Annotated in this window: 36 protein-coding genes; 18 read left to right on the forward strand and 18 right to left on the reverse strand. The window is 47.5% G+C overall.

Annotated features, from left to right (window positions below; translation table 11 throughout):
• Positions 1-120: 120 nt before the first annotated feature.
• From BUB59_RS12945 to BUB59_RS12955, 3 genes are all read left to right on the forward strand, one after another.
• Positions 121-2,184 carry a glycoside hydrolase family 3 N-terminal domain-containing protein gene (locus BUB59_RS12945; RefSeq protein ID WP_234980058.1) on the forward strand — a complete coding sequence of 688 codons (2,064 nt, stop codon included), beginning with the start codon at positions 121-123 and terminating at the stop codon, positions 2,182-2,184.
• Between the two features lie 189 nt (positions 2,185-2,373).
• Positions 2,374-6,024: a methionine synthase gene (gene metH / locus BUB59_RS12950; RefSeq protein ID WP_073230667.1), complete on the forward strand. Its 3,651-nt coding sequence runs from the start codon at positions 2,374-2,376 to the stop codon at positions 6,022-6,024.
• Between the two features lie 78 nt (positions 6,025-6,102).
• On the forward strand, positions 6,103-8,181 hold the full coding sequence (locus BUB59_RS12955; protein WP_073230669.1) for a hypothetical protein: 2,079 nt from the start codon (positions 6,103-6,105) through the stop codon (positions 8,179-8,181).
• On the opposite strand, the gene BUB59_RS12960 is transcribed toward BUB59_RS12955, so the two are convergent.
• Positions 8,178-8,678, reverse strand: coding sequence for an LpxL/LpxP family acyltransferase (locus tag BUB59_RS12960; protein ID WP_143160397.1), 501 nt, complete (start codon positions 8,676-8,678; stop codon positions 8,178-8,180). The two genes, BUB59_RS12955 and BUB59_RS12960, sit on opposite strands and share 4 nt — an antisense overlap.
• 23 nt (positions 8,679-8,701) lie before the next feature.
• Between BUB59_RS12960 and BUB59_RS15245 the strand changes: the two genes are divergently transcribed.
• Positions 8,702-8,833: a vitamin B12 dependent-methionine synthase activation domain-containing protein gene (locus BUB59_RS15245; protein WP_159433379.1), complete on the forward strand. Its 132-nt coding sequence runs from the start codon at positions 8,702-8,704 to the stop codon at positions 8,831-8,833.
• 27 nt (positions 8,834-8,860) lie between these two features.
• On the opposite strand, the gene BUB59_RS12970 is transcribed toward BUB59_RS15245, so the two are convergent.
• The 5 genes from BUB59_RS12970 to mraY all read right to left on the reverse strand — a co-directional run bounded on the left by BUB59_RS12970 (position 8,861) and on the right by mraY (position 14,709).
• On the reverse strand, positions 8,861-9,325 hold the full coding sequence (locus tag BUB59_RS12970; RefSeq protein ID WP_073230673.1) for a hypothetical protein: 465 nt from the start codon (positions 9,323-9,325) through the stop codon (positions 8,861-8,863).
• The gene (locus tag BUB59_RS12975; protein ID WP_073230675.1) at positions 9,325-11,076 is read right to left on the reverse strand and encodes a hypothetical protein; all 1,752 of its coding nucleotides are present in this window, start codon (positions 11,074-11,076) and stop codon (positions 9,325-9,327) included. Before BUB59_RS12975 ends, BUB59_RS12970 begins: the two co-directional genes overlap by 1 nt.
• Positions 11,077-11,267: 191 nt before the next feature.
• A complete protein-coding gene (locus BUB59_RS12980) occupies positions 11,268-12,113 on the reverse strand; it encodes an LpxL/LpxP family acyltransferase (protein WP_073230677.1) in 846 nt (281 codons plus the stop codon).
• A gap of 20 nt (positions 12,114-12,133) precedes the next feature.
• Positions 12,134-13,474 (reverse strand): UTP--glucose-1-phosphate uridylyltransferase, encoded by a 1,341-nt coding sequence (locus BUB59_RS12985; RefSeq protein ID WP_073230679.1) that lies wholly within the window; start codon positions 13,472-13,474, stop codon positions 12,134-12,136.
• Between the two features lie 86 nt (positions 13,475-13,560).
• On the reverse strand, positions 13,561-14,709 hold the full coding sequence (mraY, locus tag BUB59_RS12990) for a phospho-N-acetylmuramoyl-pentapeptide-transferase (protein WP_073230681.1): 1,149 nt from the start codon (positions 14,707-14,709) through the stop codon (positions 13,561-13,563).
• Positions 14,710-14,846: 137 nt separating this feature from the next.
• Here mraY and BUB59_RS12995 point away from each other — a divergent pair, with 137 nt between their 5' ends.
• The 6 genes from BUB59_RS12995 to BUB59_RS13020 all read left to right on the forward strand — a co-directional run bounded on the left by BUB59_RS12995 (position 14,847) and on the right by BUB59_RS13020 (position 21,341).
• On the forward strand, positions 14,847-15,260 hold the full coding sequence (locus BUB59_RS12995; RefSeq protein ID WP_073230729.1) for a zinc ribbon domain-containing protein: 414 nt from the start codon (positions 14,847-14,849) through the stop codon (positions 15,258-15,260).
• 15 nt (positions 15,261-15,275) lie between these two features.
• A complete protein-coding gene (locus tag BUB59_RS13000) occupies positions 15,276-16,103 on the forward strand; it encodes a Cof-type HAD-IIB family hydrolase (RefSeq protein ID WP_073230683.1) in 828 nt (275 codons plus the stop codon).
• Positions 16,104-16,214: 111 nt separating this feature from the next.
• Positions 16,215-16,862 carry a hypothetical protein gene (locus tag BUB59_RS13005; RefSeq protein ID WP_073230685.1) on the forward strand — a complete coding sequence of 216 codons (648 nt, stop codon included), beginning with the start codon at positions 16,215-16,217 and terminating at the stop codon, positions 16,860-16,862.
• Between the two features lie 91 nt (positions 16,863-16,953).
• On the forward strand, positions 16,954-19,521 hold the full coding sequence (locus BUB59_RS13010; protein ID WP_073230687.1) for an NPCBM/NEW2 domain-containing protein: 2,568 nt from the start codon (positions 16,954-16,956) through the stop codon (positions 19,519-19,521).
• Positions 19,518-20,633, forward strand: a complete 1,116-nt coding sequence (locus tag BUB59_RS13015; RefSeq protein WP_073230689.1) for a glycosyltransferase — start codon at positions 19,518-19,520, stop codon at positions 20,631-20,633. The genes BUB59_RS13010 and BUB59_RS13015 overlap by 4 nt, the downstream gene beginning before the upstream one ends.
• A gap of 45 nt (positions 20,634-20,678) precedes the next feature.
• Complete coding sequence (locus BUB59_RS13020; protein WP_234980059.1) at positions 20,679-21,341, forward strand: DUF4261 domain-containing protein; 663 nt, start codon at positions 20,679-20,681, stop codon at positions 21,339-21,341.
• On the opposite strand, the gene BUB59_RS13025 is transcribed toward BUB59_RS13020, so the two are convergent.
• Positions 21,325-22,104: a pseudouridine synthase gene (locus tag BUB59_RS13025; protein ID WP_073230693.1), complete on the reverse strand. Its 780-nt coding sequence runs from the start codon at positions 22,102-22,104 to the stop codon at positions 21,325-21,327. The two genes, BUB59_RS13020 and BUB59_RS13025, sit on opposite strands and share 17 nt — an antisense overlap.
• Positions 22,085-22,888, reverse strand: coding sequence for an arginase family protein (locus tag BUB59_RS13030; protein WP_073230695.1), 804 nt, complete (start codon positions 22,886-22,888; stop codon positions 22,085-22,087). The genes BUB59_RS13025 and BUB59_RS13030 overlap by 20 nt, the downstream gene beginning before the upstream one ends.
• A 35-nt stretch (positions 22,889-22,923) precedes the next feature.
• Between BUB59_RS13030 and BUB59_RS13035 the strand changes: the two genes are divergently transcribed.
• Complete coding sequence (locus BUB59_RS13035) at positions 22,924-23,694, forward strand: hypothetical protein (protein WP_073230697.1); 771 nt, start codon at positions 22,924-22,926, stop codon at positions 23,692-23,694.
• Here BUB59_RS13035 and BUB59_RS13040 read toward each other — a convergent pair.
• From BUB59_RS13040 to BUB59_RS13055, 4 genes are all read right to left on the reverse strand, one after another.
• Positions 23,691-24,389: a queuosine precursor transporter gene (locus tag BUB59_RS13040; RefSeq protein ID WP_073230699.1), complete on the reverse strand. Its 699-nt coding sequence runs from the start codon at positions 24,387-24,389 to the stop codon at positions 23,691-23,693. The two genes, BUB59_RS13035 and BUB59_RS13040, sit on opposite strands and share 4 nt — an antisense overlap.
• Positions 24,386-25,072 (reverse strand): 7-cyano-7-deazaguanine synthase QueC, encoded by a 687-nt coding sequence (gene queC, locus BUB59_RS13045; protein ID WP_073230731.1) that lies wholly within the window; start codon positions 25,070-25,072, stop codon positions 24,386-24,388. Before queC ends, BUB59_RS13040 begins: the two co-directional genes overlap by 4 nt.
• A gap of 56 nt (positions 25,073-25,128) precedes the next feature.
• Complete coding sequence (gene queF / locus BUB59_RS13050; RefSeq protein WP_073230701.1) at positions 25,129-25,632, reverse strand: preQ(1) synthase; 504 nt, start codon at positions 25,630-25,632, stop codon at positions 25,129-25,131.
• Between the two features lie 120 nt (positions 25,633-25,752).
• A complete protein-coding gene (locus BUB59_RS13055; protein WP_073230703.1) occupies positions 25,753-26,679 on the reverse strand; it encodes a radical SAM/SPASM domain-containing protein in 927 nt (308 codons plus the stop codon).
• A 123-nt stretch (positions 26,680-26,802) separates the two neighbouring features.
• On the opposite strand from BUB59_RS13055, the gene BUB59_RS13060 reads away from it, so the two are divergent.
• The gene (locus BUB59_RS13060; protein WP_083540337.1) at positions 26,803-27,642 is read left to right on the forward strand and encodes a fibrobacter succinogenes major paralogous domain-containing protein; all 840 of its coding nucleotides are present in this window, start codon (positions 26,803-26,805) and stop codon (positions 27,640-27,642) included.
• Here BUB59_RS13060 and BUB59_RS13065 read toward each other — a convergent pair.
• Complete coding sequence (locus BUB59_RS13065; protein WP_369806269.1) at positions 27,639-28,958, reverse strand: chloride channel protein; 1,320 nt, start codon at positions 28,956-28,958, stop codon at positions 27,639-27,641. The genes BUB59_RS13060 and BUB59_RS13065 overlap by 4 nt on opposite strands.
• 270 nt (positions 28,959-29,228) lie before the next feature.
• Here BUB59_RS13065 and BUB59_RS13070 point away from each other — a divergent pair, with 270 nt between their 5' ends.
• From BUB59_RS13070 to BUB59_RS13075, 3 genes are all read left to right on the forward strand, one after another.
• Positions 29,229-32,825: an InlB B-repeat-containing protein gene (locus BUB59_RS13070; protein WP_073230707.1), complete on the forward strand. Its 3,597-nt coding sequence runs from the start codon at positions 29,229-29,231 to the stop codon at positions 32,823-32,825.
• A 188-nt stretch (positions 32,826-33,013) separates the two neighbouring features.
• On the forward strand, positions 33,014-33,148 hold the full coding sequence (locus tag BUB59_RS15720) for a hypothetical protein (protein ID WP_255370643.1): 135 nt from the start codon (positions 33,014-33,016) through the stop codon (positions 33,146-33,148).
• 68 nt (positions 33,149-33,216) lie between these two features.
• Positions 33,217-34,782 (forward strand): hypothetical protein, encoded by a 1,566-nt coding sequence (locus BUB59_RS13075; RefSeq protein ID WP_073230709.1) that lies wholly within the window; start codon positions 33,217-33,219, stop codon positions 34,780-34,782.
• Positions 34,783-34,884: 102 nt separating this feature from the next.
• Here the strand turns inward: BUB59_RS13075 and trpA are convergent, their stop codons facing one another.
• The 3 genes from trpA to BUB59_RS13090 all read right to left on the reverse strand — a co-directional run bounded on the left by trpA (position 34,885) and on the right by BUB59_RS13090 (position 38,461).
• The gene (gene trpA / locus BUB59_RS13080; RefSeq protein WP_234980060.1) at positions 34,885-35,634 is read right to left on the reverse strand and encodes a tryptophan synthase subunit alpha; all 750 of its coding nucleotides are present in this window, start codon (positions 35,632-35,634) and stop codon (positions 34,885-34,887) included.
• 158 nt (positions 35,635-35,792) lie between these two features.
• Positions 35,793-37,073: a tryptophan synthase subunit beta gene (gene trpB, locus BUB59_RS13085; protein WP_073230711.1), complete on the reverse strand. Its 1,281-nt coding sequence runs from the start codon at positions 37,071-37,073 to the stop codon at positions 35,793-35,795.
• A gap of 314 nt (positions 37,074-37,387) precedes the next feature.
• Entirely contained in the window at positions 37,388-38,461 is a 1,074-nt protein-coding gene (locus tag BUB59_RS13090; RefSeq protein WP_073230713.1) for a PDDEXK nuclease domain-containing protein, read from the reverse strand.
• Between the two features lie 605 nt (positions 38,462-39,066).
• On the opposite strand from BUB59_RS13090, the gene BUB59_RS13095 reads away from it, so the two are divergent.
• Together BUB59_RS13095 and BUB59_RS13100 are read left to right on the forward strand one after the other, a co-directional pair.
• Positions 39,067-39,363: a hypothetical protein gene (locus BUB59_RS13095; RefSeq protein WP_143160400.1), complete on the forward strand. Its 297-nt coding sequence runs from the start codon at positions 39,067-39,069 to the stop codon at positions 39,361-39,363.
• A gap of 157 nt (positions 39,364-39,520) precedes the next feature.
• Complete coding sequence (locus BUB59_RS13100; protein ID WP_143160401.1) at positions 39,521-40,084, forward strand: hypothetical protein; 564 nt, start codon at positions 39,521-39,523, stop codon at positions 40,082-40,084.
• A 7-nt stretch (positions 40,085-40,091) separates the two neighbouring features.
• On the opposite strand, the gene BUB59_RS13105 is transcribed toward BUB59_RS13100, so the two are convergent.
• On the reverse strand, positions 40,092-40,319 hold the full coding sequence (locus BUB59_RS13105; protein WP_073230719.1) for a DUF7675 family protein: 228 nt from the start codon (positions 40,317-40,319) through the stop codon (positions 40,092-40,094).
• 50 nt (positions 40,320-40,369) lie between these two features.
• Here BUB59_RS13105 and BUB59_RS13110 point away from each other — a divergent pair, with 50 nt between their 5' ends.
• Positions 40,370-40,612 carry a hypothetical protein gene (locus tag BUB59_RS13110; RefSeq protein WP_073230721.1) on the forward strand — a complete coding sequence of 81 codons (243 nt, stop codon included), beginning with the start codon at positions 40,370-40,372 and terminating at the stop codon, positions 40,610-40,612.
• Positions 40,613-40,760: 148 nt separating this feature from the next.
• Here BUB59_RS13110 and BUB59_RS13115 read toward each other — a convergent pair whose 3' ends face one another.
• Positions 40,761-41,186 carry a hypothetical protein gene (locus tag BUB59_RS13115; protein ID WP_143160402.1) on the reverse strand — a complete coding sequence of 142 codons (426 nt, stop codon included), beginning with the start codon at positions 41,184-41,186 and terminating at the stop codon, positions 40,761-40,763.
• Positions 41,187-41,869: the final 683 nt, after the last annotated feature.

The following is a 41,869-nucleotide window of genomic DNA, read 5'->3' on the forward strand; positions in this document are numbered from 1 at the left end:
ATTAAATTTTAGAAAATAGCCCATTTTTTGTTTAATTTAGGCGAAAGTCAACAAAAAAGGGTGGCGAAGCCACCCACACATGTTGATGAAGAGCCTCTTTTAGTTTAGATTTAATCTTGTATGAAAAAGAATTACAAGTTTATTTCCGCTGCTGTGGCCACCATGTTGGCTATGGCAATTCCTGGTTTTGCTGCAATCACCGGTAACGTGGTGGATGCTCAGGGCGCTCCCTTGAAGGACGCCGTTGTGTCCATTAAGACGGTGCCTAATCTTTTGCCGGATGCGCGAACCCTTTCCAAGGCCAAGGGTGATTTCCACTTGAAGGAAAAATTTGCGGATCCCCAGGTTTTGATTGTTCGTAAGGCCGGTTTCTTGCCCGAAACCTTGACCGTGGCCAAGTTGGCCGAGCTGGCTGCTGAAAATTCCGCAGGTCCGGCGAAAATAGTTTTAAAGCGGGATCCCGTCGAAGATCGTATCGACAAGCTGATGGCCGACATGTCTTTGGATGATATGATTGCCCAGATGACGGAAGCCATGGTGCCCAACGTCAAGTGTGGTAATGGTATTTGCGGTTCTGCTTTGCAGGGCGGTGGCGCTTATTCTGCTGAGTTCTACAAGGCAGGTTGGGCCCAGAAGATTCCTGTGACTTATGGCAAGGACTGTGTCCATGGTGCCGCTGATTTGATTAACGGAACGGTGTTCCCTCATAATATTGGCCTGGGTGCTACTCGCGATTCTGCGTTGGTGCGTCGTATCGGCCAGGCTACTGCCGAAGAAATGTGGGCAGCCCACATCGATTACAATTTTGCTCCTGCGCTGAGCGTTCCTCAGGATGAACGTTGGGGCCGCACCTACGAAGGCTTTGGCGAAAAGCCGGAACTTGCCATCGATCTTGGTTCCGCTTATTTGCGCGGCTTGCAGGGTGATCATTTTGACGCAGAATGGCGCATTACTGGAACCATCAAGCATTTTATTGGCGATGGTGGAACGGCTAAGGGTTGGGACCGCGGCGACGTAACCGTGGGCGACAAGAAGATTCGCGAAATTCATTTGCCGCCTTATATTGCGGCGGTGGAACAGGGCGCCCAGAGTGTGATGGCGAGCTTCAATACGGTCAAGGGCGTGCATCAGCATGTGGATTCTTTGCGCTTGACGGGCTGGCTCAAGACTGAACTTGGATTTGACGGTTTCGTGATTGCGGACTGGGAAGGCATTGAACATTCTACCACACCGGGCAACGCAGGTGACTATTCAGGAAAGAAAACCAACGTGTCTAGCGACGAAGCCATTCGCCGTGCCATTAACGCTGGCATTGACTTGGCCATGGTGCCGTCTTCCGCAGAATCTTTCGTGAGTACGTTGACGACCTTGGTGAAGGATGGCAAGGTTTCCGAAGATCGCATTAAGGACGCTGTTCGTCGCATCCTTCGTGTGAAGATTCGTGCTGGTCGCTTGGATAATCCTATGGGCCCCGCACCGTATGTGGGCAAGGCTGAAAATATTGGCAGCGCAGAACATCGTGCCATTGCTCGTGAAGCGGTGCAGAAGAGTCTTGTGGTGCTGAAGAACGAAAGTGTGCTGCCTTTGGCTAAGGACGGCAAGGTTTTCGTGACTGGTTCCCATGCGGATCAGACTGGCCTTCAGTGCGGCGCATGGACTTTGGGCTGGCAGGGAACTCGTGGTGACGTTCCAGGGGCAACCTCTATTCAGGGCGGCTTTGACCAGGTGGCTGCAGGCTCCCGCGTCGAAAATGCAGATAGCGCAAACACCGTTGTCTATGTCGTTGGTGAAACTCCTTACGCAGAATGGTTCGGCGACTTCCGCGAAAAGGACTTTAACGGTAAGATTTTCACCACGGAAAAGTCCCACATGACTCATTTCGAAAGTACCGACGAAAACATCAAGCAGGTGAATGCTTGGAAGGCTGCCGGAAAGAAGGTGGTGCTGGTTCTTGTGGCTGGCCGCCCGCTCCCCATTACCAAGTTGATCAACGCTGTGGATGGCTTTGTGATGGCATGGCTCCCCGGTAGTGAAGGCGCAGGCGTTGCCGACGTGCTCTACGGCGATGTTAAACCCACGGGCAAACTGCCTCATACCTGGCCAAAGGACGCCAAGCAGATTCCCATTAACGATGGGGACGGAAAGAAAGGCTTGTATCCCTACGGATTTGGCTTGACCTACTAAAATTGTGGTATAGGGAATTTCTATTACTAGATTTAGTTTGCGGGTATAACAGGGGGTATTTGATGAACGCCTAGATTGTACTGGGCGTTTTTCTGTTGAAAGGGCTATCCAATTTATCTATATTTATGCATGAAAATGCATAAATGCATAAGGGCTGTGGGCGGTTTACGCAAGCATAGGATGAATAAAATGACTCTTCGCGAAGCTTTTGAAAGTAAGATGATGCTCTTGGATGGCGGTATGGGTTCCGTCATTCAGGATTATGGCATTAAGGGTGCCAATAACGACATGCTTTCTATTGAACGTCCGGATGTGATTCTGGATATCCAGCGTCGCTATGTGGATGCCGGTGTGGATGTGTTGACCACCAATACTTTCTCTAGCCAGCGCGTCAGTCAGCACGAGTATCATCAGGAACACCGCATTGCGGAGATGAATCGCGCTTCCGTAAAGATCGCCAAGCAGGCCGCCGAGGAAGGTTTCAAAAAGTACGGCCGTAAGGTTTATATCGCTGGTGATGTAGGCCCCACCAGTAAGATGCTCTCCATGAGCGATGATGTGAACGATCCGGCCAATCGCGCCATCACATTTGACGAACTGGAAGACGCCTACCTTGAACAGATCCAGGTTCTTATTGAAGAGGGGGTGGACGCCATCCTGGTGGAAACCATTTTCGATACCTTGAATGCCAAGGCTGCTGCCAGCGCCTACATCAAGGCTAAGGAAAAATACGAGGCCGATACTGTTGCCCGTGGAGAAACGCCCCGCGCTCTGGAAATCATGTTCTCTATGACGGTGAGTGACGCCTCTGGCCGTACGCTGTCTGGTCAGACGGTGGAAGCGTTTACGATTAGCGTGATGCATGCGAAGCCTTTGTCCATTGGCCTCAACTGCGGTTTGGGTGCTGACGGTATGATTCCGTATCTCCGCCGTATGGGAAAGCTGGCTCCTTGCTATTTGAGCTGTCACCCCAACGCCGGTTTGCCCAACCAGTTCGGCGGTTACGACGATACGCCGGAAGATATGGTGCGTTTGATGACGCCCTACATGGACGAAAAGCTGGTGAATATGATTGGCGGATGCTGCGGTACCACTCCGGAACACATCGCTGCCATGCGCAAGATGCTAGACGCTCTGCCCGCAGATTATGAACGCCGCAAACCCGCGCCTGCATTCGTCACTTCTCCGCTGCTTCGTTTGGCTGGCCTTGAACCGCTGTTAAAAAGTCAGGTTCGCCCCAGCAATGGTGCGGATAACAGCAACGTAGAGGATTTCGTTCCTGTTGGCGAACGTTGTAATGTGGCCGGCTCCAAGAAATTCCTGCGCCTCATTAACGAAAAGAATTACGAAGAAGCCCTGGACATCGCCCGCAAACAGGTGGAAGATGGTGCCCAGGTGGTGGACGTCAATATGGACGACGGCCTTCTGGATGCCAAGCAGGAAATGAGAACTTTCCTCAACTTGCTGGCTTCTGATCCGGCCATTAGCCGCGTGCCCATCATGGTGGACAGTTCCCGTTTTGAAGTTATTGAAGAAGGCCTGAAATGCGCTCAGGGTAAGTGCATCGTGAACTCCATTTCTTTGAAGATGGGTGAGGAAGCCTTCATTGAACACGCCATGACGGTGAAGCGTTTGGGCGCTGCTGTGATTGTGATGCTCTTTGACGAAGAAGGCCAGGCAACCAATTACGATCGCCGCGTGCAGATTGCTTCTCGCGCATATAAGATTGTCACGGAAAAGTGCGGCTTTGACCCGTCCGATATTATTTTCGACCCCAACGTTTTGACGGTGGCAACAGGCATGGCGGAACATAACGCCTACGCTCATGACTTTATTCGCGCTTGCCGCTGGATTATTGACAACCTGCCTGGCGTCCGAATTTCTGGCGGTCTTTCCAATTTGAGTTTTGCATTCCGTGGCAATAACTACTTGCGCGAAGCTATGCATTCTACCATGCTGCATTATGCAACTCCCAACGGCATGGGCATGGCCATTATGAATCCTGCCGCCGCTGTGGAATACAAGAGTATTCCTATGGAACTTCGCATGGCCATTACGGAAGTTCTCTTCAATACTCATCCGGAAGCAAGCGAAGAGTTGATTGAAATTGCTGGCCGTATGAATGCGGCTCAGATGGCTGCAAAGGAAAGCGGTGCCAAGTACGATCCCAAGGCAATTTTTAGTGTAAGTTCCCCGAGCCAGTCGAGGGGCGACGAGGCTTCGGACACCTCGGCAAGCTCGGTGACCTTGACTCCGGAAGAACGTTTGCAGGAAGCTCTTTTAAAGGGGACTTCCACCACTCTCCAGCCGGATTTGATGGAATTGATTAATCGTGGCGATAGCCCGGTGAACATTATTTCTGGCCCGTTGATGGACGGCATGAACGAAGTGGGCCGCCTCTTTGGCGAAGGCAAGATGTTCTTGCCCCAGGTGGTGAAAACCGCTCGTACCATGAAAAAGGCTGTGGAAATTTTGCAGCCCTACATTGAAGCGGGCAAGTCCGCAGATGGCGCCGGCGCTTCTCGTGGCAAGATTGTGATTGCTACCGTGAAGGGCGACGTTCACGATATCGGAAAGAACATCGTGTCCGTGATTATGGCTTGTAACGGCTTTGAAATGGTGGACTTGGGCGTGATGGTTCCCGAAGACGTAATCGTTAATGCCGCTATTGAACACAAGGCTGATATCGTTAGCCTTTCTGGTTTGATTACGCCGTCTCTGGAAGAAATGTGTACCGTAGCTACCAAGATGCAGGAGGCTGGTCTTCGCATTCCTATTATCGTTGGCGGCGCTACCACAAGCCCCACTCATACTGCAGTGAAGATTGCTCCCTGTTATGATGGCCCCGTATTCCACGTTCGTGATGCCGCTAGCAATCCTGGCCTGGCCCAGAATCTTCTGGACCCAGCTACAAGTGCAAAGACTATCGAAGACAACCGCATCGAACAGCAGCATATTCGCGACAAGCAGGCTGGCATCATCAGCGCCGCCGAAGAAGCCTTGGCTGCTGCCGAAAAGACCCCGTTGGAACGCCGCTTTGCTTGCGATTGGTCCAAGTACAGCCCGGTGCAGCCGCCCTTCTTTGGCGAAAGCAAGTTGCCGCCAATCTCGTTGGATAAGGTCATCCCGCTGATCAGTTGGGAATACTTCTTCTACACTTGGAAGGTGAAGCCCGATTGCGAAGAAGCAATAAAGCTTAAGGCTGATGCCGAGGCTTTGCTTGCCGACTTGAATCGTCCGGAATATGCTCTCCGCGCCGTCCAGGCGTTCTATCCTGCCGCAGGCACTGACGGCACCATCGTCTTCAATACCGCACGTACCGGCACCGCCGAAGATATCGTAGAAATCAACACTGCCCGTCAGCAAAATCCGGAAGGAACTTGCCTTGCTCTTTGTGACTATGTGGCTCCCGCCGACGCAAAGACCGCTAGCGTGTACAGCAGCGTTGCAGGCGATAAACTGTTCCGCGACATTGTGGGTGCGTTTGCCGTTACCGTCAGCGACGCACTGGAAAGGCGCTTAAGCAAGCTGAAGGAAGAACAGGGCGGCAGCGACTACGATGTGCTCCTGCTCCAGACCGTTGCAGACCGCCTTGCAGAAGCGGGCGCGCAGTATCTGAGCAACCAGCTGGATGCTACCTGCGAATGGAAGGGAATCCGCCCGGCTGTGGGTTATCCGGTGCTGCCTAATGTTCGTGAAATTTTCAATGTGGCTAAGCTCATCGACTTTAACAGCGTTGGAATTAGCCTTACGGAAAATGGCGCCATGTATCCGCAGGCATCTGTCAGCGGCCTGTACATTAGCCATCCGGAAATTGAATACTTCAACGTGAAGGTGTAAACGTCTATCTCGGCTTGACCGAACGACATTCTTAATACAGAATTTCTATTATTGTGCTGGGTTTAAAATGGAGGAAAAATGAGTTTCATTTCCCGCACATTTGTTTGTTCTGTTCTTGCTGTTGCCAGTGTTTTTGCCGCCTGGGATGGTACCGCTGTTTTGCCGAAATCCGTCATGGAAGAGGGCAAGGAAATCTATGAAATCACCACTCCGGAAGAGTTGATTGGTTTCCGCCAGATGGTGGATACAACATACAGCTTCATAAATGTGAGGCTGAAAAACGATATTGTATTTGGAAAGGATACGCTTAGCCTCTCCGAAATTCCCTGGATCCAGAATGACCTGACCCATTATCAAACTTATATGGAGTCATTTGATGGTCAGGGACATACCATTTATGGGTTAAAATCGGACCTTCCTCTATTTATAAATGTGGGAACACGGGGTGGTGTAATCAAGAACTTGAATATTGCTCACTGCGAAATCGGTTCTGATACTGTTAAGGTCATGGGTGGCCTTATGGTTAGCCATTCAGGTGGTGTTCTTGAAAACGTTGAGGTCCGTAACTGCCGTATTTTTTCCCAGGGAACTACAGGTGGTGTTGCCGGTTTTCATTCCTACAATAATTCCTATGCCTCTGAAATGCATCATGTGCGTAGTGTGAATAATCGCATTTCCGGTAGTAACAAGGTGGGTGGCGTTGTTGGCTATGCGTACGCTCCTTTGACCAATGCTTTCAACTCCAGCGAAATTGTAGTGGACGATTCCCTGGTGTGTAGCGGGTTCAATGCCATTACCTATGTAGGCGGCATTGTGGGCGATTACACTCCCTATGAATCGGACGATCCTTCCTATACCCTAGATTCTGTGGTGAATGAAGGGAACATTACCGTAAAATCTTGCGGCAATGTGGACGTGGGCGGCATTGTGGGTGAATCTTATCGTTCTATCGTGAGCGGAAAGAATGCCGGCAAAATTTCCGTGGAAGGCAATTATCATTTTGCTACCGTGGGTGGCATCGTTGGCTACATGAACAAGTCCTGGAAGACTGGGTTTACCGCCTGGAATCAGGGCTCCAAGGAACTTTATAACTTTGGTTCCGTCAAGGCCACTTCCGTAGATTCTGTCCGTGTGGGCGGTATTGTTGGGGATAGTCGTAGTGGTGCTTTTATGGGTGCGTTGAACTTTGGTGATGTGGAGGGCGTCTCTACCGCTGAATTTGGCGTAAACTATGTGGGCGGAGTCTTGGGTTATGTATACAACCTTGATGAAAATGCCCTTGCATATCAGGTGGGCAACAGAGGAAATGTTCGCAGCGAATCCAACAGTGATCATTATGTGGGCGGTGTTGCAGGTGCTCTTGTGGCAAATGGTTCTTATGTCATGGACTTGACCTATTTGCAGCAGGCTTTTAATTACGGTGATGTACTTGCTGTTAGCGAAAGTGCTGGAGACCGGTATTCCCGTTTTGAAATTGGCGGCATTGTTGGCTTTGACAATTTCATTAAAATCCAGGACATGTATAACCGCGGAAATGTGTCTGTTCAGATTCCTGAACGCCAGTATCAGTATTCTGGTGGTCTTGCAGGAAAGGCCTATTACACTAATGTGGAAATGAATTACGGTTACAATGCAGGCAAGGTGGATGGCAAACTCGTTGGTGGTTTGATTGCGTGCCTGAATACGATTGGCGGGACGAAGCACCTTTACCAGGATACCCTCGTTCATGATGTGGAACTTTATTCCGTCATTTTCGAGAATGCCTCTAATGAGGTGAGCGAACTGACAGGCCTGCACAAGAGCTATACGGAATACATGCAGAGTGATGATTTTGTCTCCTTGCTGAATACCCGTGACGGCTCGGTGGAAGACCAGAAGATTTGGACCCGCAGGGGCGATTATCCCGTGTTTTTCTTTGACACCCTGATGGTTTATGCTCCCGAACAAAATCCGGATGATAATCCTGGTGTTGATCCTGTGGATCCTGGCGAAGACCCTGTGGAAGCCCCTCTGGGCATCGCACAAAAGTACGAACCCCAAAAGATGGATTCCAAGATCCTTCTTTACTCCGCAGGTTCCAAGATTCAGGTGTTAAAAAAGAATGGCGCCACAGAACGTATTTATTCCATTCTGGGACGCCAAATCCAAAAGCGTTAAGCTTTAAAATTCCCGTGGTAGTTCCAGCTCCACTGGGAGGGGTGTTCCGCGATCCAAGTTTCTACTTCCTGGGCGATTTCGTTGATGAGATCGCCTTTGTATTTAGGCGGATAATACTTTTCGAAGCGGATGACGATCTTTCCTCGCAGGCCACCTTTCGTAAAGGTCCTGAAGGTAACGATTCCTGCCCCCATCTGGTTTACCAGTTGGGGCAATCTTAAGAATAGGGTTGAGTCTTTTCCAAATAACTGAACCTTGTTACCCTTGGTGTTTTTTCCCTGGTCAAAGACCATGGCCAGAATGCCTTCACTCTTGAATAAGTTGCGGATCAGTTCCCGAGACTGGTCGGGACTATATTCCGTGAGACAAGGGTCGCTACGTAATTCTTGAATAAGCTTTCGCAGCTCGCCGTCCCCGAGGGTGTCCGTTACTAGATGGACGTTGTTGCTGAAATGACACAGGCTGCGATGCAGCAACTCGAAGGATCCTTGATGGATGCTATGTTCGTGAAATTTTCAAAGTGGCTAAGCTCATAGACTTCAATAGCGTTGATATTAGCCTTACGGAAAATGGAGCTATGTATTCGCAGACATCTGTCAATGGCCTGCACATCAGCCATCCGAAAATTGAAAACTTCAATGTGAAGGTGTAAGTGTCAAACTCGGGTTGGCCGAAAATCTTATTCACAAGGGACTGCTTGATCAAGCATCTCCTTTGTGATATGGTAAACCATTCCATCGGGAATTGCATCATTGCGTAAAACGCAGAAGTTACATTCGCCAATGTTTTCAAATGATTTTAAGTCTCTTATGTCGCCTTCAATCAAGTTGTCTTTTTCATAAAAAAGACATTTCCGTTCTTCGTTGAACTCGAAAACTAACCGAACATGATAAAGAGCATCTTTCTCACTAGAGCGTAGGCCGTTTTCTTGAAGAAGAGGGAAACGATGGTCTCCAATTGCATATGCGGAATCTTTGGGCGAAATGGGTATAGTATCAAAAACGTCGCAATCTGCGCATTTCCATAAAAACAGAATGTTGTTTTCAGTATCGTTTACGAAAATAACTTCGTTTTGAGGATCACCTCCCTCGGAACAAGCAAGAAAAATTCCAAATACAAATGATAAAGGGAAATTCTTTTTCATTAAAGCCCCCAGCATTTAAAAAGATTGTCCATATCTGTTGAACTGTACTTATTGACTCCGTTTTTTCCGGGAGGGTTGTTTTTGATTAAGTACTTTTTCATAGAAGAAAAATCTTGATTTTGAAAAAAAGCTTCTTCAATGTTTACAATGTTAAATCCGGAAACTCTATCGAGCTTTGTGCAACTCCACTCTACTTTGGGGTTGTTGTCCATCAAATCTTTGACAATACCTGTATACTGTAAATCATACGGGGCATTATATGCTGTTGAATTATACCTTTGTTCAATAAAGTAGTTTTGAACGCCTCTGGCATAGGAGTCTTTATAAGTGGGAGTTAAAACCCAGTTGTATTCAGCCACTTGTGGATATAATGCATAATCAGTCTTCATATTCCAGTACTGCGACGAATGGGCTATTTCGTGAATAGTAGTTCCAAATACTTCATGATGACTCCTTTCATAGGCTAGAATACAGATGTTATCGAATACGATTGCGGTACCTGTTTGACCTACGGTTCGGTTACCTGCATTACAACCGAAACCGGGGTTGTCTGTGAAAATTGAAAAAGCTTTCGTATAATCTTTTTTGTTTTTGTAATAAACTTCAATGTCTAAACTAAGGTTTGTCAGAGTATTTTGTCTAGGTCTTTTTAACCCGTAATTATCTCCATACCAATATTGATACGCAGCGCTCCAGATAATACTCCATAGAGCATGTTTACCTTCAAAAATAGGAGTCCATTGTTGTTTCGTACTATTCTTTTCGATTTCCAAATCTTCGCCATAAAAGGAATGTCCGTTTTCTAGAAGGAAATCCTCTGAGTCAAAGTTCGCTTCATAATCGATAGAATAACTCCATTTTTCCGGAATAGAAAATGATCCGTCTTCCTTTGTATGGGCTTCTCTCCAATAATAGGAGTAACCGCCAGTAACACGAACTCCGACTAAGGGTAAGTCCTTGTTTAGCGTTGTGTCGCGATACATCAGTTTGCCACCCATTTTTCGAGCACTGCTGAATAGAGACCACGCGAATTTAGGCTTGTTGAATGTTTTGACCCCGTCTGAGGATAAACGCTCGTTTAGATTACCTGTCATTTCAAGAGAATTCCATTCAACTTCTCGAAGAGACACTCCCAGGTCGGATAGCTTGGAAGCGGACTTCTTCGTCAGTCCTTTAGTCCTGCTTAGAAGGCGTTTCTCAACAGTGGTTGAATCGTTGTCGATATCATCACAATCATCGCCACCACATTCGTCTGGTTCAACAAGAAACAATTTCTTAATGACTTCGTACTTTGTGGGACCGAATTTATAGTCTACAGGAACTGTGGCGAAGTATGGAATGACCGAGTCTGGAAGTGTAGGGTCTATGTAAACGGCTGGCTTAGAGATCTGTTTGTAGTCCATCGGATGTTTAAACAAGACGAGAGTAGAGTCATAACTCTTCAATTCTCTTTCGCCTTGTTTGCCGTTTGCTAAAAATCTAACGTAGAGGTAATTCGCTTCAAGAGATAGTGTTTCCGCTTCAAGAGAGTCCTCTGCGGAACGGCTTTTTGCAAGTACGGTCTTTTTCAACGCAACGTTCATGTTTTCTACTGAATATGGGTCGTGCGAAGGGTCGCTAACAATAGCTGATGATAGTATGTTTACTATCTTGGCTTCGTTGATTTCATTTTCGGAAAACTGCGTTGGAGAAGATTCTGTTGTACATCCCCAAAGTGCAAATAAAAGCGCAAAGGCGCATTTTTTTTTCATCTATTTTACTCCTAAACTGAATTGATGTCGTAATGCGTATATATAATGCACTTTAATTATCAATGAATATAATTTGTTTGAAATAAAAAAGAATGAATTAATGGGTAATGATTTCTTTACGAACGAAAATTGTATAATTGTTTGTAATTCAAAAGTTGAATTTTAAGCGTACAATGTATAACGTTTTCTGCTTACCCCTTAAAATTCCCGTGGTAGTTCCAGCTCCACTGGGAGGGGTGTTCCGCGATCCAAGTTTCTACTTCCTGGGCGATTTCGTTGATGAGATCGCCTTTGTATTTAGGCGGGTAATACTTTTCGAAGCGGATGACGATCTTTCCTCGCAGGCCACCTTTCGTAAAGGTCCTGAAGGTAACGATTCCTGCCCCCATCTGGTTTACCAGTTGGGGCAATCTTAAGAATAGGGTAGAGTCTTGTCCGAATAACTGAACCTTGTTACCCTTGGTGTTTTTCCCCTGGTCAAAGACCATGGCCAGAATGCCATCGCTCTTGAATAAATTGCGAATCAGTTCCCGAGACTGGTCGGGACTATATTCCGTGAGACAAGGGTCGCTACGTAATTCTTGAATAAGCTTTCGCAGCTCGCCGTCCCCGAGGGTGTCCGTTACTAGATGGACGTTGTTGCTGAAATGACACAGGCTGCGATGCAGTAACTCAAAGGACCCCTGATGGATGCTTATCGCTGCAATAGGGCCGTGACGTAAGGCTTCGCGGATGATGTCGGAATTCTCGAAAACCACCCGCTTGGTGACTTCCGGCATGCGGTCCAGCCCGCGGTAGGAGTCAATGGCATTCCAGTAAATCCCGCGGAAAACACTGCGGGGCGTCGTATGTTTCAAGGCCGGTGTGGGGTTTGCCGCTACTGCATTTTTCAAGTGCTGGACAACGCGACCGTAGGCCCTGTCCTTATGGAGGGCTTTATAGATGGGATAAGCCTTGTTGAATAAATCTTCGAAGATGCGGTCAGGAAAACGAAGAAGTACGCGAAATACCGTTTTGTAGAGGGTGTATTTCTTCAAGGTACTTCCTCGCAGGTCGCTTATTCTTCGTCAAATTCCAGAATGCTCTTGCCCAGTTCGCGCTCGAATACACGGCGGGAAAGGTTTTCGCCGGCGTAGCTCAGAGTGGGGGAGATTTCGTAAAGCTTGTTGGGGTTGATTTCCACATGAGCCTTGCGCAACCATTCACGATGAAGCTTACCAATCATGGTACGTGCGGTTTTCGGGCTGTCGTTCCCTTCTGCATTTTTCACCGGGCTGAACTCTTCTTCACGAATCACACCGAAGGGCATCATGGAGCCCAGCTGCGGGAATGCATCAAAGAGGAACTGTTCGAACTTCCAGCACTTTTCAATACCGCAAACCGTCTTGCGGGCGGTGTGCCACGGGAGCTTGCTGGTCTGCAGCTTGCGCAATCCCTCAATCTTGAACAAGTGAATAGCGATGTTACCGCCGTCGAAGGTCAGACTTCCATCGGGATTGGTCATGTCGCGATATTCTTCCGGAAGGTCGCTGTATTCCACTACGCCGGGCTTCTTGTTCTGGAAGGCGAAGATACCCACCTTTTCGTTGGCGTTTGCCTTATGGACTACCTTGGAAGCGCTCATGCTGCGGCCTTCGCTGGCCAATGCGCCAATGAATGCCGGGTCACAGACGCGGCAGAGGGCGTTGTCCACGCTGTACAGGAACACGTAGCGTACGCCACGTTCAATAAGCCATGCTAGAGTGCCGCTCTGGGCCAAAGCTCTAAAGCAACCGCCGTTTCCGTCCGGTACCAGGGCCAGATGGTCTTCTCCATCACGGACGGCCTTGCCTTCGGGAGTGAGGGCGCAAATGGTGCCCTGTTCAAAGAAGCGGATGTTGGTACGGTCCATCCCGAAGAAGTTGTTCTCGGTAAAGAAATTGACGGTAGCCTCGTGATTCAAGGGGCTGGTCATAATGCACCAGGGAATGGGATGTCCCACCTGGGCTGCCAAGTTCTGGAGGCGTTCTGCCTGGAGCTGGAAAAGGCTCTTGTGGCTGGGGAGACCGATGTCAAACATACCCTTGGGACCTTCAAAGCCCAAGCGGGAACCTTGACCGCCAGCCACCAGGAATGCGGCCACCTGGCCCTTGCCCAGAAGAATTTCACCAGTTTCCTTCCAGAAGTCGTAACGCAGGTCGTCTGCGCCAATCTTGAAAGGCATGGGCTTCAAATCAGAAGAAACATTGTCGGACAGACTTGCAGTAGACTTTTCAGCATGAAGAGCCTTCAACTCTTCCCAATCCTGACTAGCAACATCACGTTCCAAACTCTTACGTGCATCACCATCCAGAGTATTCAAATAGTTTGCCAACTCTTCCTGGCCAGCAGCAATCAACTTCTCAACCATTTCGCTCATATCGTATATCCTAAAAAAAGACCTTGTAATTTTGACGCTCAGTTCATACCTGCTTTAGCGTCGGCCAGGTCATCTCGTAACTCAAATTATCTAATGCCAAAGAAAATCACCATAGATACAATCAGCGCGAAGATGCTGACCAGGTGCATTCTCCACACGATCTTGGAATTCATCAGGGGCTTGCTGGGGAAGCGTCCATCCCACTTCTTCTGGTAATGATGGTGCAGGGGGGCGCAGAGGAAAATACGACGACCGGTTCCTGTTGTCTTCTTGGTAATCTTGAACCAAAGAATCTGGAGCAAGACGGAGCAGGCTTCTGCGATGATGATAATGCAGACGATGGGGTAGAAAAGACCGGCTTGAACCAGGATGAACATGATACCGATGGCAGCGCCGAAGCCTACGGAACCTGCATCGCCCATGTAGATTTCTGCGGGAGGGCTGTTGAACCAAAGGTAAGCCAGCAAGGAACCTGCAATGGCTGTAGCCAAGGGGAACAATTCGTCGCAGCCCGGCAGGTAAGGTACGCTGAGGTACTGGCTAAAGATGAAGTTGCCGCTAACGTAAGCCACCAGGCCCACAAATACCATACTGGTCAAGATAGGCACAGAAACGAGACTGTCCAGACCGTCGGTAAAGTTGGTACCGTTGGCGGATGCGGCGATCACGAAAGTCATAAAGCCTACGAAAATCCAGTTGGGGAGATGAATCTGGAAAACATCGTGAGGGAAGAACGGAACCGTCAGATTGCCTTTTAATTCAGGAATGAATTTATAGCAGAAAATGGCAACAACGAGACTAAAGAGGAAGTAGAGGAACAAACGCAAGGAACTGGAAATGCCGTCGGCTTTGTCCATATAGTCGGCGGCCTTCAGCTTGCCTTGCATGACCATGCGCTTGGCACGAACCTTTGCGATGTCGTCGATGGCACCTACGGCGGAGAATGCTGCCAGCACCACCAGGGTAGAAATGGTGTAGCCGTTCATCTTGCAGACCAGCAGGGAAACGATTTCCACAACGATCACCAGCAGGAGACCGCCCATAATGGGAGGAGATTTCTTGGAACCGTCCTTATCGAAATCGCTGGTAGCGTCCAGACCCTGAAGCAGCCTGATGTACTTCGGCATGAAGAACAGGACCATGATGATAGAAAGCATGGCGGCCACGCCTGCGCGGAACAGACGGCCGTCAAAAAGTTCAATGTTTGTAAAATGGAAAAGCCACTGACAAAGCATAGTTCTATTAACGGTTATTGTTAAAAGTGATGGGTTTACAAAAATTAACGGGTTTAATTTAAAAATAAGCGGGAGGATTGGCTCTTGTAATTGAAAAAAATGTATGAATACACAAGCTTTTTCTACATTTGGGTTGTATGAGTAATTTGCACATTGAATGCCCCCATTGTGGTGCTTCTTTTGATTTGGAACTTCAGGGCGAAAAGGCCAATATGATGGTCTTTAGTTGTGCCCGCTGTGGAACACCCCTGATGTATTGTCACGGTGAAGTGGGGGAGTTGGATAAGGATGAATTTGCAAACCTTCGCAAGAAACTGACCTGCGCTATTGACGCCGCCGTCAGCCGCGATGGTAACCTTGCCTCTGTGGCGGAAGCCCTCAAGGGAATGCTGGACAAGTCCAACGAGATTGCCGAGGAGCGTGCTTCGGAAACGGTGGAAAAAAGTGCGGAAAAGGCTCCGGAAGGATCTGCCCTGACGGACGAAACCTTGGCCAATCTCCAGAAGGAATTGGACGAGATGGACGCTGAAAGCTTTTTGGACCAACTTTAATTCCTTGGCAACAAGATGAAAATTCTTTTCTCGGACTTAGACGGCACTCTTCTTACGGATGACAAGACCATCCTTCCCGAGGATATGCAGGCCATCGAGGATATGCTTGCCCAGGGCCACAAGTTCGTGATTACTACGGGTCGCCCTCTGGCCAGCGCCAAGATTCTGGCTAAGAAGTATGGTTTCTACAAGCCGGGATTTTTCCTGGTCAGCTTTAACGGCGGGCTTATTTTTGACAGTGCTACAGAACAGCCTATCCTTACTCGCCCCATCCCGGTGGAATCCATCAAGAACATTATGGATGCTGCCTTTGCCCGCGGTTTCCATGCCCATACTTACGCTGGAGATCTGGTGGTCTCAGAACACGAGACGGAACAGCTGAAGACTTACTGCAAGACCATGTTGATGGATTACGTTGTCGTAAAGGATATTCGGGAATATTTCGGTGATTTCATCAATGTGGTCATTAAACCGCCCATTAAGGTGAATATCATTACTCCTGGGGATCACTCCACTCTTCTGGATTTCCGCACAGAAATGCGTAAAACGACAGAGGGAAAGCTGTTTGATGTGTTCAGTAAGCCTGAAATGCTGGAGTTTTCCCACCTGAAGTCCAATAAAGGGGACGCTGTTCGCTTCATGAGCGAGTATTTTAATGTCCCTCTTGAAGATACTATCGCTTGTGGGGACGAAGAAAACGATTGTCCCATGATTTTGGCCGCTGGTTTAGGTGTTTCTATGGCAAATGGCTCTGAAATTGCCAAAAAATCCGCAGATTACATTACTGAAAGGGACAATAATCACGGCGGTGTTGCAGAAGTCATTCGAAAGTACGTCCTTTAGACTAATACTTTTGGATTATTTTTGGGAAAATTAAGGAAAACGGACGTTTTTGCACCGGTTTTATTATTATATTTTCTTTACAAAGTTATCATACGATTAAGGAGAACATTTATGAACTTTCCTAAATTAATCGTTCTTTGTGGTGTTTGTGCAGCTATGAGTTATGCGGGCATTTCCATTCACATTGACGGGGGTAAGAAAAAGAAACATCATGACGCGCCCCCCCCTCCTCCTCCCCGTTGGAGTATTGACGAACGTAGCTGTGATGGTCCTACTTGCTGTGATTTGCATATCGATGGCGTTTCTTCCGAATACGATCTGCGTTGTAACGAACGTATCGAAGAAGCTTCCGTTAAGATTCGTTCCGGCAACGGTTCCAACTCTGAACGTCTGAAGGAAGGTCACGGCCGTCTGCGTTATACCCTGGATCGTGATGCCCGTGCTGAACTCCGCGTTCGTGGCGTGCCTCGCGTCTTCAAGGAACGTATGTGCGATAACGGCATCTGCTGCGATTTCGAACAGGATTCCCGTTCTCGTGATTACAAGATTCGTTGCGACCGTCCCTATGATCGCGTAGACCTTCTGGTGAAGGCTGGTGGCCGTAAGGATCATTTCGCTCTGGAAAATCGCGGCCGTCTGCCGGTTGAATTGCGTCCGGGTGACCGTTGCGAACTGCGTATCACTCCGCCCCCTCCTCCTCCTCCTCCGGCACCGGAAAAGAAGAAAAAGAAGGGCGTTGACATCCATATCCGTCTCTAGTTTCTTAAAAAACGCGAAACGTTTGAAAAAGGGTAACCCATTGGGGTTGCTCTTTTTTTTGTGAGTAACTTAATTTGCTAAATTTGCCGCCATGAGTAAAGTGAAGGATTTTTTCGCTAAGAATTTTGATAAGAAGACTGTTTTGACCTCTATGGGCCTGACTTTGGCCGTACTGGTTGTTGCGTTCCTTATTTTTGAGTTCTCTTCTGTCCCATTTGCCCGTCGCATCGACATCCAGCTGGGCTATTATTCCATTTTGATCACCTTCCTGCTTCTTTTGGCGGGTATCGTCATCAATATTCCCTTCATTTCGAAGAATTTCAAGAGTTACCTTCCTTCGGGGAAGTCCATTTGTGTCCTCGCCGTGGTGACTCTCATCTTTTCCGTGTTCATGTTCAACAACATCGGGAATACACATCGCGTTCTCAGCGACGAAACCAGCTGGGAATCCATGGGCCTCCAGATGTATTTCCAACATTCTGGTGGTATCTGTAACGAAGGTGATTGGCTGAACGGTAAGCTGAACTGCGTTACGGAAGTGAACAATTTCAAGGGAAAGGCTCTCGGATTTGTCTATTCCCTGGTTTTCAACGTGGCGAACCCCAACCGCGACACGGCTCTGCTGGTGAACTACCCGTTCTACATCTTCAGCCTGTTCCTCTTCTTCTTTGCCCTGTCCCAGTGGTTCAAGGAGAAAAAGTGGGTGGAAATTCCCACCAGTCCGGTTAAGGGAAAGACTGCGTCCGAGAAGAAACTCCAGCTGGTGCCTAATGAAGGTGCTGCCCTGGCTGCGGCTACTTTCCTGGGAGGCATGCCCATCTATCTGTTGCAGGCTCGTTCAGCCTCCACGGAAGTTCTTTATATCTTCCTGCTGTCTGCGCTCATGGCCTGGTATGCCTTTGTGCCTGCCAATAAGGTGACCTGGAAGCATTTCCTGCTGACGGTTCCTCTGCTGGGTTTCTTTGCACAGACTCGACAGGAAACGGTTTTTGCCTTTATACCCTTCGCGCTGTATTACTACAAGTATTTCCTTGAAAAGTTCTATAGACTGCCCGCTTTTGTTGCTGCGGTGATTTTCGTCAGCTGGCCTTCCGTGAATACCATGGCGGCCTACCGCGGTTATGACTTCCAGGGAGGCGAACACGCTGCACACTCCTTGGATAACTTCATTTTCAACATGAAGACCAATCTGGAAGTGATGATGAACCTGGATCAGGATCCTGCCTTTGGCGGTATCATGCAGAATCCCTTCTATACTAGCTTTACGGTTATTCTGCTGTTGACCACGGTCTGGTTACTGGTTAGAACCATTGTGTGGCGTAAGTATTGGCGTGGACTTGTTCTGGGGCTTGCCTTCTGTATTCAGATTTTCGTGATCCTTCTGAACGTTTCCGGTACCTTTACCATCGATATTAACCAGCGTTATGTGCTGGTGGCCTTGCCCCTGTTTGCCCTCATTATGGCCTTGGGATTGTACGATGCCCTGCAGTTTGCTTCCAAGATGAAGGTGGAATCTGCGGGCAATATTGTGGCTGTGGTGGCTTGTCTGCTTTCTCTGGGCCTGATGATCTACCACGGGGACAGCTTCCGCAATAACATGCTGTATTACAAGAATAAGCTGCTGGCAGAAGAAGATTACCTGGATCGCGTTCTGGAATCCTATCCGGAAAACTCCATCTTCATCTACGCACGTCCCTGGCAGATGCTTGCTTCGGGCCATAGTTCCTACAGTGAACGTACTTTCATTGGCTGGGATCTGGAAACCTTCGCCCAGAAGATGAAGGCTTCCAACGGGAATATTTATGTGGTTCGCGGTCAGGATGGCTATGGCGAACTGAACCGCAAGAGCCGTGTGGTGGGCTTCAAGACCACCGACCAGATGGACGAAATCCTCAAGGACTACAAGCACGAACGTGTCCTTTGGGAACCGAGACTGTTTGGCTATCCTCTGGCAATTTACAAGATTAACGCCAAGCGCGGGGTTTCCGATTACCAGCAGAAGTTCTTCGTCAGCGACATGGAGAATAATTCCTTCATCGTCAATAAGAACTTCCCGGAAGGCCTCTCCTGCACTTACTCCCTCAATGGAGAACTGCAGGAAGATCTCCATCTGACTCTGGATGTGGATACCTTGAATCTGGATTCCGCAAAGATTGCAAAGGGTCTCAATCGTGCAAATATCGATTGCCTCATGCCGGACAGCGATACGCTTCATATCATCAAGGACTTCTTTGTGGATGGAAGCGACGTACTGCTTCTTTCCGATTTCAAGATGGCTAGCTTCACTCAGGATTGGGGTGAACCGCAGATTAACACCACTGTTGAACATCGCCGTCTGACCTTGAACGGCGTGCCTTACCGTTACGGTATTGGCTCCCACGCAAATTCCAATTTGGTTTATCGTCTGCCTTCCAATTTCAAGACCCTTCATGGAACCATTGGCCTGGACGATGAGAGCGTCTGTGGCGATGGCGCCAGCTTTATCGTGGCCGGCGATGGCCGCGAATTGTTCCGCAGCAAGCGCATGTATTCCATGGAAACTCAGGATGTTAACGTGGACGTTAATGGCGTGAAGGTCCTGGAACTTCGTATTGATATGGGCGGCAATAAGGACTGCGACCACGGCGACTGGATCAACATGTGGCTGGAGGCTCGTTGAAAGTCTTAATTGCACCGCTGGACTGGGGCCTAGGGCACGCAACCCGTTGCGTACCCATTATTCGCGAATTCTTGCGGCAAGGTGCAGTGGTTGAAATTGCGGTGGTCAAGGCTAATGCGGCCTTCTTCAGGGAAGCGTTTCCCCTGCTGCGTCAGCGCCTGGCTCCTTCCTACAATATTGTGTATCCCAAGCATGGCTATAATATGGGGCTGTGGCTTGCGAAGAACGGAAATCACTTGAATAAGGTGATCCGCTTTGAACATCAGTTTGCTGAAGAAATGGTGGAACGCCATCATTACGATATCCTGGTGTCGGACAATCGCTTTGGCTTTTACAGCCACAAGGCGAAGTCCATCTACATGACGCACCAGCGTCGAATTGCATTCCCAAAAATGCTTGCTGCGGCCGAATCCCTGGGTATCCTGTGGCACAATTCCGTCATGAGACATTTTGATGAAGTGTGGGTGCCGGATGTTCCCGAAATGCCTGGGTATGCGGGAAGCATGTCTCATGTGAGATTCTGCCCTCGTCCCGTGAAGTACGTGGGGCTGTTGTCTCGCTTTTCTGACATGCCTCATGCAGCAAACCCGTCGCAAGATGAATCCATCCAGGAATCTTTTTCGGACTCCTACAAGTTCGTGGCGGTGGTCTCCGGAGTGGAACCTGCTCGAGGACGCTTCGAGAAACGTCTTGCAGACATCTTCGGAAGTATTCCCGGTAGGCACGCCATTATCCAGGGGCGCCCCGCAGTTGGTTACCGTACGAGAGTGGAAGGCAATGTGGAATACTATTCCCATCTGCCGGATGAGCAATTTGCTCGTATGGTAAAGTCTGCGGAATGGATTGTTTCCCGCGGAGGTTACAGTACGGTCATGGATATGGCTGTACTGGGCGCCAAGTGCGTGTTTATCCCTACGCCGGGACAGTACGAACAGGAAGTTCTTGCTCGCAATCTGGATCGTTCTAAACATGCTGCTTACATTGCGGAAAATGAACTGGACAGAGATTCCTTAATGGCCGCAATTGAAAATTGTGAAGTTCAGATTCCTACTGCACAAAAAAATGACTTGCTGAAAACAGCCGTCGTCCAATCCTTTAGGAAAAAAGTTTAGTTAGACAAGGAAAGACCTATGCCTCAATTTATCTTAGCATTTCCCATGAACGTTGGTGTCGCCGACAATATTGTGGTCAACGAAACGGTTACTATTGCTGCCGATGCAAAAACAGTTCTCATTCCTGGTTGCAGCGTTATGTTTAACGTTGTCCGTAAGGATGCAGTTCCGCAGCTGGTAGACATCTTCAAGGAACATCAGGATATTTCTGCTGAGGCCGCCACCGCTATTGAGCAGCACAAGTCCCTGCTTTTCTTGCTGGGTGAAGCCAAGTCCATCGAAGATGTGAACATGGTGAATATGGCTATTCTCAAGATGTTTGCCGCTGGCGCCAAGGGTGTATATATGCAACAGTCCGGTGCCGCCTGGACCGAGGAAGGTTTCCGTGATGAAGTGGGGGATGGTGAATATCCTATGGACCCGTGGATTAACTTCGTGGAACACGGCGATTTGATTTATACTTTGGGCTTGGCCTGCTTTGCTCTGCCGGACTTGAGCATTTCTACTTCTGAAGAAGACCCTCAGGAAGCTTTGCTCCTTGCTGCAGACACCATCTTTGGGGATGGCGTTCCCGCTAAGTCTGGAAATGAAGTTGACTGGGGCGATGACGAAGTTTACGTGCTCCGTCAGGAAACCAAGATTCCATTCCCGAAGGACGCTCCTGAATATAACAAGGGCGGTATTCTTCGTCTTAACAGGAAAAAGTAATTTGCTTTATGCATCCGGGCTTCAAGTTTTCCAGCTTGAAACAGTCTATTTGGATGCGGACTAGACGCTGGACTTCAAAACCTAAATGAGCCAGCATTCTGCGGATTTGACGGTTCTTGCCTTCGTCCAAAGTCACTTCTAGCCAGCAGTTCTTTTCACCTTCCTGGATCATCTCCACGGAAACGGCGTGCATGAATTCTTCAGGTTCGCCAAAGACTCTCGGGGGGACGGTAAATCCGTCCTCCATTTTCTTTAGGTCTTCTAGAGAGGGTTTTCCTGCAGTCTGTACTCGATAAATTTTGAGATGTTCTGCAGGTCGATCCTTCCGGGGTTCCATAATGTTGTTGGCCCATTCCGTATCGTTGGTAAAGAGCAGCAAGCCTTCGCTGGCGGCGTCTAGACGACCAACGGGCGCAATGTGGGGCACGGACTTTCCGGGAAAAAGTTTGGCGAACTGCTCTGCGAAAACGTCCATGACGGTGGCGCGGCCTTTTTCGTCGCTAGCCGTTGTCACAACCCCACGGGGCTTGTTCATCATAAAATAAACTTTCTGGTTGGCCTCAACCTTCTGGCCGTTGACCGTAATTTCGTCGTTTTCCCGAGCGGGGGCGTCGGGATCGTGGACGGGCCTGCCGTTCAGCTTTACGCATCCCTCACGAACAAGAGCCTCGGCCTTGCTCCGGCTACAAAATCCCCGTTTGGATATGACGCGGGCAACCCCGTGGGTCTTTCCGGCAGATGTCTTATTGCTCTTGAAATGCATAACTCAGGAGGTTATATAGCTTTTTATTCAGGTCGTTGTTCAGGACGTCTGCGTCTCCCGCTTCAGAAAAGTCGCAGTCTTTTGCCCGCTCCCCGCAGATGTCTACTCCCAGAACTCTATGGTTCTTAAAAATCTCTAGCAGGGTTTCTTCCAGCTGGGTATAAGTCAGGCTGCCTTGGTCCCAATTCGTTGCCGCATCCGCCGGGCGCAGGGCGTCCTTGTCGATGCTGATGTAAACGTCCTGAAGGGAGGGGAGGATCGCCTTTGTCAGCTCCGCCACATTGGAATTCTGGACTTGACTTTCCGTAATGAAGGTGACTTGGTCCTGGTATTTTTCAAATTCCGCTGTGGGGTCCTGTTTTAAATCCTCAATAAGCTGGTCAGACACCCCAATCAGAATCACGTTCTTCACGAAGGCGTTATGGTCCAGAACTTCCTTCACCCAGCCTCCACAGCTGAGAATTCCCTCGAATCGGGGCGGCTGCATGTCGGGATGATGGTCAAAGATGACCAGGTTAAAGGGCTTCTGGAGGCGGTCCGTCCATAGCTTGCTCATATAGTGGTAATTGCCATTGTCAAAAAAATGAATGCCAGGCTTGTCGTCTGGAAGCTGATTCATCAGTCGGGTGATTTCTGCCTGGGCATCGTCGTCGCAATAGCAATCCGTACCGCTAATTTGTGTACAATCTATCCAGGTTGCAGCCGGATTCTGCATGAAATCCTGCATAAAGGGCTGTTCTCTGTATACGGATGTAAAATCCTGGAAACTTTGTACGAAAGGCATAACACAAAGTTACAAAAAAAATTATTTTTGGCGCCATGATTACAAAGAAACATGTTGCCGTAATTCTTTCCATTATTTCTGTTCTCGCCATCGCCTTTTTCGTCCGCGACTGGTATGTCTTTTACAAGTGCGGTGCGGTGGAACAGTGCCTTGCTGAATCCAGCTATTTCCAGCATTACACCAAGTTCTCTGTAACCACCATCATTACCATTATGGCGCTATTCTGCGGTAGCAAGTACAGCTTCTGCAAGCGTGACCGTCGCCTTCTTCAGGCAGGTATGCTCTGTGCCCTCTGTGCGGATGTCTGCTTCAAGATTCTTCACAACGCCACTCACCTTTTTGAACATAGCACCGACTACACCTTGCTGGGAATCTGCTTCTTCATGGTGTTCCAGGCAATCTTCATCTACCGTCACACTCGTACCAGCGATACTGACAACCATGTGCCGTTCATCATCATCATTCCCTTTATCGTGATGTTCATCTTTAATGCTTTGCATCTCTTTGGAATGTTTGATTCTGCCCTGGTTCCCACCGTAGCAACTTACGCCGCCTTCCTGATTTGTTCTTTGGTGGTGGCTTGCAAGGTTCCCAAGATTGGATATTTCTCTCCCAAGAACGCCACCATCATCAAGCGTGGCATGATTCTGTTCTTCCTGGGCGATGTTTGTGTGGGTCTTTCTCTTGCAACGGGGCCGGATCACAGTATCCAGGAAATCATTGCAACGGTTTCCAATAATTTCGTCTGGTATTTCTATGTTCCCGCCCTCCTTTGCCTGGTGCTGAGCGGCTACCGTAGAGACTAAACTTTAAATTCTTCCAGAACCAGTTCCTCACCCTTCTTTGAATTGCGGGTAAGCAAGTAGAAGATAGGGGTGTCGAGTGCTGCAAGAATCATCTTGAATAGGTACTGGCCGATCATCATGGAGGCAAGTACGGGGCGCATTTCCGGCTGGAACAGCCAGCCGAAACCAATGCCAAATGCAATGCCGATAAAGACGATGGTGTCCAGAATCTGGCTTGTCATGGTGGAGGCGTTGTTCCAAATCCAGCGGTGCTTATTGTGGCCGTACTTCAAGATGTAGCGTGCGCGAATGGTGTGGAAAATCCAGATGTCCCATTTTTGCGCAATCAGGTAGCCAGCCAAACTTGCCAATACGAATACCCAGTTCTGACCTAGCAGGCGAACGTAGGTTTCCTGCATGTTGGCGTCTGCAGCGGGCAGGTATTCCGTCAGTAAAATCAGGAGGGAGGCGAAAATCTGGCCGATAAGGCCAATGATTACCGCCTTGTTGGCTTCTTTCTTTCCCCACAGTTCACCAATGATGTCTGTTGCCAGGAAGGTGACTGCATAGCAGACCCCTGCACCAGGCAAGGTTACGGCATTGCCGAACAGAGTAATGCCGGTGTACATCAACTTCGCGGTGACCACATTGGAAATAATGAGGCCTGCCGTAAAGATGACATTCAGAAGAATCAAGTTATCTACAGTCTTTTTCATAGGGCGGGATCCTCCGCGTTATTGGCGGCAAAAGCTTTGGCTCGATCGATGCAGGTGCCGCATTCACCGCAGGGTTTGTCGCCGCCTTCGTAGCAGCTCCAGGTCAGTTCAAAGGGTGCTTTCAGTTCCAGCCCTTTCTTCACAACGTCTGCCTTGGAAAGACCTGCAAAGGGTGCTGTTACCACAACCTGGTCGTAGGTTCCGATGGAAATGGCCTTGCTCATGGTGCTCACGAAAACTTCGCTACAGTCGGCGTAAGCGTTACCGGCTGCGTCATCACCGTGGGCCCCCAAGTAGATTTCCACGTCATCTTTTTCAAAAATGCTCTGGGCGAGACTGGCGCAAACGCTAAGCATCAGACCATTGCGGAAGGGAACGTAGGTGCTGACCTTCCCCTTGGCGGTGGCGATTTGTTCGGCGTAGCTCTTGTGTTCAATAGTCTGGGTGGATTGAGAGAGCAAGGAACAGTTGGAAAACTGCATCACGCTGGAAAGGTCAAATTCGTAATGAGCCAACTTGTAGTGGGCCGCTACTTTGCGGGCGCATTCCAGTTCCTTGTTGTGCTTTTGACCGTAAAAGATGGAGGTAGTGGCTACATTTTCGGCGCCGTATTTAGCTACAGCCATAGCCACGCAGACGGTGGAATCCACACCGCCCGAAGAAAGGACGATTGCTTTTTGCATAGAGATGAAGGGCGCAGAGGGACCCATCAAAAACGAGTCCCAAGCGCGAGGCTAAATTATTTCCAGGAATTTCTGCGATCGATGCTTGCGAAAAGGCGATCGGTTGCCTTCTGTTCGTACACGGTGCCCGGCTTGCCGTAGTTGGCGAAGGGGTAGATGGAGATGCCGCCACGAGGGGTGAAGATGCCTTCCACTTCAATGTACTTCGGGTCCAGCAACTTGATCAGATCCTTCATGATGATGTTGGCGCAGTCTTCATGAAAGTCGCCGTGATTGCGGAAACTGAACAGGTACAGCTTCAGGGACTTGGATTCCACAATGTACTGGTCCGGAACATAGTTGATGCGGATTTCTGCGAAGTCCGGCTGACCGGTCTTAGGGCACAGGGAAGTAAATTCCGGGCAGTTCAGCATGACCATGTAGTCATTGCCGGGATGCTTGTTGGGGAAACGTTCCAATACATCGGGATCGTAATCGTACTTGTACTTGGTATTCTGATTTCCAAGCAAGGTGACGCCATCAAGTTCGGCGTCGGTGCGGCCACAATTTTCTTGAGCCATGTTTACTCCTAGTTTTGTTTTGAGACAGGATGGATTTCGAACTGTCTTTTTTTGTTGCACTGCAATTTAGAAAAAATGGGAGTGAGATTCAAGGTTCGGCAGCTTTAAGTAAGGTTGGTATTACTTAAATCGTTTGCAGAAGGTGCAACTTTGACAGAAGGGATGGCGCAGTTCGTGCTGGGCGAAACCTTCTTTAATAGACCCTGCCAATGGGCCCGCTAGTATTTTGGACAGGGAATCCTGTTGAATCCGTCCTAAAGTAATTTGTCCGCTGTGATCCAGACAGCAGGCCACCACGCGGCCGTCGTGAAGGATAGCGCAGTGAGTATCCAAAGCCCGGCACGTTCCCTTCGGATATTTTCTCTCGTAATTCGTAACTCGTAACTCGTCAGTTCCGGGCCACTCAAATCTTGAATCTTGATGAAGATAGATGCGACCTTCCACAAGAAAACTTTTGTGGCGGCTGCAGAAATGTTCTAAGGTGACGGGGGCGCGGCTCTCGTCTGCTTTGTGGTTCTCGTTTGTGCCGTCGCGGCCGAAAGCCTTGTTCACCTGCTCCAGCATGTACTTGTTCCAAGGATTGGAACTTTCATCCCCAACGTTCCACAAGCGCAAATTGATGTACATGTCGGGGCGTGTGGCTGCAGCCATGCGGCAAAAATCCAGAACGTTTTGGAGGTTTTCTGCGGCTTCGTCTAAAGGTAATTCGGCGTAGGCATGGGTGGAAAAATTCACCTGGCGAACGGCGGGGGAGGCAAGGATTGCCTTGCCGCTGCGGGCAATGGTGGTACCGTTTGTGGTAAGGTTTAATTTCAGCGGGGTGGCTTCCAACTTTTTCAGGAACAGTGAAAATCCCGGATGAAGGGTAGGCTCTCCAAGAACGTGAAAGTACACCTGGTCTGCAACGGTGGCTGCTTCGGTAATGCAGCGGTCAAACAGCTCTGAACTCATGAATGTTCGCGGGTGTTCTGCCCCGCGCTTCCCGCAAGGGCAAAAACTGCAATGCAAATTGCACACATCCGTAATTTCAATATAAACTGAATTCATTGCAAACCGTAAATCCACCTAAACGCGACGAATATAAAAAATGAATCACCTTCTGCGCCATCCCGGAATTAGTTCGGGATCTCCTTTTTCTACATTTCCCCTGTCAATTCGTTAGGAGGTTTTATGAAGGATGGAAGTGTCATTCTGAGCGGAGTGCGTAGCACGAAGTCGAAGAATCTAGCCGTTACAATGTTGGCTTGCTTTATTAGCGTCATGTTTGTTGCTTGTAGCGGTGATGGCAGTACGAATGCGTCGGACATTCATTCCGGGATTTCATCTGATAGTAAGGTTGGTTCCTCTTTTAATTATGGTGAAATGACCGACGATCGTGATGGTCAGGTGTACAAGACGGTGACCATCGGCAACCAGACCTGGATGGCCGAAAACCTGAACTACGCCTACACAGGTGTTAAGTACTTGTATGAAGATGGACGCTATACCTCGGATTCCACAAGCTGGTGCTACGAAAATGAACCCGATTCCTGTGCCAAGTACGGTCGCCTCTACACATGGAGTGCCGCTATGGATTCCGCCGCAGTGTTCAGCGAAACAGGAAGGGGCTGTGGTTATGAGGTGTCTTGTAATGCTGCTTCAATAGACTCAAAAATTCAGGTTCGTGGTGTTTGCCCCCAGGGCTGGCATTTGCCCTTTGATGCAGAATGGGAGGAATTATTTACAGCTGTAGGTGGAATGGATTCTGCAGGTGTCAAGCTGAAATCTACCAGTGGCTGGTTAGATGATGGCGATGGCTTGGATTCCTACGGTTTCGGGGTATTGCCTGCGGGCCTCCGCTACCTCGATGGCCTTTTCAACTATGCCGGCGACTACGCGTACTTCTGGAGTTCTACGGAGTTCAATAGCTACTACGCGTGCCGCTGGAGCTTCCTCTACGACTACGAGAACGTTCGCCGTTACGACAACGGTAAGAGTTACGGTTACTCTGTTCGTTGCCTAAAGGACTAGAACTTCAGTTTCAGTTTCTTTTGGGCGTAAATGGATTGCCCGCCGTTGCACACGTAGGCGGCAACGCACACTACAAAGAATGCGGGCAATGAGCCGAATCCAAAAACTTCGCACCCAATCAAAATAGGTGCCCACAGGGTGTTGGTGGCGCTGCCGAATACGGCTGCGTAACCCAGGGCTGCGGCCAAGGGGAAGGGGAGGCCGAAGGTTGACGCGGTGACAGCTCCAAGAGTAGCGCCAATGCTGAATAAGGGCGTCACTTCGCCCCCCTGGAAGCCTGCTGCCAAAGTCAGAATTGTCAGGACAACTTTCAGGATCCAGTCATAATTGTGAATGCCGGTGGCAGCTCCATCTGCGCCAATGAAACTCAAGTCAATGAGGTTTGTGCCAAGTCCGGAATAGCGGCCCTGCCACAACAGCAACAATATGACGGAGAGTGCCGCACCTATAATCACGATACGCTTTAGACCATCGGGAAATTTCTTTGCCAGGAAAGATTTGGCGAGACTTAGCAGTTTTGCAAAGCCTCCGCCAACGATTCCAAAGAGAACGCCAATCAATGCTAGCTTAATCACGAAATTGACGTCTAGGGCGCCGTTATTCAAGAATAAATCGCTGACGTTCACGCCGCCGTTGGCTCCCAACAGACCGTTCAGATCAACGCTGAACTTTTCAAGCCCCAGCATACTGGAAACCTTGCAAGCAGTAAAGGCTGCCACAATGGCCGGGAGCAGTGCCATCAGATCCATGTGGCCTACAATCAGGACTTCAAGAGCAAACGCTGTTGCCGCCATGGGCACTTGGAACAGCCCGCCGAAACCTGCAGCCATGCCGGCAACCAACATGATGTGGCTCGCATTTTCAAAAGGAAACTTCTTGCTGATGTTGTGACCTAAGGTGGCGCCGATCTGCACGGCCACGCCTTCGCGACCTGCACTACCGCCAAACAAGTGAGTGAGCCAGGTACCAACAGCAACCATAGGGATCAAACGGAGGGGAATGTTGTTTTCCTTGCCCTGACCTACTGCGAACACCACGCCCATGCCACGTTCGGCGCCCTTGCCCCATTTCTTATAGGCAAGGAAAATGCCGGCACCAGCAACAGCCAACGCGGGGATATAATAAAGCGGATGGGCGTCCCTGAGGTTGCCGACCGTAATGAGAACCTGACCGAAAAATGCCATCAGGGCACCTACGGCACCCCCCAGGAAGAGTGCTGCAATGGTCAGCACCGGAAGGGCGAACCACTTCTTGAAAAAGCCTCCCACACGGGAACGCATTTGTTCCTTCGCCATCTTCATCATCTGCTCCTTCATTTCCGGAGACATATTGGCGAACTGTTCTTTAAACTGATTGTACTTACCAAAATCGCTGAAATTCATAAAAATACTCGCGTTGTTTTCTCGCAGGCAAATTTAGAAAATGCTCCAATCTGTAATAAGGCTCTTTTGAAAAATCCGTAAAATGATGAAAAAACGCCACTTTTTTTGCTTCAAAAAAGTGTAAGTAAATTAAAATTTTCATGTGTCTTGACTGACTCCTATATTTATGGAGTAAAACGTTTAATCCCGGAGAAGGGGGATTTTATGAAGACGACAAAAATGAACATTGTAATGCTTGTGACTACGCTCATGGTGTTGCTCGGTGCAACATCTGGTTTTGCTTTGACTCAAAATTCCAGTGGTTATTATGAAATCGGGTCTTGTAAGGATTTGATTGATTTTAAGGATGTGGTTAGCAGTAATAAGTCTGCTAACGCCATCTTGACTGCGTCAATTAATATGAATGACGAGTATGAATCGGGAGTCACTTGTAATGATAAGAACCTCCAGGGCTTGGGAGAATCCTATGCGGGTACATTCGATGGTGATTCTTATAGCATTTCTAACTGGATTTTTGATGACGGTGGTACCCGTATTCAGAATATGGGCTTGTTTAACACTTTTGAGTCGGGCGCTGTTGTGCAAAACCTAGTTTTGGAAAACATTACCATTATCGCCAACGGAAGCCAGACAACTTCTGGCGAGCCTGTCAGTGTGGGTAGCATTGTGGGGTGGATGCCTAAAGGAACCATTGCAAATTGCTTCGTTTCTGGATCAATAACAATCAAAGGCGAGTCCAATGGTGTTGGCGGAATTGTGGGCTATATGGATGGTGGTACTGTTCGAAATTGCTTAAGCACAATCCATATTAGCGCTAGTAACAATGAAAATCGAGTAGGTGGAATCGCCGGATACTCTGTAAGTTATAAGGAAACAGCCTTGATTGAACGTTGCGTGTATGACGGAACGTCTCTTGTTAATGATGGTGATGGTCCTACGGGAGCTATTGTCGGTAGTCTTACTGGAGCAACTAAAACAGGGTATACTCAGAATGATGGCAGTCTGAATACATGTTACTTCGTTACCAGTAGTAACGTCTCTAGTGCGGCTGGTTATTACACTAATAGCGACAGTATCAAGAATGTTTCTGCGGTAGAAAATTTAAATACTCCGGAAATCGCATGTGCCTTGAATGGTGGCGATTGGGAGGCGGAAAATGCCGTATGCTCTGTGACGGACGGGGCTTGGGGAAATGGCCTTCGCCTTTCGAATACTGGTATATCTAGCAACGAAGATGGTGAAGCTGTCTATACTATCACTTATGATGCTAATGGCGGATCATTCCCAGCAGATGCAATGACTCAGAAATATCTTACATTGGGTACCGCAATTACTGGAAGTGAAATCACGGTTCCTGTTCGCAGTGATTATACGTTTAAGGGCTGGTCTAAAGATCCTGTTGCATTGGCGGCGGATGCTGATTTAGGTACTGTTTCTAAGGCAGAAACTGTGTATGCTGTTTGGGAAGCTCAAATTACCGTTTCCTTTAATGCTCACACCATTAGTCATGACAATGCTACTTTTGCCGATGGCAGTACTGTGAAATCCAAGAAAATGGATGATGGCGCAGCCGTAACTTTGGATGGTATTGCCAGTCCGGAGGATTTCTTTGATGGCGAGGGTGAAGCTAAGGTTTATTATACCTTTATGGGCTGGAGCCGCAATTCCGAATCTACAGTGCCTGATGAAAATCTTGGCGTTGTTGATGAGAATAATCTTACTTTCTATGCCGTATGGAATGAAAAACAGTCTGTATTTCATACTGTGACATTTGATGCCAATAACCATGGTGTAGCTCCTTTAGCTCAACGTGTGGAAGACGGCTATAAGGCTTCCGCACCCACGGCACCCTCTGCAGATGGCTTCAATTTCGTAGGTTGGTATTCTAACGCATATGGTACCGGTGCCGCATTTGATTTTGCAAATAATGCTGTGACTTCCGATGTGACTTTGTTTGCAAAGTGGAATGCTGTTCCTTATGGTGTAGTTTACAATAACGTTGATGCAGAACAACCGGAGTATTCTCGCATTGTAAATAATGATGTAGATAACTCTCAAAATCCTTTGCAGTATACCGCATTGGATGATGCAATCGCTCTTGCAAATCCGGTGTATGAAGGTTGGACTTTTGGTGGTTGGTTCTACGATGAAAACTTGACCAATCCTGCGACGGAAATTGCAAGTGGGTCAATAGGTGAAAAAACTTTCTATGCCAAGTGGACTCCTACGACCTATACGGTGACGTTTGTTGCTGGTAGTAATGGCTCTGGCACCGTAATTGGAAATGCCGGTGCTGATAAGAGTATTAAGAGTTATAATGTAGCTTTGTCCTTGCCTTCTGGTAGCAATGTATTTACGTCAAAGAAAGCAAATACCCGTCAAGTTGGTTGGAGCTTTACTGATGGTAGTAGCACATGTGACATTCCTTTTGTAGATGACGTTGCAAGCTATTCTCGTAATGCGGATGCAGCTCTCTATCCATGTTGGGAAGGTCTTCGTTCTTACAATGTGACTTATACTCTTAATTTTGTGGATGCCAATGGAGTAAAGGTTGCTGAATCCGTACAAGCCGTTGTTTCCCATTTTGAAACCTTGAATCATATGCTTCAGTCTCCTGAAACACTTGATGGTTTCGATGTGCCTGGGTTCACCTTTAAAGGCTGGACCAGTGTAAAGAAATCCAACGGATCCAATGTTACTGTTTCTAACGGTAAATTCACTATGCCGTCTTCCAATGTGAATGTGGTTGGTTCCAGTGTTCTGGACACTTATACCATCACTTACAACAACCTTGGCGACATGACCCAATCTAATGCAGTTCAGTACACCGTACTCACCAACAACATTAATTTGACGAATCCTACTGACAGCGCCAAGTATGCTTTCGTTGGCTGGTATGACAATGCCAACTTCTCTGGTGAACCTGTTACTACCATTGCTGCTGGTAGCACTGGCGACAAGACTCTGTATGCCAAGTGGCGCCGCGTGGACTACGGTTCTGTGAAAATCTCTGCAGATGGCTTGACCGTTACTGTTGAAAGCGATTCCAAGGAACCTGTGGAACTGAGCGAAGAAGGCATTGAAGTGGAAAATATTGTGTTTGAACGTAGTGGACTTGAAACGGGTGTCTTTGCGACAGCTGTGCTACCCTTTGATTTGCCAGAAGGTTCTTCTGTGAACGCGAAGTTCTATACCTTCTATACAATTAAGCCTGGAGTTGATAATTGGACTGCTTATTTCAAACCTCTTGCAGAAGGCGTGCTTCCGAATGCAGATGTTCCTTATCTGTTTAAACTTAATGCAGGCAATACTCTTGTGTTTACTGTTAATGGAAAGGCTGTTGTGCATGCAGGATCCATTCATGATGTCACTTCCCCTTCTGGAGATTGGACCTTTAAGGGTACATACAAATATCATAAGTGGGGTGCCGATGATCCTGAACTTGGTCTTGCCTATGGCTTCGCTGCTACAGATAATGATGGTGTCAAGAAAGGTAAGTTTGGAAAGGGTGCGGTAAATAACTTTATCTATCCCACACGAGCATATTTGAAGAAAAAAGATGAAAGTGTTGTGTTGGCAAAAGCAAAACCCTCTCTTGATGGAACAAACTTGCCGTCAAAGTCTGCACTACCTGCTGAAATAGACCTTGAAATTTTGGATGATGATGGAGCTGTGATGGCAATAGGAAAGATGAATTCGATTTCCGGGCAAGTGAAAATAGACCGTTGGATTGACCTTAATGGACGTCAATCCAACAAATATCCTTCTGCAAAAGGTGTATATTTTAACAAGAAATTTTAAAGAATAAGAAGGAATTTTAGAAATGAAGCAAAACGCTAGAGAGAAATTTGGAATTACCCCGAAGAAGGACTACCAAAAACCAAGAATGAAAACCGTAAAGTTGGAAAGAATCCCTGTGTTGTTGGAGGATTCTTGTCCTGAGTGTGAACAATTCCCTGTTGGTGGATAATGAGGTTGTAATAACCGATATGAAAAAGAAAGACTACACTCCGCCCAAAGTAAGTGTGGTAAGGATTAAGTCACGCCCTCTATTACTTGAAGGTAGTATTACGGGTGGCTTCGGCTTCACTTTCCCCACCGAAGAAAAACGTAAGGATTGCTAATCCAACATTCATTTTAAATACCCAACGGGTTATTCCCGCTGGGATTCTTAATTTATCTTTCCTTCCAAATGTACCAGAGCCTGAACAAACATTCCGTCGAAGATTTTATCAAGAGTCATTCCGCCCCGTTGCACGAGCATGTGGTGACTGCGGTGGCTAACGTTCTTCCGCAAATTTCCAACTATCACGAGGAAGATAAAACCTTCAGTTTTCGCATTATTCTGGGTGCGGGGGAGTTGCCTTCCATTAAGGGGCGTCCCCACGTTTTGAAGACTTTGCCGCTGGAAGGATTGACTCTTCACGCCGTTGCCAAGGCGATTAAAAGTCTGGCGGTTTTCTGCTATAACGGCGCCGATATCCTGATTAACCAGACGGAAGACTCCGTGTCGTTCGGGGTGGTTTATTTTGATATTGAGCAGACGGGCCTGGCTGAAGTATCCTTCTTGAAGAAGGGCTTTGTGATTATGGGTGGCCTTAGCCGCACGAAGGTGATTGTGATTGGCTTTGACAAGAACGGTCAACCCGAAAATCTGGTACTCAGCTTTGATTTTAGTTCCCCAGAAAATCTGCCAGTTCCGGATTTTTCCAAGAAGTACAATCGCGATATTGCCTTGTGGTCTGGAATTTTCAGACGTGCAAAAAAGGAAGTTCACGGTACCATCTGTTTGATTGTTTCTCCGGAGTGGTCCTGGGAAAAGGATCACGAGAATTTCAGTCGAGCTGAGGTCCTTCAGAATCCGGTTTCCATCGCCTATGGCGACGGCACGGATAGCACTCGCAAATTGGACGACGGCATTCGCATGCTTCTGTCCATGATGGATTTCGATGGCATGACCATCATTGATACCCAGGGGAATATTCGCGCTTACCATTGCTTTGTAAAAATAAACCAGAACGATACTAGTTCTGGCGGGTCTCGTCACATAGCCTTGGCCACACTGAAAAAGAAGAACAACAATCTTTATAGAGCCATTTACTTCCAGTCCCACGAGGGACACATCGAATTCACCTATATGTCTGGCCCTAACGAAGGGAAGTCTGTGGGTGTCTTTGATCCATCCATCATGAGCATGGAAAAAGACGGCTCGTTTATGACTGCATTCATCGAAAAGGCCCGCCAGCGTAAGGCTCTGCGTAACCAGCGCAAGTCCGAACATCGCGGCGAGTTGCTTCGTGCGGTGTATGTTCTGTTCGTTGCTCACTACCGGATTGATAATTTCTATACAGAACCGGACCATGTGAAGTCCTTGAACAAACTTCTGGATGACGAATCTAATCTTGATTTACTCCGCAGGAGCGAAACTCTAGCAATGTTTTTGATCGACACATTGTTAATCTGTTTCGTCGGGAATACCTACGGCTATTCCACTGAGGCTGAAAACGTCATCAAGAAAATTTTCAAGAAGATTAGTCTTGATGTGTGGATAGAATTCTTCAAAAAAGAAAACTATCTAGAAGAAAAGGCTATGGAAGCCTTGTCTGATGGTGAAGCCCGTAAACGTTGGGATGTTTTCAAGAAGGAAATAGAAAAAGCCCATCCTGAATTGAAACAGCTAGATACCCTGCAAAGGATTGACTCCAAGGACTTTGTCTATATGAACAAGGCCTTCCGTCTTTTGAAGGACGAAGAGTAGCCTTTTTGCTTAATGAAAATGAAAAAGTCCAAGGCGATGAACCTTGGACTTTTGCGTTTCGTCATCCTGGAGCCCCTTTGGGGCGATAGGATCAATTGCTGATTACAGACCAGAGAGTTCGCGGGCCTTGGCTTCGACGCCTGCGATATCCTTGGGGTCCTTCAGCATGATGTTCACGAATACGGAACCTGCAACAACTGCATACACATGCTTGCAGAGAACCTGGGACTGTTCGCCGGTACGAATACCGAAACCTCCAAGAACCTTGGCGCCGCCCTTGCCCACGGTGTCCAGGAAGTCGAGAGTTGCTTGGTCGATGGTGGTCTGGCTGCCGGTAATGCCTGCGCGGAGAGCTGCGTAGATAAAGGGGAAACCCTTGGAGGCCATCAGTTCGAGGCGAGCCTTGGTCATGGAAGGTGCTGCCACCGGAATGTTCACCAGGCCGTGCTTTTCGCAAGCGGCGGTAAGGCCTTCGTCGTTATCGAAGGGAAGGTCGGGAATAATGCAGCCGCTGATGCCAGCGTCCTTGCACATCTTCACGAAGTTTTCGATACCGGGGGTGAATGCCAGAGAGCCGTAAGTCATGATGTAGATAGTTACATCCGGGTGCATTTCGTGAATGCGCTTGATGACTTCCATGCCCTTCTTGGTGGAGTAACCGTTTTCGAGAGCGATGGTGGATGCAGTCTGGATAGCGGGACCGTCAGCGCTAGGATCGCTAAAGGCCAGCTGGATTTCAAGAATGGATGCGCCGCCCTTAACAAGAGCGTCGGCGATTGCTACGGAGGTATCACCATCAGGGAAACCAGCAATCAAATGAGACATTAAACGGATGGGAGCATTGTTTTGCATTTCAAAATCTCTTGCGTTTAAAAAGTTTTCGTTGTAGGAGTAAGGGGATAGGGGTTAGGATTTAGTGGCTAGTGAAAAGAGTCGCGCTTTCAGCGCCTTGTCATAAGACGGCGAAGCCGTCATGAATCACTAGACCCTAGCCCCTAGTCTCTAGTCCCTTACTTATTCATAATTTCTGCGTCGTGGATATCTTCGTTGTTGTTCAGGCGCTTCAGTTCTGCGGCCAGGAATTCCTTCCACTTTTCGGGGCGGAACACGGGGCTGGTAATGAAGATGTCCTTGTCGCCGCGGCCACTCATGTTGATGATGATAGCCTTGTCCTTGGGGAGTTCCTTGGCAATCTTCATGGCGGCTGCACCGGCGTGAGAACTTTCCAGTGCGAAGAGGATGCCTTCGTTCTTGGCGAAGAAGTTCACGGCTTCCAGGGCTTCCTTGTCCAGGATGCTCTGGAATTCAACGCGGCCGGATTCGCCGAGGGCAGCCAGCTGGGGACCGATGCCCATGTAGTCGAGACCTGCGGAAATGGAGCGTGTGGGCTGGGACTGACCGTCGTCATCTACCAGGAACTTGCTCTTGTAACCCTGAACGATACCCACCTTGGCGGCATTGCCCACCATGCGGGATGCGTTGTCGCCCAGCTTGGGGCCTACGCCACCGGCTTCTGCACCGATGAGGCGGATCTTTTCATTTTCGATAAACGGGGTGAACACGCCGATAGAGTTGGAACCACCGCCAACGCAAGCAACGATTGCTGCAATGTCGATGTTACGTTCTGCAGCCTGGCGCTTCACTTCTTCACCGATGATGCTCTGGAAAGTACGGACGATATCGGGGAAGGGTGCGGGGCCCAATGCGGAACCCAAAACGTAATGGGTGGTGGCAAAGTTGGTTGCCCAGTCGCGCATGGCTTCGTTCACGGCGTCCTTCAAGGTGCGGCTACCGCTGGTAACCGGCACAACCTTTGCGCCGTAAAGTTCCATGGTGGCAACGTTGGGCTGCTGACGACGGACGTCCACTTCGCCCATGTAAACGATACATTCAAGACCAAGCTTGGCGCAAGCGGCTGCAGTGGCGAGACCGTGCTGACCAGCGCCGGTTTCTGCGATAATGCGGGTCTTGCCCATCTTCTTTGCCAAGAGGCACTGACCGATGGCGTTGTTGATTTTGTGGGCGCCAGTGTTGGCGAGACCTTCAAGCTTGATGTAGATCTGAGCGCCGCCCAGAAGTTCTGTAGCGGTGGGGGCAAAGTACAGCGGAGTTTCGCGGCCGATGTAGTCGCGCTGGATGATGTGCAATTCTTCCAGGAACTCCGGATCCTTGATGTACTTGTTGAATGCTTCTTCAAGATCGTCCAAAGGGCGACGGATGATTTCGGCTACGTACTTGCCGCCGAACTCGTTGAAAAAGCCGTTATCTGATTCTACCAGAGATTTTGCCATTTTGAGGTTCCTCTATATTTTTTCAAGACCAAATTTAAAAAAAGACCTTCGGGGAGTCCGAAAGCCTTCTTCAAAATCTGCGTGCAATCACTAATTAAATCGGCAAAAACGGACTCTATTTACTAGAGCGCCACCACCAATTGTTAAAACGGATTGCATTACTTGTCTTCATGCGAATGAATTTATGAATGTTTCGAAATCTTGGCAAGGGGATTTGGAAAAAATTGTGCCGTGGGGAGTGGTATGTGCAAAAATTGCATATACCACTTTTGGATCAATTTCGCCCTCTTTTATAGTGTTTTTGTGTAGGTTGGTTAAATGCTGCTCGTGTCCTGGTTGTCTTCGAATTCTTTGATCCATTCCTTGACTTTTGATTGCAACAGCTTTTTATCCGGCAAATACAAATTGTATGCTGAGGCGTAAATGTTTGAATCGCTGGGTAATGTCAGTTCAACAAGCGTGTTTTTCTTCTCTTTGCAAAGTAAAATCCCGATGGTCGGCTTTTCAAAGTCCTGTTTTACGAAACGGTCGTAGTAGTTGACGTACATTTGCATTTGGCCAAGGTCTTGGTGGGTCAATTTGTCAACTTTAAGGTCGACCAGAACGTAGCATTGAAGCAGACGGTTGTACAGAACCAAATCAACGTAAAAATTGTCTTCGTCGAAGGTAAACCTTTTCTGACGAGCTTCGAAAAGGAACCCTTTGCCCATTTCCAAAAGAAAATCCTGCATTTTGCTGATAATTGCAGATTCCAGTTTCGTTTCGCTGAGGTTCGCTTCGGGCTTTATTCCAATAAATTCTAAGGTTACGGGATTCTTGATAATGTCTTCGGGACTCTGTATGGTTTGCCCTTCAGTTGAGAGTCGTAGTACATCATTCTTGTTCCTGCTCAAGGCTAGTCGTTCGTAAAGACTGGAACCGTATTGACGTTGCAACTCTCGCACAGACCAGTTACTTGCTGCAGTCTCAATCTCATAGAAACGACGTTCGTCTGCGTTCTTGATGCGCATGAGAACTAGGTAATGCGACCAGGAAAGTGAAAATTTTGGTAGACCCCCGGATTTGGGCAACACTGTTGCCCCAATTTGTTTTTCATTGTAGATTTTGAAAAAGAATCTGCAGCGTTTTAGGGTATCCACAGTCCAGCCGCTGCCATGGTTTTCCATCAATCTGTTGGAAAGGTTCGTCAGAACTTGTTTCCCGTATTCTGCGCGGAGCTTTCCTTTTTGTTCTTCTTCTACAATGAATTGACCAATTTGATATTTGGTACAGACTTCTGCTGTGTTTATAGATGTTGCTACTAGCTTTCGCGAAGCCGTGATAAGGTCTGAAATTTTCTTGTATAGAGAATTTGTTGTTGCGATGGATACGCTTTTCTTTGAGTTCATTATGTCTCCTTATTTGTTTTATGAAATTCGAAATTCAACAGGGTATAGTACGCCCTTTGAATTCAATTTTTTTATAGGTAAAAACAAAAACACCTGATTTTTCATCAGGTGTTCAGGAGACTTTTCGTAACGCTCGGGATGTAAGATAGAATTTGTATAAAATCTGGCAAGGCGGGGTGTGTAAAAGGATTGTAAAAGAGAGAGAAACAGTATTTCAAATTCTTGTGGATTTAGTCATCCTCAATCTTAAAAGCAGGTCGCCCTTTAAAAAAGATGCAGGATTCATTGTAGCCAACAAAGTCTTTAAAGACTCCTTCTGAAACCTGGGATTTTTTCAAACCCCCGGATGTAACGGCCTTCTACCATTCGGTCCAAGAATCTTTGCATTTGAAAGCTGGTATCATTTTTGTTTTCTCCGGGTTCAAAAAGAGCCCCTATAAGATTTTACCAGGAGGTGCCCTTCTGCATCAAAAAACGGGGTCTTGGGATTGAAAAAGGTCTGCATAAAAAAAGTATACCGAAATATGTTGCAAAGGCCTGTGTTTTTGGGTATATTTATTTACGTAGAGGACAGAAACTTTCAACGCAAAAAGGAGGATGAAATCATGTTTCTCGAAACCATCCGCAGCATCCTTTTGAACGAGACGGTGGCCTACGTTTCCACAGGCATTCTGATCTTTTACTGCACTTTTGGAATGATCCCAGTGGCATACCAGTATGACTCATGGAGCGACAATAAGAAGATTTTTTTCCTTTGCGCCATTCCGTTTGTTCTGACTTTCTTTGCTATTGGAGTAAAGTGGGGAGACAATTACACGGCTCGTTTTTTGGGCAGTTTGTTTTCAGCGTTTGTAGCGGCCCCATCGTTCTTTGGAATATTCCACAGAGCCATTAACGATTAAAACGAAAAGGAGCCATTCGGCTCCTTTCTTTTATTCTTCGGTATTTTCTTCCTTGTCGTTCCAGTACCTTGTAGCTCTTCCCATCCTGCTCCTGATTAGGTCTCCGATCGTATTAGTAGTTTTCTCCGGGTTCAAAAAGAGCCCCTATAAGATGATAATGAGCACTCAACTTTCAGAAGATGAAATTATTCAAAAAATAAGCGGAAATGATTTGACGATTGGATCTTGCGCATCACAGGCTCTAACATATATCGGAAACAAGTGTGGATATGATGTCAGAGATTTTAGAGGCGCTGACAGCAGGTGGTTATTTGGTCAATATACAACAAGTCAAAAAATAGCCGAAGCAGGAGGATTCGTTGAATGTGATTATAACGGCTTTAAAATCGCGGACAGACTATTGCGGAATGTTGAAGAAGGAAAAGAATACTTCTACACAAGTGGCGAACACGCCGCGATCATAAGGAAAACGGGAAAGAAATTTGAATACCTTGAAACACAGAGCAAACACATTGATGAAAATGGATTTCATCCATTAACAGTAAATGTTCTTAAAAAGCGATTTAGAACTACCAAAACTCGTAAGCTCGAAGGAGAAAAGTTCCTTCAAAAAGAAGTCTTAATAGAGACCTCTAAAATAAGCGACTCTCCGAATTTTAAGGAATTGCTAGGCTATTTAAACACTGATCCTAAAAACCAAAAAAGAGAAGTGCCAAAGTAACTGGTTACTACCCTAAAAATCTTGCCCAGTAAGGATTTTCTTTATCGAACAATTCTTTTTGTTCTGGAGTGAACTTATGAGGATAATCTGTAAAAAGATTGAGTATAGTTTTTCTGTCAAACGAAACTGCGAGTCGGCCAATTTCATCAAAAAAATCAACCCACCAAATTTTATCGCTTTTCTTTTCTTTGTAAAAACAATGTCTTTCTTTTACTTCAGGACCAACTTCAATCATACTTAACCTCACCCCATAATATACCTCTTTTCAAGCGGAATATCAACCCCATGCCAGAAATCATCAACGCAAGACTAGACAAAAGCAATTTCGAGCACCTGGTAAGGCAGATGCACGACAAGGCCATTGACCCTAAGCCCGTCCTTGCCGCCATCGGTAACCTTGCGGTAAATAGCATAAGGCAGAACTTCATCAACGGAGGCCGCCCCAACGCGTTTTCTCCGGGTTCAAAAAGAGCCCCTATAAGATTCAATCTTGTCTTTCAGATCATTAAAAACAGGACCCAAGTTTAATATCGAATCCTTAATAACAGTCGTCGACTGCACAATATTTTTTACAGAAGACTGACTAAAACTAAAACCTAATTGCGCTAATATGTTAATGGCCATAACCTAAATAATAGATTACAGCCACAAAAAAAGATTATAAATGAACCATCTTTTACAAAGAATTATTGTTCATGAAGATTGGATACCCGCATCCGAACCAACGAATATTATCAATACCGCCCATAATCAAGAAAAAAATCGACGGAAGTATATTCATAAATCCAATTCTGCAAACAATCCTATATACCTCATTTTCAAACGGGAATAGGATTAATAACAAGAACAAAAAAATAGAAGACAAAAGTCCTAAAAAAATAGAGAAAACAAAAGTTCCACGATCTATACGATCCCTCAACACATTGTCAGAAATAATCACAAAACCATAGAACGGCACAAGGCAGCAAACCCACACCATTAAAGAATCAATAAAAACGGGAGTTAAAACGCCACCCCAGAAAAGAATAAACGGAACAATCAGTCCAAGAAGGATCTCCCTGGAGGTCATTTTGCGAACACATGTCATTTTTCCGTTTCTCATGTCCATAATATACATTATTCAAGTGACAAAATTTAACATATTAGTAAATATTTTGGTTAACGGATATCGAACTATTATTCCAACTTGGAACGTAGAAAGCCGGAGGATTTCTCCCCCGGCTTGGTATCATCACTCTAATGAAGACATAATCATTTTTGTTTTCTCCGGGTTCAAAAAGAGCCCCTATAAGATAAGAGACCTACACTATCCACTGGTAACATTTATATCGGTGTTGACTGTAGTGGAAGTGGACGTGATGCTACCGTATATGTTGTAAGGAATAATTCTCAAATAATTGATGTTGTCAAGGAATATAGTGGAAATCCATCAACAGAGAACGCAATATTAAGAGAATTGAACTTCAAATATAAACCAAAGGGGATAGGCATAGATGACACAGGTGGATTTGGTAAGAATTTCCACTTGCTAGAGAATGATATGCCATTGACATTCATCAACTTCGGTTCCAAATCATCCAATCCAGTTTTCTCCGGGTTCAAAAAGAGCCCCTATAAGATATCCACTGCTAAGATACCTTATTTTATGCGGTTTCGCAAGCGGTTTGACAAATAAAAAATCAGAAAAACTGGCTCTTCATCAACATGTGTGGGTGGCTTCGCCACCCTTTTTTGTTGACTTTCGCCTAAATTAAACAAAAAATGGGCTATTTTCTAAAATTTAAT

Origin of the sequence: Fibrobacter sp. UWEL, from assembly GCF_900142535.1 — a bacterium.
Classification (GTDB): Bacteria; Fibrobacterota; Fibrobacteria; order Fibrobacterales; family Fibrobacteraceae; genus Fibrobacter.

What these genes read in the sequence shown, in the direction of transcription:
- BUB59_RS13075 (WP_073230709.1), top strand. Translation starts at nt 33,217, where the DNA reads ATGTACCAGAGCCTGAACAAACATTCCGTCGAAGATTTTATCAAGAGT.
- BUB59_RS13105 (WP_073230719.1), bottom strand. Translation starts at nt 40,319, where the DNA reads ATGATTGAAGTTGGTCCTGAAGTAAAAGAAAGACATTGTTTTTACAAA.
- queC (WP_073230731.1), bottom strand. Translation starts at nt 25,072, where the DNA reads ATGCAAAAAGCAATCGTCCTTTCTTCGGGCGGTGTGGATTCCACCGTC.
- BUB59_RS12970 (WP_073230673.1), bottom strand. Translation starts at nt 9,325, where the DNA reads ATGAAAAAGAATTTCCCTTTATCATTTGTATTTGGAATTTTTCTTGCT.
- BUB59_RS13025 (WP_073230693.1), bottom strand. Translation starts at nt 22,104, where the DNA reads ATGCATTTCAAGAGCAATAAGACATCTGCCGGAAAGACCCACGGGGTT.
- trpA (WP_234980060.1), bottom strand. Translation starts at nt 35,634, where the DNA reads ATGCAAAACAATGCTCCCATCCGTTTAATGTCTCATTTGATTGCTGGT.
- BUB59_RS13065 (WP_369806269.1), bottom strand. Translation starts at nt 28,958, where the DNA reads ATGAAGGAGCAGATGATGAAGATGGCGAAGGAACAAATGCGTTCCCGT.
- BUB59_RS13090 (WP_073230713.1), bottom strand. Translation starts at nt 38,461, where the DNA reads ATGAACTCAAAGAAAAGCGTATCCATCGCAACAACAAATTCTCTATAC.
- BUB59_RS12995 (WP_073230729.1), top strand. Translation starts at nt 14,847, where the DNA reads ATGAGTAATTTGCACATTGAATGCCCCCATTGTGGTGCTTCTTTTGAT.
- BUB59_RS12955 (WP_073230669.1), top strand. Translation starts at nt 6,103, where the DNA reads ATGAGTTTCATTTCCCGCACATTTGTTTGTTCTGTTCTTGCTGTTGCC.
- BUB59_RS13000 (WP_073230683.1), top strand. Translation starts at nt 15,276, where the DNA reads ATGAAAATTCTTTTCTCGGACTTAGACGGCACTCTTCTTACGGATGAC.
- BUB59_RS15720 (WP_255370643.1), top strand. Translation starts at nt 33,014, where the DNA reads ATGAAAAAGAAAGACTACACTCCGCCCAAAGTAAGTGTGGTAAGGATT.
- BUB59_RS12945 (WP_234980058.1), top strand. Translation starts at nt 121, where the DNA reads ATGAAAAAGAATTACAAGTTTATTTCCGCTGCTGTGGCCACCATGTTG.
- queF (WP_073230701.1), bottom strand. Translation starts at nt 25,632, where the DNA reads ATGGCTCAAGAAAATTGTGGCCGCACCGACGCCGAACTTGATGGCGTC.
- trpB (WP_073230711.1), bottom strand. Translation starts at nt 37,073, where the DNA reads ATGGCAAAATCTCTGGTAGAATCAGATAACGGCTTTTTCAACGAGTTC.
- BUB59_RS13070 (WP_073230707.1), top strand. Translation starts at nt 29,229, where the DNA reads ATGAAGACGACAAAAATGAACATTGTAATGCTTGTGACTACGCTCATG.
- BUB59_RS13020 (WP_234980059.1), top strand. Translation starts at nt 20,679, where the DNA reads ATGAACGTTGGTGTCGCCGACAATATTGTGGTCAACGAAACGGTTACT.
- BUB59_RS12975 (WP_073230675.1), bottom strand. Translation starts at nt 11,076, where the DNA reads ATGAAAAAAAAATGCGCCTTTGCGCTTTTATTTGCACTTTGGGGATGT.
- mraY (WP_073230681.1), bottom strand. Translation starts at nt 14,709, where the DNA reads ATGCTTTGTCAGTGGCTTTTCCATTTTACAAACATTGAACTTTTTGAC.
- BUB59_RS13095 (WP_143160400.1), top strand. Translation starts at nt 39,067, where the DNA reads ATGTTTCTCGAAACCATCCGCAGCATCCTTTTGAACGAGACGGTGGCC.
- BUB59_RS13115 (WP_143160402.1), bottom strand. Translation starts at nt 41,186, where the DNA reads ATGAGAAACGGAAAAATGACATGTGTTCGCAAAATGACCTCCAGGGAG.
- metH (WP_073230667.1), top strand. Translation starts at nt 2,374, where the DNA reads ATGACTCTTCGCGAAGCTTTTGAAAGTAAGATGATGCTCTTGGATGGC.
- BUB59_RS13035 (WP_073230697.1), top strand. Translation starts at nt 22,924, where the DNA reads ATGATTACAAAGAAACATGTTGCCGTAATTCTTTCCATTATTTCTGTT.
- BUB59_RS13040 (WP_073230699.1), bottom strand. Translation starts at nt 24,389, where the DNA reads ATGAAAAAGACTGTAGATAACTTGATTCTTCTGAATGTCATCTTTACG.
- BUB59_RS13010 (WP_073230687.1), top strand. Translation starts at nt 16,954, where the DNA reads ATGAGTAAAGTGAAGGATTTTTTCGCTAAGAATTTTGATAAGAAGACT.
- BUB59_RS13060 (WP_083540337.1), top strand. Translation starts at nt 26,803, where the DNA reads ATGAAGGATGGAAGTGTCATTCTGAGCGGAGTGCGTAGCACGAAGTCG.
- BUB59_RS13030 (WP_073230695.1), bottom strand. Translation starts at nt 22,888, where the DNA reads ATGCCTTTCGTACAAAGTTTCCAGGATTTTACATCCGTATACAGAGAA.
- BUB59_RS12985 (WP_073230679.1), bottom strand. Translation starts at nt 13,474, where the DNA reads ATGAGCGAAATGGTTGAGAAGTTGATTGCTGCTGGCCAGGAAGAGTTG.
- BUB59_RS13005 (WP_073230685.1), top strand. Translation starts at nt 16,215, where the DNA reads ATGAACTTTCCTAAATTAATCGTTCTTTGTGGTGTTTGTGCAGCTATG.
- BUB59_RS13100 (WP_143160401.1), top strand. Translation starts at nt 39,521, where the DNA reads ATGAGCACTCAACTTTCAGAAGATGAAATTATTCAAAAAATAAGCGGA.
- BUB59_RS13055 (WP_073230703.1), bottom strand. Translation starts at nt 26,679, where the DNA reads ATGAATTCAGTTTATATTGAAATTACGGATGTGTGCAATTTGCATTGC.
- BUB59_RS13110 (WP_073230721.1), top strand. Translation starts at nt 40,370, where the DNA reads ATGCCAGAAATCATCAACGCAAGACTAGACAAAAGCAATTTCGAGCAC.